The organism is Edaphobacter sp. FHG110511_03, from assembly GCF_059115365.1.
Genome location: NZ_JBZYWL010000006.1, coordinates 346,029 through 403,699 on the forward strand (window position 1 = coordinate 346,029; position 57,671 = coordinate 403,699).

General features: G+C 56.9%; 42 protein-coding genes and 2 pseudogenes (2 of these 44 cut by a window edge). 24 read left to right on the forward strand and 20 right to left on the reverse strand.

Annotated features, from left to right (window positions below):
- The 3 genes in view from hpnA to AC5S26_RS23905 are tightly spaced (at most 19 nt apart) and all read left to right on the forward strand, a layout consistent with a single transcriptional unit that may run on beyond the window.
- A protein-coding gene (hpnA, locus tag AC5S26_RS23895) for a hopanoid-associated sugar epimerase (RefSeq protein WP_494187461.1) crosses the window boundary here: on the forward strand, positions 1–74 show its 3' end. It extends 937 nt beyond the left edge of the window; 74 of the gene's 1,011 nt are visible here — the last part of the coding sequence; its start codon lies beyond the left edge, outside the window; it ends in the stop codon at positions 72–74.
- Positions 71–775 (forward strand): phosphorylase family protein, encoded by a 705-nt coding sequence (locus AC5S26_RS23900; protein WP_494187462.1) that lies wholly within the window; start codon positions 71–73, stop codon positions 773–775. Before hpnA ends, AC5S26_RS23900 begins: the two co-directional genes overlap by 4 nt.
- A gap of 19 nt (positions 776–794) precedes the next feature.
- Complete coding sequence (locus AC5S26_RS23905) at positions 795–1,865, forward strand: zinc-dependent dehydrogenase (RefSeq protein WP_494187607.1); 1,071 nt, start codon at positions 795–797, stop codon at positions 1,863–1,865.
- Between the two features lie 49 nt (positions 1,866–1,914).
- Here the strand turns inward: AC5S26_RS23905 and AC5S26_RS23910 are convergent, their stop codons facing one another.
- The gene (locus AC5S26_RS23910) at positions 1,915–3,363 is read right to left on the reverse strand and encodes a sigma-54-dependent transcriptional regulator (RefSeq protein ID WP_494187463.1); all 1,449 of its coding nucleotides are present in this window, start codon (positions 3,361–3,363) and stop codon (positions 1,915–1,917) included.
- On the reverse strand, positions 3,356–6,328 hold the full coding sequence (locus tag AC5S26_RS23915) for an ATP-binding protein (RefSeq protein WP_494187464.1): 2,973 nt from the start codon (positions 6,326–6,328) through the stop codon (positions 3,356–3,358). The genes AC5S26_RS23910 and AC5S26_RS23915 overlap by 8 nt, the downstream gene beginning before the upstream one ends.
- 264 nt (positions 6,329–6,592) lie before the next feature.
- Here AC5S26_RS23915 and AC5S26_RS23920 point away from each other — a divergent pair, with 264 nt between their 5' ends.
- Entirely contained in the window at positions 6,593–7,459 is an 867-nt protein-coding gene (locus tag AC5S26_RS23920; protein ID WP_494187465.1) for an alpha/beta fold hydrolase, read from the forward strand.
- On the opposite strand, the gene AC5S26_RS23925 is transcribed toward AC5S26_RS23920, so the two are convergent.
- Positions 7,456–8,157 carry an alpha/beta hydrolase gene (locus AC5S26_RS23925; protein ID WP_494187466.1) on the reverse strand — a complete coding sequence of 234 codons (702 nt, stop codon included), beginning with the start codon at positions 8,155–8,157 and terminating at the stop codon, positions 7,456–7,458. The genes AC5S26_RS23920 and AC5S26_RS23925 overlap by 4 nt on opposite strands.
- A 111-nt stretch (positions 8,158–8,268) precedes the next feature.
- Between AC5S26_RS23925 and AC5S26_RS23930 the strand changes: the two genes are divergently transcribed.
- The 3 genes from AC5S26_RS23930 to AC5S26_RS23940 all read left to right on the forward strand — a co-directional run bounded on the left by AC5S26_RS23930 (position 8,269) and on the right by AC5S26_RS23940 (position 14,823).
- Complete coding sequence (locus AC5S26_RS23930; protein ID WP_494187467.1) at positions 8,269–9,303, forward strand: M20/M25/M40 family metallo-hydrolase; 1,035 nt, start codon at positions 8,269–8,271, stop codon at positions 9,301–9,303.
- 75 nt (positions 9,304–9,378) lie between these two features.
- Entirely contained in the window at positions 9,379–12,915 is a 3,537-nt protein-coding gene (gene dnaE / locus AC5S26_RS23935) for a DNA polymerase III subunit alpha (RefSeq protein ID WP_494187468.1), read from the forward strand.
- 186 nt (positions 12,916–13,101) lie between these two features.
- A complete protein-coding gene (locus AC5S26_RS23940) occupies positions 13,102–14,823 on the forward strand; it encodes a DUF885 domain-containing protein (protein WP_494187469.1) in 1,722 nt (573 codons plus the stop codon).
- Positions 14,824–14,854: 31 nt separating this feature from the next.
- Here AC5S26_RS23940 and AC5S26_RS23945 read toward each other — a convergent pair whose 3' ends face one another.
- On the reverse strand, positions 14,855–16,318 hold the full coding sequence (locus AC5S26_RS23945; RefSeq protein WP_494187470.1) for a hypothetical protein: 1,464 nt from the start codon (positions 16,316–16,318) through the stop codon (positions 14,855–14,857).
- Between the two features lie 376 nt (positions 16,319–16,694).
- On the opposite strand from AC5S26_RS23945, the gene AC5S26_RS23950 reads away from it, so the two are divergent.
- The 5 genes from AC5S26_RS23950 to AC5S26_RS23970 all read left to right on the forward strand — a co-directional run bounded on the left by AC5S26_RS23950 (position 16,695) and on the right by AC5S26_RS23970 (position 21,482).
- Complete coding sequence (locus AC5S26_RS23950) at positions 16,695–17,588, forward strand: acetyl-CoA carboxylase carboxyltransferase subunit alpha (RefSeq protein ID WP_494187471.1); 894 nt, start codon at positions 16,695–16,697, stop codon at positions 17,586–17,588.
- A gap of 24 nt (positions 17,589–17,612) precedes the next feature.
- A complete protein-coding gene (locus AC5S26_RS23955; RefSeq protein ID WP_494187472.1) occupies positions 17,613–18,653 on the forward strand; it encodes a CPBP family intramembrane glutamic endopeptidase in 1,041 nt (346 codons plus the stop codon).
- A gap of 127 nt (positions 18,654–18,780) precedes the next feature.
- A complete protein-coding gene (locus tag AC5S26_RS23960) occupies positions 18,781–20,019 on the forward strand; it encodes a hypothetical protein (RefSeq protein ID WP_494187473.1) in 1,239 nt (412 codons plus the stop codon).
- Positions 20,020–20,205: 186 nt separating this feature from the next.
- Positions 20,206–20,385, forward strand: a complete 180-nt coding sequence (locus AC5S26_RS23965; RefSeq protein WP_263365634.1) for an Rcat domain-containing protein — start codon at positions 20,206–20,208, stop codon at positions 20,383–20,385.
- Positions 20,386–20,579: 194 nt separating this feature from the next.
- Positions 20,580–21,482, forward strand: coding sequence for a dimethylarginine dimethylaminohydrolase family protein (locus AC5S26_RS23970; protein WP_494187474.1), 903 nt, complete (start codon positions 20,580–20,582; stop codon positions 21,480–21,482).
- Between the two features lie 86 nt (positions 21,483–21,568).
- Here AC5S26_RS23970 and pyrF read toward each other — a convergent pair whose 3' ends face one another.
- Positions 21,569–22,321 carry an orotidine-5'-phosphate decarboxylase gene (gene pyrF / locus AC5S26_RS23975; RefSeq protein ID WP_494187475.1) on the reverse strand — a complete coding sequence of 251 codons (753 nt, stop codon included), beginning with the start codon at positions 22,319–22,321 and terminating at the stop codon, positions 21,569–21,571.
- A 60-nt stretch (positions 22,322–22,381) separates the two neighbouring features.
- Positions 22,382–22,915 carry a septal ring lytic transglycosylase RlpA family protein gene (locus AC5S26_RS23980; RefSeq protein WP_494187476.1) on the reverse strand — a complete coding sequence of 178 codons (534 nt, stop codon included), beginning with the start codon at positions 22,913–22,915 and terminating at the stop codon, positions 22,382–22,384.
- A gap of 268 nt (positions 22,916–23,183) precedes the next feature.
- On the opposite strand from AC5S26_RS23980, the gene thiD reads away from it, so the two are divergent.
- The 3 genes from thiD to thiS are packed head-to-tail and all read left to right on the forward strand — an operon-like array spanning position 23,184 to position 24,559.
- Entirely contained in the window at positions 23,184–23,978 is a 795-nt protein-coding gene (gene thiD, locus AC5S26_RS23985; protein WP_494187477.1) for a bifunctional hydroxymethylpyrimidine kinase/phosphomethylpyrimidine kinase, read from the forward strand.
- A gap of 47 nt (positions 23,979–24,025) precedes the next feature.
- The gene (locus AC5S26_RS23990; protein ID WP_494187478.1) at positions 24,026–24,298 is read left to right on the forward strand and encodes a hypothetical protein; all 273 of its coding nucleotides are present in this window, start codon (positions 24,026–24,028) and stop codon (positions 24,296–24,298) included.
- 27 nt (positions 24,299–24,325) lie between these two features.
- Entirely contained in the window at positions 24,326–24,559 is a 234-nt protein-coding gene (gene thiS, locus AC5S26_RS23995) for a sulfur carrier protein ThiS (RefSeq protein ID WP_494187479.1), read from the forward strand.
- A 36-nt stretch (positions 24,560–24,595) separates the two neighbouring features.
- Here thiS and AC5S26_RS24000 read toward each other — a convergent pair whose 3' ends face one another.
- From AC5S26_RS24000 to AC5S26_RS24020, 5 genes are all read right to left on the reverse strand, one after another.
- Positions 24,596–25,756 carry a glycosyltransferase family 4 protein gene (locus AC5S26_RS24000; RefSeq protein ID WP_494187480.1) on the reverse strand — a complete coding sequence of 387 codons (1,161 nt, stop codon included), beginning with the start codon at positions 25,754–25,756 and terminating at the stop codon, positions 24,596–24,598.
- A 150-nt stretch (positions 25,757–25,906) separates the two neighbouring features.
- Positions 25,907–26,425 (reverse strand): cytochrome P460 family protein, encoded by a 519-nt coding sequence (locus tag AC5S26_RS24005; protein ID WP_494187481.1) that lies wholly within the window; start codon positions 26,423–26,425, stop codon positions 25,907–25,909.
- Positions 26,426–26,714: 289 nt separating this feature from the next.
- A complete protein-coding gene (locus AC5S26_RS24010; protein ID WP_494187482.1) occupies positions 26,715–27,473 on the reverse strand; it encodes an oxygenase MpaB family protein in 759 nt (252 codons plus the stop codon).
- Positions 27,474–27,602: 129 nt separating this feature from the next.
- A complete protein-coding gene (locus AC5S26_RS24015) occupies positions 27,603–29,027 on the reverse strand; it encodes a D-arabinono-1,4-lactone oxidase (RefSeq protein ID WP_494187483.1) in 1,425 nt (474 codons plus the stop codon).
- 943 nt (positions 29,028–29,970) lie between these two features.
- Entirely contained in the window at positions 29,971–33,354 is a 3,384-nt protein-coding gene (locus AC5S26_RS24020; protein ID WP_494187484.1) for a TonB-dependent receptor, read from the reverse strand.
- A 272-nt stretch (positions 33,355–33,626) separates the two neighbouring features.
- Here AC5S26_RS24020 and AC5S26_RS24025 point away from each other — a divergent pair, with 272 nt between their 5' ends.
- Positions 33,627–33,833, forward strand: coding sequence for a hypothetical protein (locus AC5S26_RS24025; protein ID WP_494187485.1), 207 nt, complete (start codon positions 33,627–33,629; stop codon positions 33,831–33,833).
- Here the strand turns inward: AC5S26_RS24025 and AC5S26_RS24030 are convergent.
- The 4 genes from AC5S26_RS24030 to AC5S26_RS24045 form a co-directional block, all read right to left on the reverse strand.
- Positions 33,800–34,663 (reverse strand): G1 family glutamic endopeptidase, encoded by an 864-nt coding sequence (locus tag AC5S26_RS24030; RefSeq protein ID WP_494187486.1) that lies wholly within the window; start codon positions 34,661–34,663, stop codon positions 33,800–33,802. The genes AC5S26_RS24025 and AC5S26_RS24030 overlap by 34 nt on opposite strands.
- Positions 34,664–34,783: 120 nt before the next feature.
- On the reverse strand, positions 34,784–36,754 hold the full coding sequence (locus AC5S26_RS24035; RefSeq protein ID WP_494187487.1) for a radical SAM protein: 1,971 nt from the start codon (positions 36,752–36,754) through the stop codon (positions 34,784–34,786).
- 451 nt (positions 36,755–37,205) lie between these two features.
- On the reverse strand, positions 37,206–40,067 hold the full coding sequence (locus AC5S26_RS24040) for a protein kinase domain-containing protein (RefSeq protein WP_494187488.1): 2,862 nt from the start codon (positions 40,065–40,067) through the stop codon (positions 37,206–37,208).
- The gene (locus AC5S26_RS24045) at positions 40,064–40,654 is read right to left on the reverse strand and encodes a sigma-70 family RNA polymerase sigma factor (protein ID WP_494187489.1); all 591 of its coding nucleotides are present in this window, start codon (positions 40,652–40,654) and stop codon (positions 40,064–40,066) included. The genes AC5S26_RS24040 and AC5S26_RS24045 overlap by 4 nt, the downstream gene beginning before the upstream one ends.
- Before the next feature lie 181 nt (positions 40,655–40,835).
- Between AC5S26_RS24045 and AC5S26_RS24050 the strand changes: the two genes are divergently transcribed.
- Positions 40,836–41,294 carry a hypothetical protein gene (locus AC5S26_RS24050; protein WP_494187490.1) on the forward strand — a complete coding sequence of 153 codons (459 nt, stop codon included), beginning with the start codon at positions 40,836–40,838 and terminating at the stop codon, positions 41,292–41,294.
- Between the two features lie 91 nt (positions 41,295–41,385).
- Positions 41,386–41,571: a hypothetical protein gene (locus AC5S26_RS24055; RefSeq protein WP_494187491.1), complete on the forward strand. Its 186-nt coding sequence runs from the start codon at positions 41,386–41,388 to the stop codon at positions 41,569–41,571.
- 198 nt (positions 41,572–41,769) lie between these two features.
- Here the strand turns inward: AC5S26_RS24055 and AC5S26_RS24060 are convergent, their stop codons facing one another.
- A complete protein-coding gene (locus tag AC5S26_RS24060; protein WP_494187492.1) occupies positions 41,770–42,453 on the reverse strand; it encodes a hypothetical protein in 684 nt (227 codons plus the stop codon).
- Positions 42,454–44,019: 1,566 nt separating this feature from the next.
- On the opposite strand from AC5S26_RS24060, the pseudogene AC5S26_RS24065 reads away from it, so the two are divergent.
- From AC5S26_RS24065 to AC5S26_RS24075, 3 genes and pseudogenes are all read left to right on the forward strand, one after another.
- Positions 44,020–44,745, forward strand: a pseudogene (locus tag AC5S26_RS24065) (FG-GAP repeat domain-containing protein); the annotation flags it as partial.
- A gap of 119 nt (positions 44,746–44,864) precedes the next feature.
- Positions 44,865–45,899 carry an Ig-like domain repeat protein gene (locus AC5S26_RS24070; protein ID WP_494187493.1) on the forward strand — a complete coding sequence of 345 codons (1,035 nt, stop codon included), beginning with the start codon at positions 44,865–44,867 and terminating at the stop codon, positions 45,897–45,899.
- Positions 45,845–46,051, forward strand: a pseudogene (locus AC5S26_RS24075) (hypothetical protein); the annotation flags it as partial. The gene AC5S26_RS24070 and the pseudogene AC5S26_RS24075, both read left to right, overlap by 55 nt.
- On the opposite strand, the gene AC5S26_RS24080 reads toward AC5S26_RS24075, so the two are convergent.
- Positions 45,979–46,152 carry a hypothetical protein gene (locus AC5S26_RS24080; RefSeq protein ID WP_494187494.1) on the reverse strand — a complete coding sequence of 58 codons (174 nt, stop codon included), beginning with the start codon at positions 46,150–46,152 and terminating at the stop codon, positions 45,979–45,981. The pseudogene AC5S26_RS24075 and the gene AC5S26_RS24080 overlap by 73 nt on opposite strands.
- A gap of 43 nt (positions 46,153–46,195) precedes the next feature.
- On the opposite strand from AC5S26_RS24080, the gene AC5S26_RS24085 reads away from it, so the two are divergent.
- A complete protein-coding gene (locus tag AC5S26_RS24085; RefSeq protein WP_494187495.1) occupies positions 46,196–46,624 on the forward strand; it encodes a lipo-invert putative C-terminal anchoring domain-containing protein in 429 nt (142 codons plus the stop codon).
- Between the two features lie 123 nt (positions 46,625–46,747).
- Here the strand turns inward: AC5S26_RS24085 and AC5S26_RS24090 are convergent, their stop codons facing one another.
- From AC5S26_RS24090 to AC5S26_RS24100, 3 genes are all read right to left on the reverse strand, one after another.
- Entirely contained in the window at positions 46,748–48,583 is a 1,836-nt protein-coding gene (locus tag AC5S26_RS24090) for a CRTAC1 family protein (protein WP_494187496.1), read from the reverse strand.
- Positions 48,583–50,451 carry a CRTAC1 family protein gene (locus AC5S26_RS24095; RefSeq protein WP_494187497.1) on the reverse strand — a complete coding sequence of 623 codons (1,869 nt, stop codon included), beginning with the start codon at positions 50,449–50,451 and terminating at the stop codon, positions 48,583–48,585. Before AC5S26_RS24095 ends, AC5S26_RS24090 begins: the two co-directional genes overlap by 1 nt.
- Before the next feature lie 151 nt (positions 50,452–50,602).
- The gene (locus AC5S26_RS24100; protein ID WP_494187498.1) at positions 50,603–52,402 is read right to left on the reverse strand and encodes a tetratricopeptide repeat protein; all 1,800 of its coding nucleotides are present in this window, start codon (positions 52,400–52,402) and stop codon (positions 50,603–50,605) included.
- An 825-nt stretch (positions 52,403–53,227) separates the two neighbouring features.
- Here AC5S26_RS24100 and AC5S26_RS24105 point away from each other — a divergent pair.
- Together AC5S26_RS24105 and AC5S26_RS24110 are read left to right on the forward strand one after the other, a co-directional pair.
- Positions 53,228–56,833 carry a TonB-dependent receptor gene (locus tag AC5S26_RS24105; RefSeq protein ID WP_494187499.1) on the forward strand — a complete coding sequence of 1,202 codons (3,606 nt, stop codon included), beginning with the start codon at positions 53,228–53,230 and terminating at the stop codon, positions 56,831–56,833.
- Between the two features lie 94 nt (positions 56,834–56,927).
- Positions 56,928–57,671, forward strand: the 5' portion of a protein-coding gene (locus tag AC5S26_RS24110; protein WP_494187500.1) for a tetratricopeptide repeat protein. The gene runs 288 nt beyond the window's last position; 744 of the gene's 1,032 nt are visible here — the first part of the coding sequence; the start codon lies at positions 56,928–56,930; the stop codon falls past the right edge of the window.

The window sequence follows — 57,671 nt, forward strand, 5'->3', positions numbered from 1 at the left end:
AGGCGTTGCGTTCCGCGATCGATTGGTTCGTGAAGCATGGATACGCTCCAGCCTTCAGTGGGGCGAAGCTATGAGGATTGGGGTTATCGCCGCACTGGCTGGAGAGCTAAAGCCACTGGTGCGAGGCTGGGAACAGCAGCGCTCGGGAGTAAAAGGACTATCGGTGTGGCGGACGACTCGCGATCGCGATGAACTGATTGCGGTCTGCGGCGGTATGGGCGCCAACGCCGTTTTGCGCGCTTTTACGGCGGCAGAGTTTCTGGGAGCGCTCGATCTTGTCCTGTCGGTGGGATGGGTCGGCGCATTGGCTCCGGAGATGAAGGAGGGCCAGTGTTATCGTCCTTCCCAGGTGATTGACACGCAGACAGGCGAGCGATTCCTTACCTCTGAAGGCGAAGCTGCAGTGAGGCTGGTTACGACGCCTCGTGTAGCGAATGCGGCGGAGAAGCGGCGGTTGAGGGAGAGCTATGGAGCCGCACTGGTCGATATGGAGGCCGCAACGGTGGCTCGGCTGGCTCAGATGCGAGATGTGCCGTTTTTCTGCTTCAAGGCAGTATCGGATTCTCAAGATGCGAAGTTGCCGGACCTGAATGCATTTATTGACGAGCAGGGCCAGATGCAGATGCCTTCGTTTCTTGCGCACGTGGCGATAAGGCCCGGGGTGTGGGGATCGCTGCTGGAGCTGGGGAAGAACAGCTCGGTGGCGGCGCGGGCCATTGCCGAGGACGTCAATCGGTTTCTGAATGAAGAAGTGAACCGAATAGGAGCAGCATAGACCTGTGAGCAGCGAGAAGATGGAAGTACCGAAGACGATGCGGGCCGCTGTGTATCGCGGCGTGAACGATGTGCGGGTCGAGACGATTCCAGTTCCCGAGATCGGGCCGGGCGAGGTGCTGGTAAAGATTCATACCTGTGGGATCTGCGGTACCGATCTCAAGAAGATCCACACCGGGTCGCACTCGGCTCCGCGTGTCTTTGGACATGAGATGTCGGGAACCATTGCCGCCGTGGGCGCTGGAGTAACGGACTTCGCGTTGGGCGAACGCGTAATGGCGTATCACCATATTCCGTGCGGTGAGTGTTTTTACTGCCGCAAGCAGACCTTTGCGCAGTGCGAGACCTATAAGAAGGTCGGCTGTACCGCGGGCTTCGAGCCTTCCGGCGGCGGTTTCGCCGAGTACATTCGCGTGATGGACTGGATTGTCCGTCGTGGCCTGGTGAAGATTCCCGACTCCGTTCCGTTCGAGCAAGCGGCGTTCATCGAACCGGTGAACACTTGCTACAAGGCGGTCGATATGCTCAGTCTGCAGCCCGATGAGACGGTCCTGGTGATCGGGCAGGGATCCATCGGCGTTCTGCTGGCGGCGCTGGCGCGCAGGACCGGCGCGACGGTGTTGACGAGCGATCTTTATCCGGAGCGCCATGCCGTTGCGGCAAAGTATGGGCTCGACCATCCGCTGGATGCGCGCGGGGATGTGGTTGCGGCGGCAAAGGCAGCGACCGAGGGGCGTGGCGCGGACGTTGCGCTGGTTGCCGTCGGCGGCAATAAGTTGATCCAGGTGGCCATGGATGCGATTCGTCCGGGAGGCAGGGTGATGCTGTTTGCCGCAACCCAGCATGGCGAGGCCCCGTTCGATCCGGCCGCGGTGTGCATGGATGAGAAGACGCTGATGGGTTCGTACAGTGCATCGGTGGCGATTCAGGACGAGGTGACGCGGCTGGTGCTCGATGGCTATCGCACGGGCCTGGATTTGACCCAGCTGGTCTCACATCGCTTCTCTATTGAGGATGCGGTCACGGCGATCGAGCTGGCATCGAATCCGCAGCCGGATTCGATGAAGATTGTGATTCAGCCGGGGTTGTAAAGGCGTCGGTTGAATCACACAAAATTACAAAACCGTCGAAGACGCACGATCAGTCGCGATTGCGTTTCTTAATCTCGACGTTGAGGCGCTTGATCTTCTGGTTCAGCGTTGAGAGCGGGATACGGAAGTATTCGGCGGCTTCGGTCTGGTTCCAGTGGCAGCGTTCCAGCCGATCGGCGATGATGCGGCGCTCGATCTCTTCCATCAGGTCGAAGAGCGAGGCGTTCGGCTGCTGCTCGAGCAGGGTTGCCGAGTAGGTGTTGCCGGTAAGCTGCGCGGGAAGAAGCTCGGGATGAATGATCTTTCCGGTGGAGAGGACGACGCCGCGCTCCATGGCGTTCTCGAGTTCGCGCACATTGCCTGGCCACTCGTAGTCCATCAGAATGCGCATGGCTTCAGGGGAGAGTGTGCGTTCCTCCATGCCATTCTCGTTGGCGTAGAACTTGAGGAAGTGAGAAGTGAGCAGGGGAATGTCTTCGCGACGCGAGCGCAGCGGGGGCAGCTCAAGCGTAATGACGTTGAGGCGGTAGAAGAGATCTTCGCGAAAGCGGCCCGCGCGCACGGCTTCATGCAGGTTGACGTTGGTTGCTGCGAGGATGCGGACGTCGACCTGAATCTCCTGGGTTCCTCCGAGATGCATAAAGCGGCGATCCTGCAGGACGCGCAGGATCTTGGCCTGCATGTCCATGGTCATGGTGCCGATCTCGTCGAGGAACAGGGTTCCCCCGTTGGCGACCTCGAAGAGGCCCTTTTTGGCTGAGATCGCGGAGGTGAAGGCGCCTTTGACGTGGCCGAAGAGGGTGGACTCAAGCAGCTCGGAGGGGACCGCGCCGGTGTTGACTGGGACAAAGGGACGGTCGCGGCGTGGAGAGTTTGCGTGAATGGCCTTGGCGATCAGCTCCTTGCCGGTTCCGCTTTCACCCTGAATGAGCACGGTGGAGCGGCTGGGGGCGATCTGCGCGACGAGGTCGAAGAGCTTCAGCATTGGCTCGCTCTTGCCGACGATATTTTCGAAGTTATAGCGCTGCTTGAGGGTCCGCTTGAGCTGGACGACCTCTTCTTCGGCGCGATGGCGGGCGATCGCGGTACGGATGTCGGCCAGCAGCTTCTCGTTGTCCCAGGGCTTCTGAACGAAGTTCTCGGCGCCGGAACGAATCGCATCGACGACGTTGCCCATCGTGCCAAAGGCCGTGATCATGATGACGGGAAGCGTGGGATACATCTCGACGATACGCGGCAGAAGATCCATACCGCTCTCTCCGGGAAGGGCGAGATCAAGCAGAAGCAGGTCGTACTGGTTCCGGGCAAGCTGCTCCATGCCGGAGACGCCCTCGGTCGCGAGCGAGACGGTGAAGCCTTCGAGGGTGAGCATGGTTTCGAGCGACTCCCGGATCGCAGCCTCGTCGTCGATGATGAGAATGCGTGGGCTTCCTGCGATATGGTCTGCAGGACGTCGAGTCGTGGACTCGGCGGCTGCATCAGTGGTGATTTCAGGCATGAATCGTCTTCCTATCGGGGTCCTGTGCGGCGGCGGAGATTGCTGCAGGCTGTGCGAGGGGGCGGCCGGCGGAGACAGGGAACTCAAGCTGGAATGCCGTGCCGATGCCAACTTCGCTTTCGACGTGAATCTTGCCGGCGTGCTCCTGCATGATTCCGTAGGTTACGGCAAGCCCGAGTCCCGTCCCCTTGTGCCCGCCTTCCTGCGGTTTTGTCTTCGTGGTGAAGAAGGGATCGTAGATGCGATGGAGATGGTCGCGCTCAATGCCGGCTCCGGTGTCCTGAATACGCACCAGAACCCGCCCCGCGCCGTGGAAGGTGGCGATTCGGAGCATGGCATTGGACCTGCCGAACATAGCATCCTTGGCGTTGAGCATCAGGTTCAGGATCACCTGCTGCAGCTTGCCGCGGTTTCCATGGATCAGAGGAAGCTGCGGATCAAAATTGGTCTCGACGCGAATCTGGGCGGTCTTGAGCTGATGCTCGAGCAGGACCAGCGTGTCGCGCAGAAGATCGTTGAGGTCGACGCTGGCGAACTCGCTTCCGCTGGTGCGCGAGAAGTTGAGCAGGCCATTGACGATCTCGGAGGCGCGGAAGGTCTGCTGCGTGATCTTTTCGAGCACTGGAGCCAGGCGCTCATCGTCGCGCATGTGTTTGGTCAGCATCTGGGCGTAGCTGGAGATAACGGCCAGCGGCGTATTGACCTCGTGAGCCACACCGGCGGCAAGCAGGCCTATGGAGGAGAGCTTCTCCGACTGCGTGAGCTGCGCCTCCATCTGGATGCGGTCGGTGATGTCATCCACGAGAATGATGCGCCCGATGGTGATGAAGTCGCGTGTGACCAGAGGAGCGATGGCGATGTTGGCGACGCGCGATTCACCGGAGGGAAGCGCCAGGCGGAATTTATACAGCGTGTGCGTCCCTTGTTCCTCTCGAATGGCGTTGAAGCGTGTGACAAAGTCCGCGGGGAAGAGCTCGGAGATTGGCTGCCCGAGCGCGTTGGCACGGGGCTGGGCGAACAGCACTTCCATCTGCGCATTCCAGCTTTCGACGCGGTTGTCGAGGTCGACGGCGAGGATCCCGATGTTGATGGATTCGACGATGTTCTCGTTGAATTCCTTGAGCCGCTCGAAGTCTGTGATCTTCTGTTCGAGCCTGCGATAGAGCTGAGCGTTCTGAATGGCGATCCCGATATAGCCGGCCAGCGATTCGAGCACCTCCATCTCTTCGCTCGAGAGAAAGTCTCCATCGTTGGTGCGACCCAGTCCAATCACCGCTACGGTGCGGGTGCCGAAACCTTCTCGATTGGCGACACGGCAGGGAACATAGTAGTTCAGGTCCAGCCGAGCGGCGGTCAATCGCTGCATGTCCTGAAGGTGGAGCACCTGCTGGGGGTTTTCAAGGAAGATATGGTTATTGGCGCCCTGCCGATCAAAATCGAAGAACCCCACATCGAGCGACTTAAGTTCAGACGGCGAAAGGTTTGTGAGGCCGTGCGACGCGACCAGCTCAAACTGTGGGTGGAAACGAGGAGTCTCGGTTTCGGCGGCCAGAAAGACGGCGACGCGAGTGACCAGCAGCACCTGGGGCAGCTGCTCGACGATGGAGTCCAGGAGGGCGCGGAGATCGGTCTGCGAGTTCAGGCCGCGACCAAACTCGATCAGGGTTTCGCGATAGTCGAAGCGCCTCTGATCGAACATGCGGTCGACACGTCCCTGAATGGCACGCTTAAGCGGGTCGAAGATCAGGCCGGTGACGACGATGGCCAGCAGAAGTCCCCAGGTACGCAGACTCGGCAGACGCGCGTGAACCATCTCCGCCGTGACGGCGACCACGGCGAAGTAAACACCAACGAGTGCGGCGGTAGCGAGGGTATAGGTAACGCCGCGCTTGAAGATGAGATCGACATCCATCAACCGGTAGCGAACGATGGCCCAGCTGAAGGTAAGGGGGAGAAAGACGAGAGAGAGTCCCGCCAACTTGGTAAGCAAGCTGGGGACGTTGACATTTGCGAGATAAGGGATCGCGTAGATCAGCGTGAACGGAGCGATCGCGAGCAGAGTGCCACGCGTAAGCCACTTGAGCTGCTGGCGTTCGAGCGTAGACTGCGCCCGGCGGTAGCGTATGCGGAAGACCACAGCTGCGGTGACATAGTAGAGCGCCAGATAGGCAACGGAAATCTGATCGAGGCGATGCCGAAGCAGTCCGGTTGCCGACCAGTACTGGAGGGCCCAGCACTGCAGGCCGATCAGAAAGATTCCGGGAAGATAGAGCGCGGCGCAGAGGATGCGACGGCGAAGCTTGCTTGAGAGCTCGGCGTAATCGTCGGAAAAGTTGACTGCGAAGTGGAGGAATAGGGCAGGCTGCAGCGCCCCCGCTGCAATATTGCCCCAGTAGACGATCCAGTCGAAGGTATCGAGTTGACCGGTGTACTTGAACGAATAAAGGACAAACGAGACCAGGCAGAAGACATAGAAATGTGTCGACTTCGGTGCGGTCCAACGCCGGAAGAGCACATAAAGTCCAATGCTGAGGTAGACAAGCGCAATAAAGCGAAGGCCCTGGTTGATAGAACGGTCTGTCGGCACCAGGATGACCTGGATATCCAGCCTGGCTGCATTTTTCAGGTCCGCGGTACGTGCGACAGGACGGAGAATCGAATAAGTGGCGTGTCCCCAGATTCCGCTGCGAAACATCTGGTGAACCAGGGTTGCCATGCGCTCGACCGGGTGGTCGTTGACCCCGATAAGAAGATCGCCGGTACGGACACCGGCGCGATCGGCGGGGGAGCCGGAGGGAACATATTGTGCCTGCATCCCACCTTTTGACTCGATCCAGGTCACGCCATCGGTGGGGATCTCATAGCCGTTTTCGCGCTGAAGATTCATCATCGCGAGAACGCAGGCCGCCAGCGTCGCGATGGCAAGGGCGACAGCCAGAATACGCGTTTGGGCGGCGTCTTTCATAAAGCTTCAAAAGTAAGCACAGCACATCGAGTTCCAAACGTACATGTAACGATGGCGAGGGTTTGCATCGACATGGGGCTCCCTCTTCTATGAAAAATCATAACCCGTTTTGCAATTAAGAGATAGAAACCTTTCTTCCACAGAAATTCCAGGTCAGAAGAAAAGGGGTAATTTTTTAGACGATCGGGAAAAATGCCTCGCAAATGCAGCACCTGCAATTTTAATAATCCTGTAACATAAATATCTTGGGGTGGAGACCGAACGATGTTGCAGGAACTGGAAGATCGGGTGGAGATGGAGGAAGGCTACGTCACGATTCATGGGGCGCGCCTCCATTACCATCGCGCTGGCGCAGGCCGGCCGCTTCTCCTGCTGCACGGCCTGGTGGGATCGGCAAGAAACTGGCGGCAGAACATTCGTTTTCTGGCCCAACACGCGAACGTCTATGCGGTAGACCTGCTCAATATGGGAGAGTCAGAGCGGATCCCGGGACTGGACTCGAGCCTCGAAGCCACGGCAGACCGTGTAGCTGCCTGCATGGATGCCTTCGGGTTGAAGGTGGCGGACATTGCGGGTCACTCGCACGGTGGTGCGGTTGCCATGATGCTTGCGGCACGGCATCCGCAGCGGGTAAGAAGCCTGGTGCTGTTTGCTCCAGCGAATCCCTACTGTGATCTGGGTCGGCAGCTGATCGCCTTTTACCAGACCAAGGCCGGTATGTGGCTGGCACGGCAGATTCCCTGGCTTCCCCGGAGGCTTAAGGCGACAGCGCTCAGCCGCATGTTTGGCAACCCTGCGTTAGTGGCTCCCGACGCATTGGATGGCTATACGGCGGGACTGCATATCCCAGGAACGATCGATCATGTGTTGAACATCGTTCGTGGATGGTCTTCCGATATGCGGCAACTGCGCGAAGTTCTTTCGAGTCTGGCGGAGAAGCCGACACTGTTGATCTGGGGAGACCGCGATCGCACAGTTGGCTTGCAATCTGCGGAAAAGCTGCAGCGCATGTTGCGAAGATCCAGCCTGGTCGTACTTCCCGGAGTCGGGCACATTCCGTTTGAAGAGATGCCCGAGGCTTGCAACGGCGCCATGCGAGACTGGCTTTCAACTTCGCGGCCTTCCAACTAAGCAGGCTCTTCCAGTCCAAAGTTTCGCTTCAACCATGAGCGCAGAATCTCTTGCATCTGGTTCAGTTTGGCGCCCGGCGACTCGGGAGTTCCCTGGAAGAAGTGTTCCGCTCCCTGGATCCATGCAATCTCCTTCGGGTCCGCGGCATGCTTGAGCATGGGCTCTACGAACTGCCTGGGGCCGAACTGATCTTCCGCACCGCTCAGGAAGAGTTTGGGTTGAGTGCATCGCTCCAGGAATTCATAGCTGTAGTTGCGACCTTCGGCGCGGTAGGGAATACCCAGGCCGACCAGGCCCTTGACCAGAGGATCGCCGCATCCAGCTTGCAGGCCGATGAAGGAGCCGAAGGAAAATCCTGCCAGCAGCACGGGCAGGCCCAGCGTCGCATCCATCCAATCAAGCGCGGCTCGTGCGTCGTTCAACTCGCCGGGGCCATGATTGTGCGTGCCTTCGCTGAGTCCTACGCCCCGGAAGTTGAACCGCAGAACAGGAAGTCCCAGGCTGGAGAAGACCTTCATCGTGTGGTAGACGACCTTGTTGTGCATGGTGCCTCCGCCGAGCGGATGCGGATGGCAGACAAGCGCGGCGTATCGCGCGTCTTGACGTCCACCGTTCAGGACGGCCTCAAGCCTGCCGGCGGGGCCGTGCAAGTCGTCGATGGATCGAATTACTGGTCCCTGGGAAGAAGAAGAAGTCATTTGAATCATCTCTAGTAAGTGTATCGAGCCGAACAATGCAGTTCCGTCAGGTTTAATGCTGTTCGGAGCGGAATGCAAAGGTCAAATCGTGTGTCGTATGCTTGAAACCATATGCCAGTCGATCCTATTCAGCTTACCCGGCAGCTTGTCGATATTGAATCCACAACGTATCACGAGGCGCCGGCCGGAGCCTTTCTTCATGAATACCTGGAGGGGCAGCGCTATTCCGTCGAGCGCATGCCGGTATCTCAGCCGGACCGTATTCTAACCCCCGGCGCTGGCGATGGAGACCGGTTCAATGTTTACGCGGCGATGCCGGGTGTGACTCCGGAGATCGTTCTCTCCACCCACATGGACACCGTTCCACCGTACTTCGGCTCTCGCGAGGACGATGAGTTTCTCTACGGGCGCGGCACCTGCGATGCGAAGGGAATCATCGCCGCCCAGGTTGCGGCTGCGGATCGGCTGCGCGAGGCCGGCGTGAAGGTGGGGCTCCTGTTTGTCGTCGGCGAGGAGCGTGACTCGGCTGGAGCCAAGGAGGCGAACCTTCATCCCAAAGGGTCGAAGTTTCTGATTAATGGCGAACCTACGGACAATCGCCTTGCGCTGGCTTCGAAGGGAGCGCTTCGCGTAGAGATTCGTGCAAAGGGAAAGATGGCGCATTCGGCTTATCCCGAGCTCGGGGAGTCGGCGGTCGACAAGCTGGTCGAGGCCTTGCACGATGTCCTGGCCATGCCACTTCCGGTAGAGCCGGAGATCGGCCCTTCGACTCTGAACATCGGATTGATTGAGGGCGGGCGTGCACCGAACGTGATCGCGGACAAGGCGGAAGCCCATCTCCTGATTCGGTTGGTTGGCCCATCGGAGGAGATCAGGGAGAACATTTTGAAGGCGGTTGGAGATCGCGCTGACGTGGCGTTCTCGCTTGACCTGCCCTTCGTGAGAATGCGCAAAGTTGGGGATCTTCCGACGATGGTGGCGAAGTTCACTACGGATATTCCGTCGCTGACGGAGTGGGGAGAGCCCTTCCTTCTGGGGCCGGGATCGATTCACGTGGCACATACCCCGGACGAAAAGATCGCCAAGAAAGAGTTGCTGGAAGCCGTGGACCTCTACTACAACCTTGCTGCCAGCCTTGTCGGCTAGAAGGGAACCAACACGGATGCGCGTTCTGAATTAGTGACGCGTTTTCCTCACTCCTCACGGGCTTAACATAGGGGTATGGCCGCCGAGTTTACCCACCTTCATCTGCATACCGATTACTCTTTGCTCGACGGCGCTTGCGATGTCGATAAGCTCGCTGGCCATCTGAGCAAGATCGGCCAGAAGGCCGCGGCCATGACCGACCACGGCAATATCTTCGGTGCGGTCCACTTCTTCGATGCGATGAAGAAGAAGGACATCAAGCCGATCCTTGGCTGCGAGCTTTACCTGTCGGAGACTGAAGACCATCGTGAGATGGCTGGCGGATACAAGCACTTCCTGGTCCTCGCCGAAAACGAAGAAGGCTACCGCAACCTGGTTCGCCTGACCAGCGAGGCGGCACTGCATGGCTTTTATCGCAAGCCCCGCGTATCAAAGGAGTTCCTTTCGCGCCATACCAAGGGGTTGATTGCGTTCTCCGGCTGCCTGGCCGGTGAGGTCAATCAGCATCTGATGGCGGGAAAGTACGAAGAGGCAAAGAAGACCGCCGGACACTTCGAGGAGATGTTCGGTAAGGGCAACTTCTTTCTTGAGGTACAGGATCACGGCCTCGAGCCGGACAAGCCGGTGCGCGAAGCTCTGTATCGGATGGAGAAGGAACTCAACATCCCTCTGATCGCGACCAACGACAGCCACTACGTCGCGAACGACGACTCCCGCGCACACGAAATCCTGCTCTGCGTGCAGACCGCGGGCAGCATGAACGACCCCAACCGTTTTAAGTTCGACACACAGGAGTTCTACATCAAGTCGGCGGAGGAGATGCACCGTCTCTTCGCCGACAACCCTGAGACCTGCACGCGAACGATGCAGTTTATCGACCGCTGCAATCTCAAGCTGAATCCAGTCGATAATCCCTTTCCCGAGTTTCCGGTTCCCGAAGGCCACACACTCGACAGCTACTTCGAGCAGATTTGCCGCGAAGGCCTGCGCAAGCGCCTCGATACCACCGTTGCCCATCTGCGCGAGCATGGTTTGTTGCGCAAGTCCCTCGCCGATTACGAAGCGCGCCTGAACCGCGAGCTGGACTGCATCAAACAGATGAAGTTTCCCGGCTATTTCATGATCGTCTGGGACTTTATCCGTTACGCGAAGGAGCAGGGAATCCCCGTAGGGCCGGGCCGTGGATCCGCTGCCGGATCGCTCGTCGCCTACGTGATGGAGATCACCGACATCGACCCGTTGCAGAACGAGCTGCTCTTCGAGCGCTTCCTTAATCCCGAGCGCGTGTCCATGCCCGATATCGACATCGACTTCTGCATGAACCGCCGCGGCGAGGTGATCGAATACGTCAAGCGCAAGTACGGCAACGATCAGGTCGCCCAGATCATCACCTTCAATACCATGGCGGCGAAGGCGGCGATTAAGGACGTCGGCCGCGCGCTTGAGATGCCGTACGGCGAAGTCGATCGCATCGCCAAGATGATTCCCGCTACCATCGGCATCACCATCGACGCAGCGCTCAAGGATAACGGTCCTCTGGCGACCGCCTATGACAGCGATCCGAAGATCAAAGAGCTGATCGACACTGCGATGCGTCTTGAAGGATTGGTTCGCGGCGCTGGAGTTCATGCCGCAGGCGTCGTGATCGCTCCGAAGCCTCTCACCGAGTTGGTTCCGGTGACGCGTACAAAGGACGAGGCCACTGTCACCGCTTATGACATGAAGGCCGTCGAGAAGATGGGCTTGCTCAAGATGGACTTTCTTGGGCTGACGACTCTGACCGTCATCGACGATTGCCTGAAGCTGATCAAGCAGACCACGGGCGAGGACGTCGACCTGACAAAGATCCCACTCGACGACGAGAAGACGTACGAGCAGGTCTTTCATCGCGCACTTACTTCAGGGGTCTTCCAGTTTGAATCTGGCGGCATGCGCGATGTGTTGCGCCGCTACAAGCCCACCACAGTTGAAGACCTCACTGCTCTCAACGCACTCTATCGCCCAGGCCCGATTCAGGGTGGCATGATCGATGACTTCATCGAGCGAAAGTGGGGTCGCCGTGCAGTCGAGTTCATGTTCCCCGAGCTCGAGCACATCCTGAAGGAGACGCTTGGCGTCATCGTCTACCAGGAGCAGGTCATGCAGATCAGCTCTGCCATTGGTGGCTACTCTCTGGGTGGCGCCGACCTTCTGCGCCGTGCGATGGGCAAGAAAAACCCTGAGGAGATGGCCAAGCAGCGCGTCACGTTTATGGCCGGCGCGGCCGAGCTCAAGTTCGATAAGAATAAGGCGGGCGCGCTCTTCGACCTGATGGAGCAGTTCGCCGGATACGGCTTTAACAAGTCGCACTCTGCTGCGTACGCGCTCCTGGCATATCACACGGCGTGGCTCAAGACGCATTATCCGGTCGAGTTCATGGCCGCACTGCTGACGAGCGAAACCTCGAAGCCCGAAAACGTCGTGAAGTATATCGGCGAGTGTCGCGAGATGAATATCCCTGTGGTTCCGCCGAACGTTCAGGCCTCAGATGCAAACTTCACGCCGGTGAAGATGGAGCAGGGAAGCGCCATCGGCTTTGGACTTGCCGCCATCAAGAACGTCGGCCATAACGCCATCGAGTCGATCATCGCCGCGCGTGCGGAACTGCGCAGCGAAGGCAAGCAGGGCTTCTCCAGTTTGTGGGAGTTCTGCGAAAAGGTCGATCTCAGCCGATTGAACAAGCGCGTGCTCGAGTCTCTTATTAAGGCAGGCGCGATGGACAACTTCGGGGCTCGTGCGCAAACCACGGCCGCGCTCGACAAGACCATGGAGCAGGCTCAGAAGGCCCAGCGCGATGCCGCCGCCGGCCAGCATGGCCTCTTCGGCATCTTCGACTCCGATGCCTCTGCCAACTCGTCCAATGACCAGGCTTTGCCCAATGTGCCTGAATGGGACGAACATACTCGTCTGCAGAACGAGAAAGAGGTGCTAGGCTTCTTCGTCTCCGGACACCCCATGGACAAGTACCGCGAGAAGCTGCGCAACATGAAGGTAGTTGATACCGCTACCGCATGCGAGATGAAGCCTGAGCCTCAGGTCTTCCGCCGTGGACGCGACGAGCAGCCGCAGAACGAGATCCAGATCGCGGGCGTTATCACTGGATTGAAAGTTGCCAAGTCGAAACGCTCCGGCGAGTTCTACGCACAGGCGACGCTGGAGGATACTACTGGCAAGATTGATTTGATTGCCTTCCCGCAGTCCTACGAGAAGCTGGCGGAGAAACTGAAGATCGAAGTGCCCGTGCTGGTTCGTGGCGTTCTTCGCGGCGAAGAGGACTCCGCCCCGAAGCTTGCTCTCTCCAATATCCAGGCGCTCGAGGACGTGAAGATCAGGCTGCCAGAGGCATTGCGCATCAAAGTCCCTCTGCACAACCCCGATGCCGCTTTGCTTGAAAAGCTGCACGCGATCCTTGTGGGCGCTCCAGGGCGAGGCAAACTGCTTCTCGACCTGGAGGAGCCGGGTGAGTTTTGTGCTGTTCTGGAACCACAGGGTGTGATGGTTGCAGCGGACAGGCTCTTTATTGACCGGGTCGAAGAGATTGTGGGACAGGGTGGCGTTCGGGTCATCGAGTGATCTCGACGGCTGAACGAAAGTGAAAGTGTCCTCTTTCGACTTCGGCTCTCGCGGGAATACGGCGCGAGCCTGCGCCTAGGATGACGATGGCAATTTCTTCCAGCTCGGAAGATGGCATAGCAGTGACCTTTTGTGTCCGGCACATATTCTCTTCCGCTAATCGCGCCATGCATTTACTTTGAGAGCATGATCCCCTCCAAACGACTTTCCGCGCTGCTGGGCGTCGCCATCTTTTTGTCGTGTCTGAAGGCGAACGCAGCTTTCGAGCGTGCCAGGCTGGATACCCTAAGCGATTCGTTCTGGACGTGGCGTGCGATCGAGCAGCCTTTCACGAACGACGATATCCCGCGCATCGAGCGTTCGAAGGACTTCGTTGTTGATTGGTCGCCTGCGGCAGTCCAGGGCTATCGGCGCCAGGCTGCAGAGTTCGAAAAACAGTGGCGCGTAGTGGATGCAACCGGCGCGTCCATTAAAGATCAAATCGACTACAGGCTCCTTGGCTCCGCCATCGCTCGCGTGTACTGGGAGCTCGACGTAATGCCGATGTGGCGCGAGAATCCTGATTTCTACCTTCAACAGAGTCTTGGAAGCGTCTACGCTCTTCTTCTTCCTCCGGCGCCGTTCGATGCAGAGCGTCAGAGCCAGCTGCTGGCACGGATGGAGAGGATTCCAGCTACGCTGGCCGCAGCTCGAGAGAACCTCACGCAGATGCGTGGTCCCTACGTACGTGTGACGAGGAGTTCCCTCAATGGCATCGAAGAGCGGCTGGACCGGTTTCAAGCAGCGATGCTACCGGAGCTGTCCGAGACGAACCGCGCGCGCTTTCGGAACGATCTCGCTACGATCAAAGAGGCGCTCGTAAGCTATCGTTCCTGGATCGAGCGCAAAGAGAAAGGCCTGCCAGAGAATACGGCCGTTGGGCGCGAAGGGTATCTATACTTTCTGCGAAATGTAGCCCTGATGTCGCATACGCCTGAGCAGATGCTGGCCATGGGAAGGCAGGAGTGGGAGCGGTCTGTTGCCTTCGAAAGCTTCGCGCAGGCAGCAAACACCGGCCGGCCGAAGATGCCGATCTTTCCGACGGTCGATGCACAGGTCGAGAGTGCCGATAAGGCAGAGCTTGCGATACGCGACTATCTGGTGAGTCACGGAATTCTGTCCGTTCCGTCCGAAGTTAAGCATTATCGCGATCGACCCGTTTCGGCTTATGTTGCACCGTTCAGTTTTCTCGGAGTGACCGATGATTTGACCGGACCGTCGCGTCTCGATCAGGACAGTTCGAGCTACAAGAGCGATCCCACTAAGGTGAAAGGATTCTTCAGTGTCATCACGGCGATGGATACCCGTCCGCTGATGGTCCATGAAGGCGTTCCCGGCCACTATTTTCAGATGGCGTGGAGCTGGCATCACTCCGATCCGATCCGGCGGCACTACTACGACTCAGAATCGAATGAGGGAATCGGTTTCTATGCCGAAGAGATGATGCTGGAGGCCGGTCTCTTCGACGATGCGCCGCTCATGAAGGAGAGCATTTACAGCATGATGCGTCTGCGCGCACTCAGGACCGAGGTGGACATACGGCTTGCGCTCGGCACCTTCACTTTGGAGCAGGCAGCAGATTATCTTGCCACTACGGTACCGATGGATATGCCGACGGCGCGCAGCGAGGCTGCAATGTTTGCCTCAACTCCGGGGCAGGCTATCACCTATCAGATCGGGAAGCTCGACATCATCCGCATGCTGAGTGACGCTCGCCATAAGGAAGGCGACTCCTTCAAGCTTCAACGCTTTCATGACTTCGTCTGGCTGAACGGAAATGTACCCTTTGCGTTACAACGCTGGGAGATGCTGGGCGATGCGAGTGAGGTTCCTGCGATTCCGGCATCCTTCGCCTGGAGATCCTATTGAGAGCAATTGTGCTATGCGTAACGGTTCGTCGTTAGAACCGAAGCACCGGGCCGAGTTGCACACCCCAGTTTGTGGAGTTGTGGTAGTTGTCGTGGGAGAGAAAGGAAAGTCTGGGAGGCGTTCCAATTCCGTCCGGATCGCGCTCCGTGCTCTTGTAGCGAATCAGCATCTGCACCAAGGTTGCGCGAAATCCAAAGTGCTCTGTGAGACGAAGATCGCCGGAGAGGGTCGCTGCGGCGGCAAAATTATAGTTTCGCTTCAGCGACGAAGGGTCCGTTCCGGTTCTGGAGTAGCTTGCAAAGCCCGGAGAAAGCCCGACTTTGACGGCATACCACTTGGATGAGTAACCGGAACGGACCCCGAATGTTGCCGTCGTCAGTGTCCCCCCGACACTGAGCGCGGAGACCGGACTCGCCTGTGGATAGATGGAGACGTCGCTGACAAAATCGAGATAGCGCTTCAGGCGGAGGCCGAACTCCAGGCCCGCACCTGTCGCCGCCTGGCGACAGTTCATGCATGAGGTGTGGTTGGTCTCCACGCTGAGAGATGAGTAATGCAGGCCCAGGTCGAAGTGTTCCACAGGCTGCTCGGAGAGCATGTGCTGGAAACGCATTTGAACCGGAGATTGATATTCGGTGGGATGCTCGTAATCGCGATACCAGGGATAGCGCCCGCGAAGCATGTTGGCGAGAGAACGTGGCGGATTGAGAGACGAACGAACTACTTTTATTCCGAAGTTATTCGGATGACGTCTGACCAGAGGATCCGAGATATAGCGATCGATTGTGTCTTCGCCGATAAGCCAGAGCGATCCGACCACCGGCGTGATGATGAAATCTACCCAGCCAGTGTTGTTGGTGTAAGTCGTCCCCGGATTTTCGCAGTAATCCGGCGTACCTGGATGCTTATTGCAGCGGATGGGATAGGTGAAGCCGCCTTGATTGAAGATGGCCGTCTCTCCAAGCGGTCCAATCTCCCACTGGGTCGAGTACACCGTCTGCCAAAGGAAGGCTCGGAAGCGGCTACGCCAGTATTCCGGATCCTTTGAAATCTCCTGCAACCGACCGCGGGGGTCGTTCTGTACTTCGATGTAGCCGGAGATCGCCCCCTGCATAGGATGGCCGATGTAGTTGACCTTGATACTATCGCCGTCGTTCCAGCGACGCATGTTGAACTGATTCAGCGAAGCCCAGTAGTCGGACCAGAAGGGCTTGTTGAGGAGGATGTGACGGTCGTTTTGATCGGCTGTAATGATGCGCGTCGCGTTCTGGAGCATGTCAAAGGCCAGAGACTGCAGAAGAAGCCCCTTCCAGTGGAAGGGCTCGACAACGGGAGAGTGGATCGTCTTCTGTCCGCCAAGAGCCACAACATCGTGTTCGTCCGGGCTGTAGCGCGCCAGACTTTTGGAGGGAAGATTGAAGACCTGATCCTGCGGTCGATGAGATTGCGGAGCATCCACCAGGGCAACGTGGGACAACGCGTCCAAGCGCGCCATTCCTGCATCTTGTGCGAAACAGATGCAGTTCAGAAAAAAAAGTACGACTACCATCCACCGGCGAAACATGAATCTACTTTCAGCTCCGACCGGCCTTGCAGTTCCTTGAGGGGAGATACATGCCGGCAGCGAGTAAGCACAGTGATATTTTTGCCGAACAGAGGTTGCGCGAAGGCGGTTCCTCCATGTCATCTGAACAGCCCCTCATAGCTCAGACGTGCGACAGAGAAGGATAAGCCCAATCCTTCGAAAACTGTGCAACCAATTCTATCTACGATGCTTGTTCGCGCCTATTGGGTGTCCTTCCGGAGTAAACAGCCCTGCATCGTCGCTCCCAATCGCATACAATCAGAGGTGAAGCAGGGTTAGCCGAGATATGGCCGAAAAAGAAGCAAGCAGAGTAATGCATGGCACCCCAGCCGCTCCGCCAGTTCCAGAGGCATGGGTTAAGACAGAGCTGGCAAGAAATCCGCAGCGTCCTTATCCGATGGACTTTATTCAGGCAATCTTCACGGGCTTCAGCGAGATTCACGGCGATCGTTCCTTCGGGGACGATGAGGCGATGTCCGCGGGTATGGCTTGGTTTCACGGCGAGCCGGTGATGGTAATCGGCAATTTGAAGGGCCGCACTCTGAAGGAGCGCGTTGCACGCAAATTCGGCTCTCCCGATCCCGAAGGATATCGCAAAGCTTTGCGTGCGATGAAAATCGCCGAAAAATTCTCTCGGCCTATCTTCACCTTTATCGATCTTGCCGGAGCATTTCCCGGAATCGGTGCCGAGGAGCGCGGACAGGGCGAGGCTATCGCGCGCAACCTGCTGGAGATGTCCCGGCTACGCGTTCCCACGATCGCAACGATTACGGGAGAAGGCGGATCCGGCGGCGCGCTAGCCCTTGCTGTAGCCGATCGCGTCCTCATGCTCGAGAATTCCATCTACTCCGTGATTTCTCCTGAAGGATGCGCCTCCATCATGTGGAAGGACGCGAACAAGAAGCAGCAGGCGGCTGCCGCCTTGAAGTACACCGCAGGGGATGTGCAGGCGCTCGGTTGTGTCGATGACGTTTTACGTGAACCCGACGGTGGCAGCCATAAAGATCCTGCCGCAGCCTTCGCCGAGGTAGACGAGCGGCTGCGGTTCCATCTAGCCAGTCTGCGCACGCTCTCGCTCGATCGACTTCTCGAAGAGCGTTACCGTAAATTCCGCAATATCGCGCAGTTTTACACCAGCGAAACCGCCGAAGTTCAGGCAGCGGCCTCAACCAGCGCATAGCGGCTTTGCACGCACGGAGCAGATTTGTTGTCGTACGCCTCCGATTCAACGACTACGCACCCGCGTACCGGCATGACCCTCCAACTGGCGCGATTCGCCGCGGTCATCGCGTGGTCCGTCTCGTCGCGGCTGCTCTCAGCCAGCTCAGCCCGGGGCATTACCAACCGTTTCAACATGGAAGCTTGGCGTCCTCTACTAAGCGCTCTCTTCCTTCTCTTCCTGCTCGCGGTTGGGTTTCTCCTGCTGGAGATTCTGGGCCGCCGACCGGCATCCTTCCGCTCCGTGCTGGGTTTGCCAAAGCGGCCCACATGGGGCAGGGAGTGGCTAACCGGCGCCGCCCTGGGGTGGGGAATGGTCGTCTTCGCAGTATTGCCTATGGCGCTCGCGGGAAGTCTGCACTTCACCTTCTGGACTGAGCCCGGCACTCTGCGTCTGGTGGTCATCAACCTCCTGACCCTTGCTGCGGAGACCCTTGCCATCGAAGTCATCTTCCGCGGTTATCCCTTCCGCTGCCTGATTGAGGGAATCGGTCCTACCGTCGCCACCGTGGTGATGTCGATCGTCTTTGGCCTGGCCCAGGCAGCAATCAACGGGGCTTCCCTTGCCGGAATCCTCATCGCCATCTTTATGGGAATCTTCCTCTCGGTTGCCTGGCTCAGGACCCATGGCCTATGGCTCGCCTGGGGAATGCACTTTGCGTGGAATGCGAGCATGGGGATGCTCTTCGGTCTCCCGGTCAGCGGAAATGTTGACTCCTCGGTTCTCGTTCAGACAATAGCCACAGGACGTCGCTGGTTGACCGGTGGCCGCTACGGCCCGGAGGCCTCCTGGGGACTGGCAATAGCTCTCTTTGCTGGCTTGATCGTCCTGATCCGTGTGACCCGTGACTACGCCTGGAATTACACCCACGCCCCCATCGTCGCAGGTGGCTATCCCATGGAGGCCCAGCCGCCAGCAGCCCACACTGCAATGGAGCAATCCCAGCAAAACCGGCCGCCGGCCCTGGTTCAGATCCTTCCGAGCTCACCTGAGGGGCGTTCGGCCAGTGACCCCCCGGACGCCTGAGCCGGGCAGCAGCGGCCAGGATTGTAAATTTCTCGTCCTCCTCGGGGAAAAGCGACAAACCATTTGTGCAGCCCTCTTGTCAAAAGAGAAGAGAAGGCGCAAGCTTGTCACTATCTGAGGTGCTTCCATGGCGATCTGCACGCACAGATGGGCTCTCTTCGCGGGGCTTTCCGTATGCCTGGCGCCGGCAACCCATTCGCAGGTCTTTGTTGTAGGAGAAAAGACTGCGACCGCCGATGTCTCCACCTCGTTTACCCCGACCAATCTCCCACTCTCGACTGAGAAGCTCAATGAACGCGGTCGACGCGAGCTGGTGCGCAACCTTGAGGCTGAGCAAGGATTCGCGCATCGTCCTCTTCCGATCGGCGTCCTCACTTTGAAAGCCAATGGCGAGTTATCGCCTGCAGGCGATAAATACCGCGAGATGATCTTTAAGAAAGGGCAAGCAGCGGCGCCAGGAGATCGCGTCGTCGTTACGGCACTCAACATTAAGGGTGACCAGATTATCTTTGACTTTAACGGCGGCCCTTATGCTAAGCATCGCTTTCTGAGCCACATTCAACTCAATAATGCGCCGGTTGCCGCCACGACTGGCGAACAGCCGATGGGTTCACGATTGACGCTGGTCTTTCCCGGAGGAATTCCCGATATCTCCGCTCCTGAGGTCAAGGCATTAGTCGAGCCTATTGTCGATTTTGGGGTGAAGTCCGGAGAGCAGGCCTACGCCGATACGCTGCCGCCAAGACTTCGTAATGCCATCGCCGCCCACGAGGTTCTGGTCGGCATGAATCACCGCATGGTTCTTGCCTCGCTTGGCGCGCCCGAAAGGAAGGTGCGCGAGCAGCAGAGCGGAGACGCGAACGGCACTCAGTACGAGGAGTGGATCTACGGCCATGTTCCGCAGACGGTCCGCTTCATTCGCTTCGTTGGAGACCGCGTTGCTGTGGTGGAGATTGCAGCGCTCGGCAAACCTCTTGAGATCCACGACAAGAATGAGCTCGAGACAGCCGAGATACCCACCAATACCCGCGAGATTGCAATGGGCGATCGCGCGCCAGCCAAAGGCGGAGAAGATGAAGGAACCCCAGCCGCTGCTCCACCTTCGCTGCGTCTTCCCGGCGAAGCAGAGCCAGCCAATGCGCAGGGGAAGGTTCAATATCCAACCGACAAGAATGCCGGCAGGCAGGCAGATCGGCAGCCCATCCCCGCAGCTCCAGGGTCGCCCGCCGATCCCAACGCGCAAACCTTACCCGCATCGCAGACGCAGCAGCCGCCGCCGAATCGACCCCAAGATATCGGGAGACCACAATCTTCTCCATATCCTCAGTCGCCCCAATCGCCAAGGATCGGTTCCACTACCCCATAGCCACGGAACCGGTGACGATGTAAAATCATTAGAGTCACAACCGCAGTTCTTCTCCTCCGATTTCTACCGAGGCTCTGCCCGGACAATCCTGAGAAGTTCCGGATGCCCTGAATGCTCCACGCCCAGCGGAGAGCATCGGATATCCCGCGCGCGAGCCGAAACATTCGTACCAGGGAGAGCAAGATTATGGCGAAGATTGCCAAGACCGGCGACCGTAAGAAGGTCATGGACACCAACAAGAGCACCGATTGCCCGAAGTGCTCGAAACCGACCCGCATCGTAAAGCGTGTTAAGGATCGCGAGCGGGGCACCCCGGGCGGAGTCTACATCTCCTGCTCGGCCTGCGAATTCTTCGAAAAGCTGTAGGAATCTGGATCAAAGTTCAAAAGGGTCCCTTTTTGGGGCCTCTTTTGATGTTTGGGGACAAAACGGCCCGATCCGCTAAATCCCTTTGTGACACTAACGTACCAAGGTTGTACAACAAATTACCGTAACTTGACTTGACGACTGTCTCTTCTGCCGGGCAGACTTTAGACCGGAAAGTAGGGATTACCCTCTATATGAGTACCATCAGCACCACAGTATCCAGCTCAACTGCCCGCAACTTCGCCCCTCTCCCACATTTCGACAGGCCGGCTTACCTGATGTGTCCACCCGAGTGGTATGACGTAAATTACGTCATCAATCCCTGGATGGCCGGCAACCTGCACCGTCCTTCGAGAGATCTTGCCTTCGCTCAATGGAAGGAACTGCACAGCCAGCTCCAGCGCATCGCAGATGTGCGCTTGATCCACGGTCAGAAGAGCCTGCCCGACATGGTCTTCGTTGGACACGCAGCTGTCGTGCAGCATGGCATCGTGGCTCTTTCCAGCTTTGCTCATCCCCAGCGTCAGGCAGAAGAACAACATCTTCGCCGCTGGTTCGAGGCAGCAGGCTTCATCATCTGGGAGACCCCACGGGAGACAGCCTTCGAGGGCGAGGGCGACGCGCTCTTCAACGCCGCCGGAAATCACCTGTGGGCCGCGCACGGCGTCAGAACCTGTCTGCAGAGCCATCGCCACGTTGCCGATGCGTGGCATACCGACGTCAGCTCACTCCATCTCGTCGACCCGCGTTTCTACCATCTGGACACCTGTTTCGCCCCATTGTCAGGTGGCCACCTGCTGTATTTCCCGGGAGCCTTCGACAAGCCATCTCTGGCCAGAATCGAAGCCGCCTACGCTGCGGAGATGCGCATCGCGGTTACGGAGGCAGAGGCGACTCGCTTTGCCTGCAACGTCATCAACGTTGGCCGCGAGATCATCATGGGCATAACCGGAAGCGACCTGGCAAAGCGCCTCGAAGGACTGGGCTACAACGTCGCCGAAGTGAACCTCAGCGAATTCATCCGTGGAGGAGGCTCAGCCAAAGCACTCACGCTCCGGCTTAGCGACTCACAGGTCATCAACAATTCACAGGGGTAAATACATCCTTCTGCATCTTGGTTGATCGAGTTGCAAAGAGAGCCCGGAGAAAAGTCCGGGCTCTTTCTTTTTGCGAGGACTCTTCTTCACCTTTTTGGATTGGATGTCTCGTCCGCTGCGGCAATCTCGGCCAGTACTGCCCGCGCGGCATCCGCTGGATTGGAGGCCTGCGTGATCGGCCGTCCCACGACCAGCATGGAGGCGCCGCGGGAAATGGCGTCGCCAGGGGTGGCGATCCGCCGTTGATCGTCTTTATTTGCTCCGGCTGGACGTATTCCGGGGATCACAAGAAGCGCTTCAGGGCCAATCTCCTGCCGCAGGGAGTTAACCTCTTCTGCTGAGCAGACCATGCCGCCAATCCCTGATTCCTTCGCCAGGCGAGCGAGCCTCAAGGCCTGTTCCGCCGGTGAGGCTGAAACTCCTACAGAGGCTAGCTCAGCCGCATCCATGCTGGTCAGCACGGTCACCGCGATCAGCCGCGGCGAGCCCGGGGCTTGAGCAGCTTCTGCCGCCGCTTGCAACATTGCACCGCCTCCGGAGGCGTGTACGGTGAGCAGCTCCGCGCCAGCACCCGTGGCGGATCGAACCGCTCCGGCGACGGTGTTGGGGATGTCGTGAAGCTTGAGATCGAGGAAGATGCTGAAGCCGCGTCCCCGCAAGGCTTCAACAAGGGAATTTCCGGCTGCGTAATAGAGCTCCATGCCGATCTTGAACCAGCGGCACGTACCCTCCAGGCGATCGACCATCCCGAATGCAGTAGTAGCGTCAGGAACATCCAGCGCGACGGCGAGCCGGTCTTTCGGGGAGAGGAAAAGGGAGTTTATCGAGGAATTCGTCACAGCTTCAGTCTAGCGGAGAGCGCATGGACTGAAGCTGTGAGCGTGAGATTGTGGAGGGAACTAAAGTCCCTGGCCGACTGCGATCGGAACATGGAGCTGTGCGATCAGCTGCTTCGCCATCTCGGGGTCTCCGGGACGAAGCTTTTCGAGTTTGACCTTTGCAAGCCCGGTGATGCCGACTGCCTTGGCGGCTCCGTAGGAGAGATCGATAATGCGGTCTTCGGGCATGGGCCCCCGATCGTTCACCCTGACGAATATGGACTTGCGATTTTTCAGGTTGGTGACGCGCAGCCAGGTTCCGAGGGGAAGGCTGCGGTGGGCGCAGGTGAGGGCATTCATGTCGTACGACTCACCGTTCGCTGTCTGCTTGCCCTGGAAGTATCGTCCGTACCACGACGCCGTACCGACCTGGTACCAACGACGAGGCTTGACCGGGCTTTTGTCTGCGCTCTTTGCCGATGCAGCAGGATTTGCCGGTATCGAAGGATCGCTTGCAGACGCCGTAATTCCCAACGCGACAAGCAGCGTTGCGATGGCAACTCCACGCTTGGTGGGAACAGTCTTGTCCCCCATCTTCGTAGAAATGATCTTCATGCAACCTCCTTGTAATATTGTCTCGACCTGAAAAGGCTAAGTCAATCATCTGAATGGAGTTATGAGGCATTACCTGCTTGCCTGGACGAGCCTGATGTGCTAAAGGAAATCTCAAATTTGAACTGTAGATTCTGGCCGAATTCTCTGGTTTTTGACCGAATTTGTGCGATTCAGGGACAAATTCGCTGAATCCTGCTAGTTTTCAAAAAAGTCGAAAAAAGGTTCCATTGCACCACAAAAGGGTTAGAAAACCGCCGATCCCGCTCCTATGAAGACCGTCCTCTCCATCGCAGGTTTCGACCCCTCCTCGGGCGCAGGAATGACAGCAGACCTGATGGTCTTCGCCGCACATGGTCTCTTCGGTACCTCCGCGATCACCAGTCTTACTGTTCAATCGACCGTCGGGGTACGGGATAACCAGCCCGTGTCCGCTGATCTGCTGAAGGAGACGCTGGATTACCTTGATACTGACCTGCCTCCTGCGGGAGTGAAACTGGGAATGCTGGCTACGCCAGAGATTGTGTCCGTCGTTGCGGATTACCTGGAGAGGCTGCGCACGCTATCACCAGAAGTTCCAATCGTTCTTGATCCTGTACTTTGCGCGAGCTCGGGAAGGGAACTGCTGTCTGCGGAGGGAATCACCCTTCTACGGGAGAGATTGCTTCCACTGGTGGGCTGGGTGACGCCCAATCTTGACGAGCTTCGAGCTCTGAGCGAACTGAGGGTTTCAACTCCTGAAGATGTGGTCGCGGCCGCACAGGAGTTGGCTCATCTTTATCCCTCGCTCAAGATATTTGCAACCGGAGGTCACCTTGATCCGCCCGATGATCTTCTCTTCGAAGGCGGCGAACCGCGATGGATTCAGGGGGAGTGGATCGAGAGCCGCTCAACCCACGGAACCGGTTGCGCGCTCTCGAGCGCTCTGTTGAGCCGGCTGGTGCAGGGTGATAGTGCCTGGGAGGCCGCCGTGGCGGCAAAACAGTATGTGGCGGAGGCGATTCGCCGTGCGGTACCTCTCGGTTTTGGGCATGGGCCCTTGAACCATCTGTGGCCTCTTCGATAACGCCAAGAGCATCTAAGCCGATAGGGAACGTTATGGAGGAGGTGCTGATGCCAGCTGTTCATAGCCCCGAGGTCAATTCAATCAACTACGGGATTGCTTTGCAGATTCTCAGTGATGCTGCAGAGCATTTAGTTACCGATCGCGTTTATTTTGAAGGTTCGGCTGTCATTCCAGCGGAAGACGAAGCGATCCGGATTCTTTCCAGAAGAAGCCGCGAGGTTTTCGACGAATACTCAGAGATTTTGGGTCGGCGGCGGGCCGGCAGCAGCAGATGGTTTAGCGGACGAGCCGCCGGGGCAATCGATCCGACTTTCCGTTGAAGAACGCCTGCTACGCTTAAGAGCATTATGTCGCTTACGCTCATCTTGAATGGCCAGTCCCGAGTCTTCTCCCTGTCAGAATCTTCTAACCTAGAAGACCTCATCCAAGAGTTGGGACTAAAGGGAGATCGCGTAGCGATCGAACACAACGGAGAGATTGCGACTCGGGCGACATGGGGTAACCTCGCTCTGGCCCAAAACGATAGGCTGGAGATCGTTCACTTTGTTGGCGGAGGAACTGATTGTCCGTCAAACGGGTAGAACGTATTCTGCACGGTTAAGCTTGAAGAAAATGGTCTATGCAGAACGTTTTATAGCTTCCTGGAGCAGCTTCTCCCACTGATCGCCATAGTCCTTCCATCCTCCCAGCGATTTCACCCGGACGAGCGCCGCCTCGCTCATCCGTTGACGGAGATCAGGATCTTCGGCAAGCTGCTGCATTCGCTGTGTGAGTGCACCTGGATCGCGAATTGGGACGATAAATCCTTCAATTTCATCTGCATACAAGTCTTGAGATCCAGTGTTGGTTGAAGCAATGACCGGACAGCCGCATGCCATGGCCTGTCCCTGCACCAAAGCCAAGCCCTCTTCGATGCTGGGAAGCACCATAACCGTACTGGTGCTCATCAGCTCGATCATGCGGTCCTGCGGTACGGAGCCAAGGAATTCCACATTTTCCTGCGGCATTCGGGAGAGCACGGCCTCAAAGTCGGGTCGGATCGCGCCCGCCACACGAAGTCTCTTTGCCGGATGGCGAACCTTCGCGAAGGCTTCCAGCAGGTAGGGAACTCCTTTGCGGAGGCTGACTCCTCCCGCGAAGAGAACCTCAAAGCGTCCCTCGGGAGGCTGGCCGATGGGGCGAAACCGTTCCAGCCGCACACCGTAAGGGATCTTCCGGATCTTTTCGGCGGGCAGCCCCATCTCGAGGAAGGATCGCGCCGCAAAGCCGGATGGAACGGTAATCAGGTCAGCTGCCTCGTATATTTTTTCTTCACGGATCGTATCTCTTTCATCGCTTACCGGGAGCTCGACGCCCCATCTCCGATATTCCTCTGCGACGATTCGCTCCTGGTAGCGCTGATGGGACGATCCACGATCGCATATGAAAAGACCACCTTTGCGTTGGAGGGCGCGGCCGGTCTTCAACCCGGCACCTGAGATGGCAATGAAGGCGTCGCAGGGGGGAAGCTGACGCAGCGTCCATTCATCAAACGCGAGTGCGTTGGCATATCCTAGCTGATCTATGACCCACCGGCCCCCTATACGGTAGCGCTGCAGTAGGAACTCCGGAGTGTGAAGCCAGGGAAAAGTTTGAACACGGGAGTGCGGCAGGCCTTCGCGCTGTAGTCGGCGCCAGGGGAAGGTGGAATAGATCGCCTCGAGATGACCTCGGCGCTCAAGCTCACGAGCCAGTTCAAAGTGATGAAATACGCCGAAGACAGCCTGGACAATTCTCATGCAGGGACGGGAGGGCCTCAGGTCGATAGTAGCAAAGGGGGAGTCCTACTCTTGAATCATCGCAAAGATGAGGGAGGTGCTGGAAAAATCACGGAGAGTTCGCTCAGCATTTATTTGACAGAGAGGGAACTAAGAGTATCCGAGCGGTGATCAGGGAGCGTATCGGGTGAAGACAAAGTCGCGGGCTTTGACGGGCTCGTGGCAGGAGAAACAGGTCTTGTGCACGGCCTCGTCGGCGGGTTTGCCATCTTTGAACTGCGCGAATCCCCAGCCGTTGGTCGCAGTGTACTTTTTGGAGTCCTTAACCATGAACTGGACGTTGGTGGGTGGGCCAGCTACAAAGGACTGTTCGCGGCCGAAGACTTTGTTGTTTTCTTCGGATGGAATGTAGCTCCACGCCAGCCGGGCGATGATGGTGCCGTCGGGGAATGGAAGTGTCTTTTCCTGGTAGGCCTTGAAGGCGATGTTGTTGCCGAGAACGGCGCGAAGATCATTGAGATTGCCGGCCTCGTGGGCCACGGAGATCAGCCGCCAGTTGCGGTAATCCGAAGGAATAGTGATCCCGAAGATCGGGGCCACCGCTTGATCGGCCTGTCCTGAGGCATGAGCAGTGAAGGCGATGATGACCACCATGGCTGTCGTGGTAAGAAGCAAAACGATCCGTTTCAACAGGCTGACTCCTCCAATCTTTTAATTATTAGCTCTGCACTCTGGTCGAAATGACAGGGGAGACAATTGTTCTTACACCAACCCTATCCATGGAACAGGGCATCTCTCATGAGCGGGAACCTGACATCTTTTGCCTTACGTGAATATTGAAGCAAAGCTGAATTGTCGTTCGCTGTGCAAAGCGAATAGGTCATTGTAAAGCCGTAGGCGTCGTGCGGTGGTAATGTGGGGATCGCCGTCTTTGTAAGTTGCGGAACTTCCCCCTTCCTACCTTCAAAACGGCCACCGGTCAGGCCATGATGCGCAGAAGAATCCGAACGAGCAGCCTTGCAGACCAGTGCGAGGGCGCAATCCCCAGGGATTGGCGTACTGCGGGCTCGATCGTGGCGATCATGATCTGACGGGAGATCCCCTGTGTTCCCCTCGGCAGCGACAGTTTGACGACATCGCGCAGGCACATCAGGGCGAGACGGTGGCCCTGGGAAGTGAAACCCATGTAGCGATCCTCGTAATCTCTCTGGAAGTCCTTCCATTCCTGCAGCGATGCACGGAGGTTGGGGATGCTCATCGCATGACCCACCTGCATCCAGAATCTCAATAGCAGATTCGCTTCATCTTGCGTCACCGCCTTCAGGCTGTGCTGCTCGCTCCAGCGGAGCGGTTCCAAAAAGAAAGTCGCGAGCACATACTGGTAGTCCTCGGGGCTGACTTTGAGATGCCGGTGAACATCCCGCAAGCGCTGTATTGCCGCTCGTCCTTCGGGGCTATCGAAACCATGGCGGATCAGATCGACCACCGTCTGCCGGGTCCGCGCCAGGCGGGCATGAGTCTCGGACACCAATTTCGTGTGCCCATACAAGGACTCCACCAAGTGCGCGATGCCCATCATCCGGATCAATGCGAGATACGTTCCGATTCGGAACGCCATGCGATGCTGGCCGTAATAGAGCCGTTCAATCTCGGACGGGGAACGCAGAATGGCTCCATCCTCTGACCCGCTCGTGAGAGGCTGGGGCATCTGGGGATTCGTGGCGGGGGTTCGTTTCATTTCAGAGGTCATCTCGATCGGGCGCTTTCTGACTGACAATACCAACGCGAATCCTTAAGCGAATCGCCCACCATGCGTTGGAGGAATCGATCAGAGTGCCGTCAAGATCGAAAAGAAGCGCCTGTGTCATCAGGCGGCTTCCTGCCTGGAGTGGGAGAACAATCGCTTGACGAATTGGTTTTCGAATAGCCCATTGGGATCAAGCTCCTTACGCAGTCGGTCGAAATCACGCCATCGGGCGCGCTCCGAAAGCTCGTAGATTTCGGGAGAAAAATGCTTGCCTATGTGCGGAGCTCCGCCGAGGCGAGCCAAGCGCGCTTGCACTTCATCCATCCAATCAAGGGAGCCGCGAGCGAATTGGCCGTCTGCGGCCAAATACACTAAAAAGCCGATATAGCATACGGGTTTACCATAAGCTGGCGACAGCCAAGCCTCGGAGGCTCCGCAGCACCGCAAAATAAAAGGATAATGCAACACGCCAGGATGCTCCTGTTGCCATTGTCTAAGGATGCCGAAGGCTTCGACCGATTTGTCGAAAGGAACGGACACTTCGCAATTGATTTGGGGAGCGGGAATCCCCTTGCACAACAGCTGGTAGACGTTGCCGATCAAATCGTTGCCGTTTTTGAAGCGACGCATCGTTTCAATGTGCCGTCCGTCCAAAGCTTCGTTTTTCGTGTCGACTCCCATTTTGCGCATCGTGACCTCGACGGTGGGGTCCAAGAGCGCCACCGGCCCGGTGTCGGAGCCCAAGTCCAAGGTCAGGCATCCAGCGGCCCGATAAGCCCGGATTTCCAACTCAGAGGCGGGGTCCACCAACCAGACATGGGCCTCTCCGGTCCAAGCGAACCACCATGTTTTCACAAGCAGATGCTCCTGGTTCAGCCGCTCGTGGTTAGCAATCAGCCATTCCTGATCGACGGTCAGCTTACGACACTTCATAATGACATTCGGTACGGTTCGAAAACTCACCTCCAAGACGATGCCCAGGCATCCGATGGAGAGCATGAATGCTCCAAAGCGCGGATCGTCACGCTCGACGAGCTGGATTTGGCCGTCCGCGAGCATCACTTTCATCGAAAGCACCGCATCGCCCAAGCTCGATTGGCGCAGTCCCTGACCGTGGGTGCCCGTCGCCAAAGCTCCGGCGAGAGTTTGGATGCCGATGACGCCGGGGCAAGCAGGCAGCATGCGATCCATTTCGATCAAATCCGCGCAAAGCTTCTCCACTGCGGTGGCCGCTTTGTAGATCACGAAGCCCTCACCGACTGCGACTTGGCCCGTCCAGGACCGTAAATCGATCAAGACCGCGGGGCCGGCTTCGCCATGCACCGAGTGCACGGGCTCGAACGACAGTGTCGAGCCCACGACGCGCACCGTGTCGTAGCCTCCAAGCAAGATGGAGCGAAGTTCCTGCTCGTTGGTGGGTTGAACAACCTTATTTAAAGGAGCCAAGGGGTTGGTTCTTGACCAATTGAACAAAAAACCCTCATCGTCGATGCTTTCGATGGCATGAAAGGCTTCAAATCGGTAATCAGGGCTGGGGAGGTGCATTCGTGGTGCCTTTCTCTGGGAGCATGTCCAATTGTTTGCGGGTTTCGATCATGCCGTTGCGCAAAGGTTTCCGCATTGTGCGAACGAGCGCAATCGCGGCGCGAGACGCCGGAGAGTGCAAGCACAGGTATCGTCCGTGGGAATAGTCAAGGCCGTGGCGCCGCCTATGGATCATCGTGTAGGCGGACGTTTTTCACGCATAGTGGGGCGGGAACGAAACAAAAGGTCATGTCCACGGACCTTTATCTTCAGTTCAGGATTCATAGCATTCATGTGCCCTTGAATGGGGCACCGACAAAAGCGCTTTTTCATGAGAATTCCTTTTTTTGTGCTCAGAGAAATGAGAGAAATTACTCTCACGCATTGGCAACCCTTGACACGCTGTTTTCAAGGAGCACGCTGTTGCTCACATGCGCGCGGAAGAGGCCGATACTTTTCACTTCGGAATTCTGAGCTCGTGAGTTAGGCGTGCTCGACAGGACGGCAGCCCACAAGATTGTGGTGAATACCGCGAATCGATTGATAGGGAAGTAGACTTCAGCATCGATCCCTCTCTTCACCAACGTATTCCGCTGAGAGTCCGCGGGTGTCAAGCTATCGTCTCAAGGCTGTAATTGGATTGTTATCCAAATGCGATTTTGTCCCAGATGCCTTACCTCGAAACTGAACGGCAAAGCTTATGCGGATGGATATTACCGGAGGGCCAACGCTCACGATGGGTCGTCATGCCCGTGGTCACTTCTCCCATTCAATTTCAGAGGAGAGATTGATATTGAACTCCTGGAGCAGATGGCAGAGGGGAAGGAAGCAGCGATCTGCCGGACCGAATCCGAGAGAATTTCCGAAATGTCATCGCCAGTTCGAACTTTCAAGAAAAAAAGCCCCGCATCTCTTGAGGAGATGCGGGGCTTCGTTTTGGAGTCGGTCCTTCGCGAGACCGAGGTTAGAAGGAGTAGTGCAGGTTCAGCTGGATGACTCGCTCCTTGGAGCGGGTGTTGGTGATCTGACCAAAGTTGGGGTCCTGGATTGAGGCATCCGGATTCTGATAAGAGGCGATGTTAAAGAGGTTGAAGCCTTCGGCACGGAAGCCGAGGACGTGCCTCTCGGTGATGTGGAAGTCCTTGAAGGCCGCTCCGTCGATCTGTGCGAATCCAGGGACGCGCTCAGAGCCGGGACGGGCGGTGCCGAACGTGTTAGGGGCGGCTACACCATAGGCGCAGACGCCGTTGTCAGGACCGCTGCAGGGGATGGCCGAAGGATCGGTGCCCCACCAATGGTTGAGGGATCGGTTGCGGATGACCAACTTGCGGTAGTGATTGGCGCGTGATGTGGAAAAGGTATTGAAGGAGTTGGAGACATTCGGAGCCTGGATGGTGATGGGCAGCCCCGTGTAAGCGATAACAGTCGAAGAGGCCTTCCATCCTCCGGCGATCAGGTCGAGAGCACGGTTGATGTGCGAGCCGTAGAGCTGATCGCGTCCAAACGGAAGAGCGTAGACACCGACGGCATTGAGGTTGTGACGAACATCCTGACCAGAGGGAGCGTAGTCCGCCTGTGGGTTGTAGGCGTCCTGGAACGCACCCGTTGATCCCCCAACGCCGGGCTGGCCGTAATTACCGGCGGAGTTTGTCATGGACTTGGCGTAGGTGTAGTTGACGGTGTACTCGAAGCCGCGGTCGGCGCGATGCCGTACCGTGACCTGGGCGCCGTTGTAGTTCATCATGGCGTTGGACTCGGTAACGAGCAGGGGCCCCGTTTGTCCGACCAGGTTGGTGTAGGGCGCCTGGGCAGCTGCGGGAATCGGAGCTCCCTCCGGAAGCGCGGAGTAGATCGCTGCCTGAGCAGCAGTGAGCTGGTTGCCGTTGCGGTAGTCGATCAGATGTTGTCCCGTCTCGCCAAGGTAGCCAACGCTAACCGAGGTCTTATTGGTGAGAGCGAACTCCGTGGTGAGGGAGAACTGCTGGATGTAGGCGGGTTGAATATTCTTCGGCCAAACAGAGTATTGGCTGGTGGCGCTGAACGAAGGCGAGAAGCCGTCTTCGATACGGAATGGCGTTCCTGCGCTGCCGGCACTGGGATTGATGGCCACGACGTGGCTTCCCTGGGCGAAGGGGGGCGAAGAGGTGAGACGCTGGTTACCGGCGTTGCCCTCGAAGAAGCTGGTGGCGCCGTAGCCTCCACGAACTACGACACGCGGGTTGACTTGAAGGGCGAAGCCGATGCGAGGCATCCACTGGGCGTAGTTGGGGTTGTAACAGGCTCGGTTGGAACAGAGCTGGGACCCGGCGGGAGCTCCGGCCGGAATGCTGTGCGCGTACTGGACGATCCCGGTGGTGAGATCGACGTTGGCGGTCTTGTTGTTGACCTCGACCCAGGGCTGATCGAACTCGTAACGGAGACCGATGTTGACGGTCAGTTTATCGGTAGCTTTCCAATCGTCCTGAATGTAGCCGGCGGTGCGCCACTGACGGTTGCCGACGAAGCCGATGGAAGATCCGAGCTGAGAGGTGGAGACGCGGTCGAGGACGAAGTCAGCTGGCCCGTAACCGGCTCCGCCGGGCAGACCTGTGAAGTTGCCGGAGTAGTCGAATTCACCCAGGAAGCCGTAGTTGGAGGAGTTGAGGTAGTTCTGCTGGTAACGGGTGGCCTGGATACCGATGGAGAGCAGATGGTGGCCGCGCTGCCAGGTGAGATTGTCGTAGTAGTTGAAGGTATTGTCGCGCAAGACCTGGATACTTGCGCTGGTTCCGAGGAAGGAGGCGTTGTTGCCAAGGCTCTGTCCGGAGAATCCGGGGTAGGGCTGGGCTCCGAAGGGAATGCCGACGAGGGAGTTGCCGTTGAGTCCGAAGGCTCCTGAGGGGTCGGTGGGGATGCTGTTATCCCAGCGCACGCGGGTGAAGCCAAAGCGGGCCTCGTTGACGATGGCGGGAGAGAAGGTATGGATCCAGCTTCCGCCACCGAGTTTGGTGGGGTAGACGTTCTGGGGTGGAAAGGTGATGGGGATGAGCGCCGTCTGAGTGTCGCCCGCGTTGGACTGCGAGTAGAAGGCGGTGAACTTGTTAGTCTGAGTGGCGTTCCACTCGATCTTGATGTCGCCCTGATCGTTGCGAACGAATTTGCGTTGCGCTCCCTGGAAGTTGTTCTGGAGTAGACCGTCGGTGGGTGCTGCGTTCTCGGTCGGGTAGAGCTCCGGATGAGCGAAGAGGTACTTGGCGACGGGGTTCAGGATGGGAAGCTGATTGTTGGCATAGGCTGCGAATCCGTTCTGTGTGTCGTACAGCTGAATAGGGGAACCGGTGCGAAGCAGGGAAGAGAAGTCTCCGTTGCGCATCGCCGCGGGGATAACGCTAGCCTGCTGCAGACCTCCAGTGTGAGAACGGGCGCCTTCGTAGTCGGCAAAGAAGAAGAGCTTGTCCTTCAGAACCGGGCCTCCTACGGTTCCGCCAAAGATGGTCTGAGTATAGGGATTGATCGCGATAATGGGGTTGGCGAACTTGTTGGCCCAAGAGTTGGCGTTGAGGTTCTGGTTCTGGAGGAAGGCGTAGGCCGAGCCGTGGAACTGGTTGGTTCCGGACTTCAGGACAGAGATGACGGCACCTCCGTTAGCGTTGCCGAACTGCGCGGGTGCGTTGGCGGAGATAACGCGAACCTCGGCGATGGCGTCGGGTGCCGGGTTATAGGCGATGAGGTTGTTCTGGGGCTCGTTGAGATCGGCACCGTCGAGGGTGTAGTAGTTGGCCTGGTTGCGGTTGCCATTGATGGAAGCGACGCCGTTGTTGAAGGTGCTCCGCTCGATGGCGTTGTTGCCGGTCATTCCCTGGGGGTCGGTGGCGATGGCGCCGGGCTGGAAGAGGGTCACGGAGGAGAAGTTGCGTCCGTTGAGTGGGATGTTGGCGATCTCGTTGGTGGAGAGGGAGATGCCAAGGGAGGAGTCGTTGGTGTTGAGGATAGGAGCGGACTCGGCGCTGACATCGGTGACGGTGGCGGTTCCGCCGGGCTCGAGCTTGGCGTCGAACTTGGCAGTTTGGTTGATCTCGAGGGTGAAGGGGGTGAACTTCGAGGTGGTGAAGCCGGTGGCGGAGACGGTGACCTGGTACTGGCCGATAGGAAGGAAGCGGGCGCTGTAGAGGCCGACCTCGTTGGTGGTGACGGACGTATCGACGCCGGTTCCGACGTTATGAACGATGACAGTCGCGTTGGGAATGACCGCTCCGCTGGGATCGGTGACGATGCCACTGACGGCACCGGTAACGTTTTGTGCGTTTAGCCATCCCGTAAAAAGACAAATTACCGCCAGGAGGGCGGCGTAGTGCCTATAGTTTTTCATTTTGGTTTCTGTTGCTCCTTCACGCCTTAGGGGAGTCTGCCTTGGGGAGTTCAGACTATGTGGCGTCAAAGGGTAGACACATGATCCTGAAAAAAGTTACCGCTTTCGTAAACATCTTGACATTTGGTGCCTCTGCGGTCACTCCCTGGAGAATTTCTTTCCCGTTTGGCGACAAACCATGAACAAATTTGGAGACGACATTTGGGTTTTCTTCGCCGTCTCCAGTTGTGATCACTTCGACGGGATGGGCTGTTTAAACGTTGAAGCAATCAGTGTCCGCCAGTTCTCAGGGACAGCCCAAGGCCTCTGATCGATCGTCGCAACTGGCCGCAAGTTTTTACGATGGATTATTGCTGGGGAAGCAACGACCACCGTCGATCGCCTCGGCACAGTTCCATGCATTACGCCTGCGTTACGTAATTGGAGTCTCGCGCGGCGCTGGCGATCAGGCCGTTACAAACACGGTCTTGAAGGCGTAGTCGGTGAGTCTCACGGGCCTGGCGAGGGTCCTACCGTTCTGGTCGACCATCGTGATAGCCTCTCCCGACGTGAGCGACCGAGGACCACTCGTCGTGTAGGCGCTGATCTCATCGAAGTAAACCACTCCAAAGCTGGCAAGCGGGGGGAACGGTTGATTCAACGGCCAGCTGCGAGTGACGCCTGCGTTTATGGTGACGGCAGGGGGGAACCCGGTGTCGACCGAGAAGTTGATCGTCTGCGATGTGGTCTCGTTGGCGAGGAAGTATGCCGCTGTGCCAGCCTGGTTGGTTTGAAGGCACAGAGAGCCGCTGATTACATCGCCGGGGCGGACGGGTAAATTGATCTGACCGATGCTTTGAGCCCAGATCTGGCTGGTGACGTTCTGTGCGGAGTCGACGGTCATCTCGACGTGGACGTCAAGGAAGCCGAGACCGACGAAGGTATGAAAATGGTTGACGCCGATCGGACTGAGGGTGAAGTGCAGGTCGGGCACAGTCCATGTTATGAACAGTGCGGTGAACGGTGCCGAGGAGCTGAAGAGCTGGTAGCCGCACGACTCGATGGGGTCCGGGCCCAGAGCGAGAGCGGTAACCGCCCTTTTGGTCGCCGTCGTGGTGTCGGGCCGCGGCTCGAGATGTTCGAAGCTGCGATAGCGGGCTGCCTGTCGCTCCCACAGCGCTGCCATCCCCGGCTGAGTCTGGGGATCAGGCCGCAGCGGCAGCCCGTGCCTCATCAAGTCCTTCTCGGTGGCTGCGAAGGGGTCGAAGTCCTTCGATGGGGGTCGGTAGAGGTGGACTTTTTTCCCGTCGGGGGTTTGCTTTCCAGCCATGACACTCTCCTTTTCTACTGTAAGTCGCCTACGTTGCCGCAACCTTTTATAGCCCTATGCGCTGATACGGTAAACAGGATTATCACGCTGCAGCCCTGATTTTGTTGCCGCGGGGCGGCCTCAGGGGGTCCGATATATATCGACGAAACCAGCCGCGTGTGCGCCGCTCAATAGGCTTCTGGATATATAGATCCTCGTGTCTTCTTCCAACTGGGGAAGTTTGCCAGCTAGTGTATCGATGATCGTAGCCACTGTGTGGCGGCCGTCGCACACCTTGATAACAGCGGCCAGCAAATTCGAGATCTCGACCATCCGAAGAACGCCCTTGTCATCGAGCCGCGTGGCGTAAAAGACTTCCGCCCGCTCAGGTTCCGTTCGAGCGGCAATCGACGTGACAATCTCCCCCAGCTTGTATTCAAACTTCAGTGTTCGAGTCGTGCCTCTGGTACGGGGAACATCCGCCGATTGCAGAGGCTCACCTACGGCAATGGCAATGCGCTCGCCGCATGCGTTTTCTTGTGCCTCTGCTGCAGCCTTAATCATTTCTTCAGCGCGCACCAAAGCACGAATGACAGGATTCTCGACGAGTCGATGCTCGCTCATGAAGCAGATGAAATCCCCTCGAAAGAGGCTTCCGACATAGTATCGCCGGAGATCAGACCCGATAAGATCTCCACGAAGTTTTATCCGCCAGGCTCGCCACTCATCGTGAAAGCCCAGCAGATCCGTCGCCAGGTCAATTGAGCACAGCAGCCAGCGGAAGCACTCGACCGTCATGCTGAGGAACTCGCGCAATTCGAAGAGCACATCGCGGTCCAATCCCTTCACCGGGATCATGTAGAAGTTTGGAAAAATATCTGGGTAGCTCCGAATCAATGCAAGGTCTTGCTCGCTCTGGGTAAGTCCCTGATGCGACATATCGGAGCACAAGTCCTCGAGGACCAATTCGTTTTTGTGGAGCGTGTGAATCGGCGTGCCTGCCAGGGGAGCCAGGATGTTCAACTGAGGATGCGATCGTGTATGTCGGGCAGCATCGGTGAAGATTCGGAGCGTGCTGCGAACATCCTCCCAATCCTCCTCGGGAAAGCCAGTGATCAGCGCCACCGTCGTCTTCACTCCGAGTTGCTCGGCGATGTTGAGCATCTCCCTTGCAGTATCGAGATCGAGATCTTTGTCGATCACCCGCTGCATCTTCTGGGAGCCTGTCTCGATTCCAAAGAAGATGTTCCGGCAGCCACTTCGAGCCATCAGCTCCAGTAGTTCCTTGTCGACGCAATCCGTACGGGCGCTGCAGTCCCACGTAAACCCCTCATCGCTAGCGAGCATCGCCTCGCAGAATGCAACAACACGCTTCCTGTCGACGGTAAACATATCGTGTACCAGATCGAAGTGGCGGATACCACTGACTTCTGCAATCTCTCTCATCTCCTTTAGCACTCTTGCAGGAGATCGAAGTCGGAAGTTCCGCCTGAAGAAATCGTTGGTAGAGCAAAAGGTGCAAGAGAACGGGCATCCCCTACCGAGTTCGATCGAGGCTGACGTGGCCTTCGTCAGATACTTCGACAGGTGATACGCCGGAGGTGGAAGAGCATCTAGGTCCTCGATCACTGGAGCGTTGGGATTCCGTCTAATCGCGGTTCCATCGCGGTAGGTGAGTCCTCTGACTTGAGAGAAGTCATAATCGCGGTGAAGCTCCTGGAACAGGCAGGGCAAGCTCTGCTCCACTTCGCCTCGCAAAACAAAGTCAACCCATGGAAAGGCCGCAAGGGTGGCTTCATCCACGACAGAAGCCTGAGGTCCGCCAAACAGAATCATCGCGTGTGGGCGAAGATCCTTCACGGCCCGGGCCACTCGAACAGTCAACGGATACGTGCTGCAGATCGAACTGAACCCGTACAGGTCAGCGTTGGAACGAACGGCGATCTCCGCAAGAAACTCCGCAAACGTGTCAGCATGGAGTCTGCCCGGGATATCGGCGTACTCCATATAGGCAGTATTCGCGTCGATGAGATGCGGGATGTCTCCGCATCTCTCAAGCACGGCAGCAACGCTCAAAATGCCGAGTTGCGGCAGAGAAGAGACTGACTGCACCGAGTCGCTAATCAGCTCTTCCTGGCTTCGAAATTCGGTGACAGTCGGAGCAGTAATCAGACAACAATGCATAGCTCACCCTTGGCTCGACGTAGCCGGTGTGCTTAGGGGCCTTCGTGTCTCACCATTATCTGCAGGGCCTTGCCACTATTTATTGGCGGCAAATCTTTACCCGATCCGGCCCGCAAACAGTTCATATACTGGGGAGTAGCGTACTGGAAATAAGGATTGTCGATTGTTTTCAACGCCTCATCTATGGCGCGAACAATCTCTTCTCTGGTTGCGTCCTCGCGTACATTGACCGCTATGAACGTTTCCTTTGTGGGAGGAGGTATATATGGATCGGGACTCATCATTCCACTCCAGACGTAGAATTTTGGCCGATTTCCCCGGGGTTCGCCAATTGTAGCCCAGATAGAATCGATTTGGTGCGGCCGCGAGAACTTTTTATTTATCGCCTCGCAAGTGATCCGAGCCAGATCGTCGATCTCTGCTCACCCAGATTGAAGTAAATCGAATCCCCTTCGACGGAAAGATTGCGCGCTCTCGGGACCACGTTGTCGATCGAGGCCCGCTGGTTATGAAAATGAGCCACAGCAAACGAAGTGCCTGCCGATCCACCTCTTTCAGGGGAAAAAGCCTGTCCATAGACACAGAAAGAATCATCTTTGTTTGAGAAGTAGAAGATGGTGTGGCCGTCTCCAGACCATCGTGGATGTTCCAGGGAAACACCTTCATCCGGAATGGGGATCCACTTTCCTTCCACCTTCCCAGTCGATCGGGGAAGATGCACTGCAAACATTTGCTTACGATCACCCTTTGTCTCGACGAACAGCATCATCTCGGTCGCGGGCGACCAGCTGGAATCGCTCAGCTCCGCGCCATCTTCCTGCAGCACAACCCATGATTTGCCTGTGCGCGGGTCAGCCATCTTGATGATGGAGGGCATACCCTCTCGATAAAAGAAAGCCCGATCAGTATCGAACCATCCGGTTGGAGCGCCACATCCGCGACAGAGGCGCCGCACCGGACCCTCTCCAATCCTTGTGCTGATCGAGGTAGCTTCGCTCGGCGGGTCGGTTTGTTCAAAGGCCAGCAGCTGGCCAGTCTTATCAATGATCGGCGACTGGTTGGGCACGCCGGGATTGATCAATAAAGACTCGGAGTCCTCGACGTTATCCCTGATCCAGATGCTTCGCTGGCTTCCTCTTCCTCTCGTGAAGACTAGCCATCTCCCCCCCTCTGCGACAAATGGGGAGCTGTCGATCTGCGCATCCTCTGTGATCTTGGACAGAGAAACCTCACCCGGATGCGATGCCCGGTCAACCCGCCATACATGGAGTGCGCCTGACAGGCGCGTGAACGCAATCGCTCCGTTGTTCGCGACGGAGGGACTCAGGTCTCTGGCATTTTCCTTGAGGAGCTGCCTTGGCGCACCTACAGACGTCCATGTCTGGGGATCCAGCTTGATCGTCCAGAGGGTGACCTGTAATCCACCCGGCCCACACCCGAACACCAGCCCACTCTCATCCCAGAAGAGTCCGGTGGGTTGCGACATGATGAGACCAACACTCTGGAGACGCTTCATGACGTGGGTGTTCACGATCTTGCGCCCATCCAGACTTGTAATCCACCACTCCGTGCATCCTGCCAAGGCCTTATCTGCGTTCTCGCATCCCGAGAAGATAAATCTTCGTCCGTCGGGACTCCAGACCGGAAAACGCGCATCCTGAAAGCTCTTCGCAATCTGAACAGGCCCGCCTCCTCGCAAGGGGAGCAGGAAGACCTTACCGGATGCGACGCTGGGGTCGGGATCGCCGGTCCAATACAGCAGACTCTGACCGTCGGGCGATATCACGGGATTTCGGCCGCGGGGAACGAGCAGGACTTCCTTCCCCCCGCGAACGTACTTGAGATAGATCCCACCTCCGCCCCGTTCGGAACGAAAGGCTACAACATTCCCATCTGGCGATATGCTCGGGTTGCTGTCCCTCGCAGAATTGCTGGTCAATCGAGAGAGTCGCCCACCTGGAATCTGTTGGAGAAAGATGTCCAGGTTCCCGGTCTCGGAACGATCGGACGAATAGACAATCGCGTGGCCATCTCTCGAAAGGCTGGGATTTTCCGACTCGTCTGTGTCCGGAGTCAATTGGACGATCTCACAGATGTGGCACTTGTTCCTGCTTCTCCACCATAAAGCGCCGGCACCTGCCATAACTGTTATCAACAGGACTGCCGCCACGATACGCCGTGGAGTGCCAAAGATCCCAGGCGGAGCTAAGGCAGCTGCTACCTTTTCGATCGCGGGGTAGCGGCCCGCTGGCTCTCGCTGCAGGCATCTTCGAATGACATCTTCCCATCGAGCCGGAAACTCTTTCCCATTCAGATCCAGGAAGCTTTTCGCCGAAGATTGATTGGGCTCTGACCACCCCGGAAGCGAACCCGTCACCATTTCGCACAGGACAACACCCAACGAATACTGATCGGCGAGCGGGCCTACCTCCCCATTCTCCTCCTGTTCAGGAGCCATGTATCCGCGGGTTCCGAGTCCTCCCGGCTCAGCTAGTCCTTCTCGTGTTCTCAACATCTTCAGGGAGAGCCCAAAATCGGTGATCACGGCCCGCACCCCACCCTTGGCTCCCGGAACCAGGATGACATTGCTGCTTTTGAAGTCTCGATGCACCAAGCCGGCCGTGTGAGCGGCGCTGAGTCCATCGACCATCTGCCTGCCCACGCTCATCGCGAGGCTGGTGGGAAGAGGGCCGTGGATCCGAATCCACTCCCGAAGAGTCTCTCCCCTCAGCAACTCCATACTAAGAAACCACAGTAGCTGTCCATCCTCCAAGGAGTGGCTGAACAACTCGTGTACACGACAGATGTTTGGGTGGGAGACTTCCCGCGCCTGCCTTACCTCTTGTTTGAAGCGCTCGATTATATCGATGTTTGAAGCGATCCTAAGACGAATGGTCTTGAGCGCGACCGCTTCGTCGAGCTCTGTATCCCACGCTTCATAGACCTCGCCCATGCCGCCGCGGCTAAGGAATCGCAGGAGCTCAAACCGTCTCGCATAGACCCTCCCCGTCTCCAAAACAGCCGCATCGTTGACGGGCTTGATATAGGTGTGTAAATCGACGACAGGCTTTTCCATGAAGCCATTTGTGCTTGCGTTCCCGCGCAGCAGCCGTAGTACTTCGGCTTCGAGTTCCTTGTCTTCACCAGTCAAGCCGCGCACATAACTCAACTGCTCCTCTGCCGGGAGATCCGCCGCGGCATCAAAAATATTCTTGATCTCGCGCCACCGCTCGGAGTTCATGGGGCACCATGCGGATCCTTCGTGAGCTCTGTGTGAAGCCACGCCCGGGCCATCGTCCAATCCCGTTTAGCGGTACGCTCCGAGATACCTATCACCTCTGCGATCTCCTCAAAGCTAAGTCCCGCAAAAAAACGCATCTCTACAATCTGGCTCTGGCGCTCGTCCCAGGTCGCAAGCCGCTCCAGTGCCTCATCCAGTGCAAGCAGATCGACGATATTTTCAGAAGCACCCAATCCAGAATCCAACTCTACCCGCTGATGAGCACCGGGACGTTTATCAGCATTTACTGCCCTGGCATGATCAACGAGAACCCTGCGCATCGCTCGCGATGCCAGTGCAAAAAAATGCGCACGGCTCTGCCAGTCCACTTTGCTGGTACCCGCCAGTTGAAGAAACGCCTCGTGAACCAAGACCGTGGACTGTAGCGTGTGGTTCGGTCTTTCGCGCCGCATGTGCCTCGCAGCAATAGCGTGCAATTCCTTATAGATCAGGGGCATGAGATCAGAGGCAGCACCGGAATCGCCTACTCTCATCCTCTGCAGAAGCAACGTCACGTCATGTTCGGGGACATCTCTGCTCGTTTGCATATCGGCGGAGGTCCTATCTTCAACTTTGGAAAAGTGTACTCCTTAGGGTCTTATACCGACCCTTCCATAGTCGATACGCAGTTAGAAAATTTTCCGCGACCGTGGCGCGATTTCATCTGGTCTTCGCATTAACAGGTAAGACAGATGGAGTCGAAGCCACTGTCATAAAGGAGACACCGCCATGAAACTCCTCTCTCTCAAATCCCTATTCTCCCCGTCAACCCTCGCCATTGCCTTTGCTCTCAGTGTGTTTGCACCAGCCCCTCGTGCAACCGCTCAGACCAACATGCACCTCGTGGTCGATATCCCGTTCGACTTTCGAAGCGGATCTGAAATGATGCCTGCTGGAAAGTACGATATCCAGGCATTGTCCAATCGTGTGCTGATCGTGCGCAGTACAACCCAGACCAGATCGCAGCTCCTGCTCACCACAAACACGCAGACGCGAAAGCCATCCGACCGTGGCAAGTTGATCTTCCACTGCTACGGAAACAGGTATTTCCTCTACCAAGTGTGGTCGCCGGGTCAAGTAAACGGTTTCGAACTTCCGAAGGGCCATGCGGAGAAGGAAGCAATTCGTGCGGCAAATATCCCCGCACCTTCAACCACAGAGCTCGCGTTGAACGAGCCGCCGCGCTAACTATAGCAGCCGGCCCATGGGCTCTCCCATCGGCCGGCTGCCACTCCCCATTTGAACCGCACAGGAAATTCGAGATAGACGGAGGTGCGTCATGGTTCACATCGACCAACATCCTATGAACTTCAGTTCCTGGATCGCCTCATTTCTCAGTAGAACCATGGCCGAATGCGAAGGCTTCGGTGCTCGCTATCAGTACTCCCCACGCCTGATGATAGCCGGCGCGATCCTCACCTCGATTCAGACTAACTATAAGATCGGCAGCGTCAGGCATAAGTAAAAAGTTAGCGCAGTAGGCGCCGTTGGAAAGATGACCGCAAGGGATATAAGCTTTACAGACGTGAGTTCAAAATCGCAAACCAAGCCGACCATTTCGTATTGACGCAAAGCTGAAATGTCGTTCGCTGCGCAAAATCATCATGTCCAACTCGCGATTACCGAAGTCCAGATCCGCGAATCAACCCTACCTCCGGACGAGTCAGTTTTTACGCAGGCGAGATACAGCGAAACTAACTACCCCGCTGGCCACGAGGTAGATCGAGGACAGCTCTGGCACTGGGGTCAGCGAGGTATCCGGAGTCAAGATTTTGAAGTTCGGGCCGAAGTTTCCTGGAGTGTTTGGGGCATAGCTGCTGATTGCGAATTGGGGAGAGGCTGGAGGATCTCCGTAGTCGCTGTATACCGCGGTGTTGAGGGTCAATCCGAATTGCGAGATGAATCCTTGTGCCTGGGTGTAGTAGTGTTCGCCTGCGAAGAACTGAGACACGATTTGATACTGAGTGTAGGCGTCGAGAGTTATGGGCGAGGAAAGGTCGGTATAACTGAAGGTGGTGCTGGTTGGGCCTCCGCCGACGGTTGTGACGGTGGACATTGCGCCGGGCACAATCTGCTGAGTGTCAACGCGGAAGAGCGCGACGGCGTGCGTGCCGTTGAATCCGTCGTTGATGTAGCCCAGTGCGGTGACGGTGATTGGAGTGCTTCCAGTTGTGAAGTTATAACCGAGCTGCGCGGTGTCATTGTCATCGACGCGGTAGTTGGACGATGTGAAACTGAACGCGGCAATCGAATCAGCGTGGCCTGGAACTGTGGTCAGGACCACGAAGAGGCAGACAGATGAAATGCATAGCCGAGAGAGATTAAGAGAACGAAAGGATCGCTTCATTTTTCTTCACCATGAACTTTCTTCCTGGACCCAAAATCGCTTCAGGTCATGGATGCGAAGCAAGGCAACATAAGATCCAACACTTGGCATGATGCAATTCATGCGCCATCCGCAATGAATGCGGATGTGATTAGTTTTGCGGCAAGAAGGGTTGTGCGAGGATTGTTGACATTGCAAAGAATTGCACGTGAATACCGAAATTCAGCACATCACCACTGCGGTCACTGCCTATCTGTTGTAGGTCCTAGTTTGGCCTAGCCTCATGATATTGGTCTCGACAAGACTGGGGATAGCGGATAGATGAAAGCCAGGGTTGTGAGTCTGGGTGGGTGTGGTCACTTAGAGAATGTCCTTATTGAGAGACTTTGCGATCGTCAGGGAATCCCTGAAATGACTGATCAAGGAGAGGTGTCCTCAGATTGCAATTCTCGACATTGGCATGTTGGCATGAACGGCCTCGCCGGTTGCACGTGAGGAAAGCTTAGGAATTGGGTACGAGTGTCATTTTCATGACCTTCATCCTGACGAGGATCTGATGCAAGCAGCGAGGGAAGTCGGAGACGAGGCTACCTGTATAGAAGGAAGAGAGACAGATGAAATAGCCCAGACGATTCATGCCGTTTGCGCCGGCACGGCTCAACAATTGCGTCGGTCCTAATTTGGGAAAAAGAGCGAAGTCGCAGAGAATATTTCCTTTCCAACGGCAAATGCAAAGGCTAGACTCGACCTGCGCGCAATCGCTATTCAAGGTTCTCTGCATGGTCTAGACGTGTGGTAGGCCAGGTTGCGTTTTCCCTTTGAGGTTCTTATGTTTTCTCCTGCCCGGTTCTTGTCTCGTCAACACTTTTTTAGGTCGGACTTCAGATTGCTTTTGGGCCTCTTATGTATCAGCGGTCTGAGCGGCTCTACTATGCTCTCCTTTGCCTCAACGACTACGACGCTAGCCGTTATGAGCGCGGGAAGTCCAGTGACGACCGTGGCGCAAGGTGAAATGGTTACCCTCAGCGTGAGTGTAACCAACGGAGCGCCTCTCACCGCTGGCCAGGTTGCCTTCTGTGATGCCGCCTTTCCCTACTGCACCGATATTCATAAACTCGGTACTTCACAGATCATGCCGGGTGGAATTGCCTCATTCAGTTTCTATCCAGGATCTGGCGAGCATACGTACAGAGCGATTACAACATTCGCGGGTGGTAGAAGCTCTTCGAATGCCGTCGCGCTCACAGTGACCTCTCAGCCTCCCCCCACATCAGTGCTTCCGACTACTGTGTCGTCCATTGTCGAAAGCCTAGATCCTACTGATCATTCCACCTTGATTGAAACGGCAACCATCACGGGAGAGACCGCGACTCCCACTGGCATAGTCTTCTTCGACACGGCGACGGGACCCTATTTGAGCGCGCCTCTGATACCCGGTCCCCTCAACTGGAGGTTGAGGGGACCGGCTATGGCTCAGGCCAATCTTCCTACTTCATTCACCGTGGCTGATTTTAACAACGATGACAGACCTGACGTCTTCGTAACGACTCAACTACCTTTTCGCCAAGTACCTCTTCATCGGCGGCATATCTTTTACTCGGAACGGGGACAGGTAGCACTTTCGTCCAGGCAGCTGGGCCCACACTTCCGGCGACATGCACCAGCCTGCGTGCTGGCGACTTTAACGGCGATGGAAAGGCTGATCTGGCAGCCTTTTTTAAGGGTTCAACCAATCCCACACTATTGCTTGGAAATGGCGATGGAACCTTCAACCCAACTGGTTCGTTAACAGCGACTGGTTGCTGGTCGGTTGTCGCAGACGACTTCAACCAGGACGGACGGACCGATCTGGCTGTGATGATGCTACGTCCCGATCAAGTCGTGCTATGGATGGGCAATGGCGATGGGTCGTTCACTCAGGGAGCCGTCATTCCCTGGGATGGGTCCGGGGAATATAACTTTCTGGCAGGGGATTTTAACGGTGATGGAAACCCCGATCTAGCTGTTCTTGATAATAACTCCGACACAGAATATCCGCCGGGGGAATATGCGCTTAAAGTCCTGCTGAATAATGGAGGCGGCACAGCCACCTTTGCGTCATCTGTCGGGACACCCGCTAATGGATTTGGGTCCACCGCAGTAGCCGATCTGAATGGGGATGGCAAAGCAGATATAGCTATTGTGAGTGACAATGTTCCGTTCGCCGTCTTTCTGAGTAACGGAGACGGAACTTTCACTCTTGTAACAAACCCGGCTTTTGGCTTCTACGTAGGTGATAGCCTGTCTGCTGGCGATCTTAATGGGGATGGCAAGGTCGACCTGGTTAGTGGAGGAGCCGAGAACGTCGGCGCAGGTCTGGGCAACGGCGATGGGACTTTACGGGCGGCCTCATCGGGACCAGCCGAGGCGGTCAATCGGAATATGGCCCACGTATGGTCATCGCAACGGACTTCAATGGCGATGGCTACGCCGACGTACTCGGAGGAACAAACATCGGTGAGGCCTCCGGCACGAATGTTCTTTTCCTCACCAGTCCTGCCGCCACGGCATCTGCGTCCATCTCGCCGATCTCCTTCCCAAGCTATTACCAGGATAATTATTTAGCTGATGTTTTTGTAACTTATCCGGGAGACCTGATCTACAGCGAAAGTAGAGCGATTGGACGGACTGGTGTCCCACCTTCCACACTTATTCTTAGTGCCAATAGTGGAAGTTCTATTTATCAGACTCCCCTTACATTCACCGCTAAACTTAGCCCATACGCTGCTCAGGGGCTCAGTACGGATGGCGATCTCGTCAACTTCGTTAGCAACAACGCAACACTTGGCACCGCTGCACTCAAGAGTGGCGTCGCTGTTTTCACTACAACCGCGCTGCCAATCGGTCTCGATAGCGTAACCGCAACTTTTCCTGGAGAGGGTAAGTTTTCTAGCAGTACTTCGAATCCTCTATCGATCAACGTCCAAATCAACTCCACGCTTACATTCGTTGTGGGGTCACATACTTATGGGAACAGTCCTTTTAGCCTTACGGCAAACTCGCCGTCACCAGCACCTGTTGTTTACTCCGTTCTAAGCGGTCCAGTCACGATCGCTGGATCCATAGTCACCATCACAGGAACCGGATACGTAAAACTGCAGGCTTCGCAGGTCGCAATGAACGGATATCCGGCATTTGTAACGACCGCCACATTCGCAGTGAACAAAGCTGACTTGATGGTCAGTGCAACGAACACGGCTCGCGTCTTCGGCGCGCCAAACCCTGCCTTCACTGGCTCGCTCAGCGGTGCGATCAATGGAGATATTCTCCAACCCGTCTTCAGCACAACTGCCACATCGAGCAGTCCCGTCGGTGCCTACCCATCGCCGTCAGTGCCATCGGCAACAACATTGCGAATTACAACATCGTCGCTATTGACGGCACTCTTACCGTCACCCAAGCCGGGAGCGCGACTACTTTCACCCTAACCAACGGCACTGACCTCACCGCTACCGTCGCCTCGCTTACGTCAGGCATACCGACCGGCACTGTCAACTTCCTCGCCAATCAAACCTCTCTCGGCACAGCGACGCTTACGGGAGGTACCGCAACACTGCCGTTCAGCGCCCCCGCCGGAACCGTCATCCTCACCGCACAGTACAGCGGTGATGCCGACTTCACCCAGTCCTCATCGCCTTCGCTTCCTCTCCTCGCACTCACACCGGCGACAAACACTCTCACCGCCTCTCCCACGGGTACCACTACCGACGTCGTTACGATCGGCGTGCCCTCCGGCTACTCCGGCATCGTCCACCTCGCCTGCACAGGACTACCAGCCAACACCACCTGCACCGCACCTGCCGTCACCTTCCCCACCTCTACCCCAACGATCACCCTCACCGTCAACACGGGTACCACCACGCAGGCATGGCTCGCCACGCGCACCAACACCTTCATTGCCGCTGTCTTCGGAGCACCGGGTCTGCTGCTCGTCTCCCGCCGCCGCCGCACGATCAGCAGCCTCTTGCTCCCGCTGCTTCTCCTTACGCTTGCCTCTACTTTCATCACCGGTTGTGGAGGCAATGGCAACTCAAACGGATCCAGCACAACGAACACAAACGCTACCCCCGCCGGCTCCTATACCATCAACATCGTCGCCACTGGAACCAACGCCTTAGCCCTCGCCCAAAATCTCACACTAAAGGTCCAATAAGCTGAGAGACGCAGCCGCCGTAGGAATCTCATCGATGGCTAACCTATTTCGCTGCGCCACGGGCATAGTAGGTAGTCGCCTCCAGACGGCAGAAGTTCGAGTAGCCATCCTTAGTGAGGAGTTCTATTGCTGGTTCGAGAGAAAGCGACCCTTGCCTTCGACGACTTTGAGGATATGGTCGGGAAACGGAGGAGGATCGAAGGCCTCGGTAGAGCCGTTCGGCCAGCGAACCTCGATGGAATCAATATGAGTATCCGTACCGAGTCCAAAATGGATCCGGAGATCGCTGGATGAGTTGTAACTGGATCCGCTGCGAACTTCGTCAACCCATATACGCGTACCGCTGCGGAGAGTGACGCGTGCTCCGATGGCATCGCGGTTAGAGGTGGTTCCGACGAGTTGTACACCAAGCCAGTGATTTTGATTGCGGGCGACATTGACGAGAAGCATGGTGTCGTCGGACAGGTTATTGATGACAGCCTCGATCCGTCCATCGTTGAAAAGGTCAGCCGTCGCGAGTCCGCGTCCAGACAGGGGATTGAGCAAAGCGGGACCGGACGTCTTGCTGATGTCTTTGAATTTTACAACTCCGGAGGAAGTGCGTCCGAGGTTGTAGTAGAGGAAACGGCGCTCACGGAAGAAGGAGCCAAGACGAGCGGAGTCGACCTCGGGATAGACGTGTCCATTCGCGATAAGAAGGTCTGGCCACCCGTCATTGTCGACATCGGCGAACATGGCACCCCATCCGAGCGCGTCAATATTGATGGCGAGCCCGGCAGGGCGAGTCTCGTCGGTGAAGGTGCCGTCACCCTGGGAGCGATACAGTGTGGACGTATCGTCGGAGAAGTTGGTTTTAAAAAGATCGAGGTGGCCATCCCGGTCGTAGTCGGCAGAGGTGGAGCCCATGCCGGCCTGCTCGCGGCCGTCCTCGTTGAATGCGGCACCAGCGTCGGGAGCGACGTCGGTGAAGGTGCCATCGTGATTATTTCGGTAGAGAATGGAAGGCGTGGAATCACAGGCTATGTAGATGTCGGGCCAGCCGTCGTCGTTGTAGTCAAGAGTGGTCACGGAAAAGCAATAGTGGCCGTTGGTGCGTTCGATTCCGCTCGGTTTGCTGACTTCTTCGAAGCGGGCCGATTCTCCAGCGCGCCCGCTCCCGCGATTATGAAAGAGAGTGTTGGGGGCATAGGGAAGTCCGCGTGGTCCACACATAACCGGTACGCCCTTCCACATGCAGCCGGGACCGGAGCCGGGCTTAGGGATGGTGGCAAGATCGAAGTGGACGTAGTTGGCCACGATGAGGTCGAGTAGGCCGTCACGATCGTAGTCGACGAATGCACAGCCAGTACCCCATTCTTTCCCAGTGCCAGAGGTCCCGGACTGTTCGGAGCCGTCCTTGAAGGTTCCGTTTCCTTGATTGTGGAAGAGATGATTTTTACCGTAGGCGGTGATGTAGAGGTCGTCATATCCATCATTGTCATAGTCGCCGACACAAGCGCCTTGGCCCCAGCCGGAGAAAGCGATTCCCGCACGAGCGGTGACATCGGTAAAAGTTCCGTTGCGGTTGTTATGGAAGAGGTGGCTAGTAGGATTGCTTTTCGATGTAGCGCTGTCGAATGTGGTGCCATTAACGAAGAAGATGTCCTGCCATCCGTCGCGGTCGTAGTCGAGGATAGCAACGCCGGAGCCGGTGGCTTCGAGAATGTAACGCTTGGCTTCCGCGCTTCCGTTGACGTTACGAACGAGAATGCCGGCCTTGGCGGCTACGTCGACAAACCATGCTGGAGAGGGATGATCTGCATTAGCTGGATAGGGTTGCGATTGGCCGCGCGCGAAGAGGGGATGAAAGAGGGTGACCGCGAGCAGGAAACCGCAGACGAAGTGAATTTTTCCAGAGCGTTGATTTATGTGCCGCGCTTGGGCGAGAAGATTCCCGATTTGTTTAGGAATTGGGAACATCAGGTCTTCGGTTCTGTAGTCTTTGATTCGACCCGTCCCATAGGCACGGTCTTGAGAAGTTTTCCACCCTCCTGAATGACGTACAGATTGTTGGCGGCGAGCGCAGGAAGTTTGTCGACGGCTCCGGAGGGCCAGTGGATCTCAACGTCAGCCTTGGCGGCGCGGTCGAGGCCAAAGTGGATGCGGAGATCGTTCTGCGAGAAGTAACTGCCGCCACTACGGACCTCATCGATCTGGATGAATGGCTTCGCGTTGGACTCAGGTTGCGTGGTGATAATAATGCGGGCGCCGATTCCGGCGCGATTTGACTTTGTGCCGACAGTTCGGATCTTTATCCAGTTGCGACCAGTGATGGAATCGCAGCGGAGAAGCTGGGGAAGGCCATTAACGCAGTTGACAGCGATGTCAATGTCGCCGTCATTGTCGTAGTCGCCGAAGGCAGTGCCACGAGCAGCCGCGGTCTCATTGATTCCGGGACCACCCTCAGCGGTGACTTCTTCGAACTGTCCGTTGCGGAGGTTGCGGTAAAGATATTTGTGCTGGGCATAGGGTGCATCAACATTGGTGCCCTCGACCTCGGGATATACATGGCCGTTAGACATCAGCAAGTCAGGCCAGCCGTCATTGTCCATGTCGAAGAAGCCGACGCCCCAGCCTAGGAAGCGCGTGTTGACGCCAAGGCCGGAGAGGTAAGTGTGGTCATCAAAGTTGCCGCCGCCGAGGTTGACATAGAGAGAGTCGGTATCTCCGGCGAAGTTCGTCTTAACAATGTCCAGTAGACCATCGCGGTTCAAGTCACCTACGGACACTCCCATACCAGCCTGCGGTTTCCCGTCGGGAGAGTAGGCGATACCGGATTCGATGGCGACGTCCTTGAAGGTGCCGTTTTTCTGGTTTTGATAGAAGGTGGAGGCTGTGGAGTCGTTCGCTACATAGATGTCGGGCCAGCCGTCGTTGTCGAAGTCGGCGACGGAGACGGAAAGAGCGTAGGTCCCGATCGTTTCCAACATGCCGGATTTTTCTGAGACGTCTGTGAAGGTACCATCACCGTTGTTGCGGTAAAGAATGTTTTTTCCGCCCTGGAGACCGGGTGGACCGCAGGCGACCTTTAGGCCTTTGTAAGCGCAGCCGGCAGCCTCCGGAAGCGGAGCCGTCTTGATGTCAAAGTCGATATAGTTGGCCACGAAGAGGTCGAGATGACCGTCGCGGTCGTAGTCAAGAAAGGAACAGCCGGTGTTCCAGCGAATCTTCGGTTGCGTAAGGCCGGCTTTGGCTGTGACGTCCGTGAAAGTCCCATCCCCATTGTTGCGATAGAGAACGTTCTGGCCGTAGTAGGTGACAAAGAGGTCGTTCCATCCGTCGTTGTTGTAGTCGCCGACACAACAACCCTGTCCCCAGCCGCTGCGACCGAGTCCGGCCTTTTGGGTAACGTCGGTGAAGGTTCCATCGCGGTTGTTTTTGAAGAGATGGGAGAACGGTTCCTGGCCCTTCGGGAAACCTTCTATGCGGGAGCCATTGACGAGAAGGATATCAAGCCAGTCATCGTGGTCATAGTCGAAGAAGGCGACGCCGCAACCGGTCGTTTCGAGAAGGTAACGATTCTTGTGTTCACCGCCATAGATGGTTTTAGCGTTCAGGCCCGACTGTCGGGCTACGTCGATAAAGCTGACGCCAAGCGGAGTTCCAGCGACGGGGGAAGGCGTACCTTTGGGGGCGGGACGCGGCTTGGCATCGTAGGTAGGACGCGAGCCGATCTGCGGTGTGCTTGGGATCTGGGAGTCCTGTGCCAATGAAAGAACATCGTCGAGCGTGAGCACGAGCGCAGTTCGAGAGAGAGAGGTGAGGAACGTGCGACGGGACCATGTCAAGGTGGAGACTCTCCCTCTGTGGCCGCGATGTTAAAGCCAGCTCTAACGAGCATGGCCACGGTGCGTGAAGTATAGAGAAAGGTTGAGTGCGAGGCAACGTGTTGTTCTATATAAGGGCTACACCGATTGGATCGGACACCCGCTTCATAAATCACGGATGTGAATCCGGTTTAGGTGGTTGCGCCTGTGCCAGCCGTTGAGCTCGCTGCCGCTCCAGCGCGGCATCGGCGGTGCGGCCCTGTTGTGTGAGCGCCTCGGCGAGGGCAGCGTGGGCTTCGGCGTAATCAGGATCAGCAGCGACAGCCGCCTGGAGTTGCGTAATAGCTTCGGCCATCTGGCCGCGTTTCAGCAGGGTTCGTCCACTGTCGAGGGAGAAATTCGCGCGCTGGCGGCTAACGGCCAGGCGGCTCAAGTCTGCCGCAATTTTGCGTTCGGATGCGGCGCCTGTCGTGTCCTCCTGCCGAACGAGTATGGAGGCGAGGGTGATGTGCGGGCTGGGCTGGTTTGGCATTAGCTGGATGGCCTGCCGGAGAGCAGCGATGGCCTTGTCAGGCTGATCGTTCTGCTTGTAAACGTTGCCCAGCATTGCCCATGCGTCGCCATGCCCCGGTTGCAATGTGGTGGCACGCTCAAGCTCCACCTGGGCTTCGGGAAATCGGGCGAGTTGCATATAGAGGATGCCGAGCGTATAGGGCGGATCGGGGAGTGTAGGATCGAGTTTCGCCGCTTGCTCAAACTCGGGGATTGCGGCATTGATATCGTCCTTGAGCTTGTAGGCAAGGCCAAGGTCGTAATGGAGGTGAGGGTTGGCTGGATCGACGGCGAGACCTGCGCGGAATTGTTCGATGGCATGGTCGATATCGGCCTGCTGCAGGAAGGCGACACCGAGATCTTCGCGAAGCGTTGGGCTGGAGGGGGTGAGTGTGAGAGCTCGTTTGTAAAGAGGAATAGCAGTTTTAGCGTCGCCGACCTGGACGAGAGCTAGAGCATAGTTGATGAGCGTCGGAGCATCCTGCGGTCGGACTTTGGCAACCTGTTGGAACAGGGGGAGTGCCTCGCTTGCGTTTCCACTGGCCTGAAGGCTGAGCGCCAGTTCGTACATTGCGTCGATGGAAGTGGGAACGACTTGCAGGGCTCGGCGCAGTGTTGCGATAGATTGCTCATCCTGATTGGCGGCACGAAGCGCGCGGCCTAGTTGAAGAGAGTATTCAAGGTTGCTGCTTGAGAGCCGGCTTGCCTCTGTGAGAGGCGCCACTGCGCTGGCTGGATTGCCTTCCGCAAGATAGAGGGAGGCTAAATGATAGTGCGCCGAGGCAAGCGAAGGGTCGAGGGCGATCGCTCGCTGGAAATGTGGCTCGGCTTCACTGTATTGCTCCCGCTGCGCGAGCAACGTGCCAAGGGCATCATAAAGCGTGGCACTCTGGGGCGAAGCTGTGAGGGCTTCTTCGATACGAACCTTTGCGGCTGCAAATTGAGAGGAGGCCTCAAGTGCGCTGGCGTAGGCGATCACTTGCTGAGGAGTAAGCGGTTGATGCGCTTCGTCTACGGCCTGGAACATGGGGATGGCTTTTGCGTTGTCATGAAGCTGAAGATAACTGAGAGCGAGATTGAGGATGGCGTTGGTATCGTGCGGGTCAAGCTTGTGGGCCAGCTCCAGTTCGGAGACAGCTGCCTTCGGGTTGTTTTCGGCAAGCAGTACGGTGCCAAACGCGGCATGTCCGGCAGCGACGTTAGGAGCGAGGCGTACAACCCGGGCAAACTGCGCGTGGGCCGTGCGGAGGTCATTGCGTTGGTAGGCTTCGGAACCGGTAAGGAAAGCGGCATTGGCGGCTTTGATATTTCCGGTGGCGAGGGGCGATGGACTGCTGCTCTGAGCATATGCGGCGCCAGCCATCAAGAGATAAAAGAATGTGATGCCCAGAAAACAACGAATCGTGAGACATCCTCGCATTTGAATGCAATCCTACGTCCAGAAGAGCGGGCTTCGCAACGGTAGCTTACATAAGCTCTCTGAGTAGTCTTTTCTGTTTCAGGCTCGCGCCCCAGACAGCGTAAGCAGGTAACGTGATTCCGGTGAGGCTGCTCTGATGTTCCAGCGAGGTGTCGCTTGCGAGAGTGTGTGGATATCGATCCGGGGCAGATGGTCCTTCCGGATGTCGAAGGAGATGCTTTTTGGCTCGTCGGTGAAGGACAACAAGGATGGAACGATGGCCAGCGCTTCCTTTAGGCATGCAGGAGAGGGCCGGGGGATTGGTGGTATCGAGCATGATCGTGTCAGCGGTGTGGGTCCGAGTCTGCGCATGGCAATGACCGATTGCGCTATTGCTTTGTCTTGACGTTCTTGCTGACACAGTCCGCAGCGAAAGTAACAGGTGGAATGTGCGGTACTGAATCCAGCGTTCTTTGTATCGTCCCATTGCATGGGGGTACACTCTCCGCTGCGCGCACAAGCAGCAATATTTTTGGAATGAAACGGACAAGAGTAAAACCAAGGCGAGGTCAGACCAATAAGGCTCGTAACGGCAGGAGTTCGGCGCCTAGAGTCGCATCTGGAACGACAAATATTGCCTTGCCATTGACACTCTTCTGCAATGCGAGTATCGTTCGCGTTCGAACAGGGCTTGTGATTTTTGCTGCGAGCAGTGCTGAATCCCCGGAGTTAGATCCTGTCTCAGCCAGAGGAGCTTGCGAAACCACACACGCGTCCGATCGTTCGCAAAAGCACCTCATGGTAATGGGACAAGGCTGAGCAGCATCCTTTTAGGAGAGTCTTGCCATGAGCGTCGCGAGTCTAATCAAGTTATTAATATTGTCTGTCGTCTTCCTGGTAATCTCTTCGACTTCAACTCAAGCGCAGGCTGTTTACGGTTCGATCTATGGAACCGTCACCGATGCCTCCGGTGCCTTGGTGCCGAACGCGCCCGTTACAGTAACGGATGTTGCGAAAGGAACGACGAGCGAAGTTCAAACCAATGCGAATGGCGAGTTCACGGCTGACCACCTGATTCCGGACGTCTACAACGTGAAGGTCGCAGCTCCGGGATTTCAGGGCTTTGAACAGTCAGGTATCCAGGTCTTTGCCGATACTTCTGTGAAGGTGCAGATCAGTCTCACCGTGGGCTCCCCAGACCAGACCATCGAGGTTACCGCCGACTCGGTGCCGCTACTGAAGACAGATCGAGCGGATGTATCGACGGTGTTTCAGTCGAAGGAAATTGTGGACCTGCCAATTGCCAACCGCAACTTCACCGGCTTGCAATTGCTGCTGCCGGGTGCACAAGAGATGGGGTGGAGTCACGCAGCCAGCGAGAATCCGCAGGGCAGCAAACAGATTATGGTCGACGGCCAGGCCTTTGCCGGTACCGCCTACGAACTGGATGGAACGGACAACCAGGATCCTATTTTGGGCATTATTGTCGTGAATCCAAATCTGGATTCTTTGTCGGAGTCGAAGATCACAACGCAGAATTTCGACGCGGAGTTCGGTAAAGCTGTCTCTTCGGTGGTTACCGCGCAGACAAAGTCTGGGTCGAATAAATTTCACGGATCCGCGTTTGAGTATCGAATAAGCGCTGCAAATCTCGCACGCGATCCGTTTACGCAGGGGCCTGGTACGAACTTTCCGCAGGCCCTTAAGAATCAGTTTGGCGGCTCGATCGGCGGTCCTATCCTGAAGGATAAGGTGTTCTTCTTTGGCGACTACCAGGGCGTGCGCCAGAAGGTTGGCTCCTCCGCTCTTCAGACCGTGCCGTCCGCGTTGCTGGTCAGGACTTGTCTCGGTCAGCAGGTCGGCCCCAGCGGTATTCCGGGCTGCGACTTCAGCGAATATGCCACTGCGGTGACTCCGGCGGGAGCAGGAATCATCTACCAGCCGAACGGCCAGCCGTATCCCGGGAACGTTATCCCTGCATCGCAGGTTTCCCAGCAGGCGAAGAACTTCTTCGCTCAACTGCAACCTTACGCACCGAACAACTTCTCCGGCAGGTTCCCTGGCCTGATCAACAACTACTCGGCCGGTGGAAAGGGTTTGTTTAACAGCGATCAGTGGGACGTGCGGGGTGACTGGCAGGCTAGCGAGAAGATTCATGTCTTCGGCCGCTTCAGCCGCTTTACCGACACTCTCACCGGCGCTACGCTGTTCGGTCCCGCCGGTGGCGCAGGATTCGGCATCGGGAAGTTCGGTGGAAACTCCAATGGCGCAAACGACAGCGCAGCGGCTGGGGTGGATATTGCACTCAACGCTAAGCTGGTCACCGACATTCGCCTTGGCTACTTCCGTTACAACATCCTCAACACGAAGTACAACCAGAACGTGGATTACGCCAACCAACTAGGAATCCCAGGCATGAACACCGGCGTGTTCGCCACCGGCGGAGCCCCGAGCTTCCAACTCACCGAGGTGGGTTCCCAAGGGCAGCCGAACAATCCTCAGAGCCAGGGCTCCCAGTACGGAGCGGGCCTGAACGTCGACCGTTGCAACTGCCCGCTCACGCAGCGCGAAGACCAGTACCAGATCGTCAATAACTGGACCAAAATCCTCGGCAATCACTCGGTTAAGTTCGGCGCAGACCTTCGTTACGCCAGAAATCTGCGCGTACCGAGCGACAACGACCGTACAGGAATCCTGCAGTTCGGGACCGGACCTACCTCGAACCCGGCTTTGGGGCAGCAGGGAGGTCTTGGGTTCGCGACCTTCGCGCTGGGCCAGGTCACCAACTTTCAGCGGTTCGTCAGCACCTCGACCAACGCGAAGGAGTTTCAGAAACGAACCTTCTTCTACGTTCAGGACACATGGCGTGCCACTCCCAAGCTGACGGTTAACTACGGCCTGCGTTATGAGTTCTACTTCCCGGAGACCATCAATGCACCGGGCAATGGTGCTCTGCTTGATTTGAACACCGGCTATCTGAATGTCGCCGATGTCGGAACAGTCGCAAGCAACATGAACTGGGGAAGAGCCACCAATACGTATAGCCCGAGGATTGGAGTCGCCTACCAGGTTCGTCCTGATTTAGTGATTCGAGGCGGATACGGCCGCAGCTTCGATATCGGCGTCTTCGGCTCGATCTTCGGACACGCCGCAACCCAGAACCTTCCCGTGCTTTCCAGCCAGCAGGTTACGGCGACGGGGGGCCTCACCAGCTCCGCGTTTACGCTCACGCAGGGGCCGCCGGCTCCAACTCCGATCGCGGTTCCGGCAAATGGGCTGCTTCCAAATCCCGGTGCCCAGGTTAATTCCAGAGCTCGTCCCAATAGCCTGAGGCTGCCGACGCTCGATGCGTGGAACCTGAGTCTGCAGCAGTCGTTTACGCCCACACTTTCGCTGACCGTCGCCTACGTCGGCAACAAGGGAACCCATACCCTCGGAGATACCAGCGGCAATACCACGAATCCGAACGAGGCTGCGATCTTCCTTCCTGCTCAATACAGCATCACGGGGCAGGCACTGCACTACGACCCGAATGGCGGCGACTGCTACCCGGCAGGTCCCAACTGCACGTTGAACGGGGCTTCGGGAAGTAAGCTAATTACGGCCAGCGGCGCAGTCTCGAATCAGGTCTACCTTGGACGGTATTACGGCGGAACTCTTCCTGCTTGCAATGGGCCATGTCTGTGGACCAACGGGATAACGTATTACGCCAATAACTTTGACACCCATTACAACGCACTGCAGGTGTCGCTCGCGAAGCAATTCAGTCACGGGCTTCAGCTCAATGCAAATTACGCCTGGCAGCGTGCCGTAAGTTATGCCACCAACTTTTCAACGTGGGATAAGCGTGCTGTGAAAGGCCGAGACAGCGCCCTTCGTCAGCAGCAGATCATCATCTATGGCCTGTACGAACTTCCGTTCGGAAGAAACAAGCCGTTCCTGAGCGGGGCGAGTGGGTGGATGAATCAGATTATAGGAGGCTGGCAGCTCAGTCCGGTGCTTACCTATTCGAGCGGCCTGCCGTTCACGCTGTCCTATGGATCGTGCAACGCAAGTATACCCACTTCCGCGCCGTGCCTGGTCAACGGCCGTCCCGAATCGTTCCGGTCTCGTAAAACTGGGTTCCCGGGCAACAACCTCTCCTTCTATGACAAGCAGACGCTGGGGGGGGTATTTACTGCGCCAGGACTTGATCAGATCGGAACTATCGGAAGGAACAGCGTCTTTGGGCCTCGCTTCTTCAACACCGATCTTGCTGTCCAGAAGAATTTCCCCGTCCGTGAAAAGCTCTCCCTCCAGTTCCGGATGGATGCCTTCAATGTCTTCAATCACATCAACTACGGAAATCCGAACGGCAATATCGAGCAGGCAGGCTCCATCAATGCTGGTCCCGGAGTCGATGGGTCCACCAACCCGCGCCAGTTGCAGTTCGTGTTCAGAGTGCAGTTCTGAACTTCTTCGATGAATGTCAATAAGGGGGCCGCAAGTGCCCCTCGTCTGTAAACTCATGTTCACCATGGATCTTCTAAAGTCGCTTAGGAGGGTATTGACGCTGTTCGCGGTGACTGCGGTTGTGTCCTCTGCAAGAGGACAACAATCTGGCGCGAACATGGTGAATGCGCCCTCACATTCAATTGCTAACCTCACTCAACTGCGTCAGATGATCGATCGCGGCCACGCTGCGGAGGCTTTACAACAGCTCGATCAATTGAAATCGCAGTCTTCGAATGTTGCTGGCGTTGACAGGTTGCGGGGAGTTGCTTTCTATACACAGAATCGTTTTGCGGAGGCGGACACCGCGTTCGCTGCGGCGCTCAAGTTGGACGCGCGCGATGAAGAAGCAACACAGATGCGCGGCTTAACGCTTTTTCGTTTGGGCAAGCCGGCTGAAGCGATTCCGCTGCTCGAGGAGGCGCACAACTGGACTCAGGAGACGAGAACAGATCCGAGTTATGTTTTAGCACTTTGTTACATCGATACTCGTCGTTACGACGATGCCCGCCACGCCTTCGCGAGCCAGTATGGATTCCCTCCAGATTCCGCGGCCGCCTATCTATTGGCAGCCCGCATGTTTCTGCGTCGTGAGTATGTTCCGGTCGCGAAGGAGTCTGCAATAAAAGCGCTTGACTTGGATCCAAAACTGCCGATGGCGCATGTGTTGCTAGGAGAAATTGCGCTAGCTGGGGAGCATCTTGACGATGCAATCGCAGAGTTCGAGAAAGAGCGCGTTCAGAATCCATTGGAAGCAAGCAGCTATGACAGATTAGGTGATGCATATACGAGAGCGGGG

Coding starts and splice junctions, on each gene's coding strand:
- thiS (WP_494187479.1), top strand. CDS start 24,326: ATGTCGCTTACGCTCATCTTGAATGGCCAGTCCCGAGTCTTCTCCCTG.
- AC5S26_RS23905 (WP_494187607.1), top strand. CDS start 795: ATGGAAGTACCGAAGACGATGCGGGCCGCTGTGTATCGCGGCGTGAAC.
- AC5S26_RS24015 (WP_494187483.1), bottom strand. CDS start 29,027: ATGCACCTCCCCAGCCCTGATTACCGATTTGAAGCCTTTCATGCCATC.
- AC5S26_RS23920 (WP_494187465.1), top strand. CDS start 6,593: ATGTTGCAGGAACTGGAAGATCGGGTGGAGATGGAGGAAGGCTACGTC.
- AC5S26_RS24060 (WP_494187492.1), bottom strand. CDS start 42,453: ATGAAGCGATCCTTTCGTTCTCTTAATCTCTCTCGGCTATGCATTTCA.
- AC5S26_RS23950 (WP_494187471.1), top strand. CDS start 16,695: ATGGCCGAAAAAGAAGCAAGCAGAGTAATGCATGGCACCCCAGCCGCT.
- AC5S26_RS23945 (WP_494187470.1), bottom strand. CDS start 16,318: ATGGCGCGCTTGGACGCGTTGTCCCACGTTGCCCTGGTGGATGCTCCG.
- AC5S26_RS24020 (WP_494187484.1), bottom strand. CDS start 33,354: ATGAAAAACTATAGGCACTACGCCGCCCTCCTGGCGGTAATTTGTCTT.
- AC5S26_RS23910 (WP_494187463.1), bottom strand. CDS start 3,363: ATGCCTGAAATCACCACTGATGCAGCCGCCGAGTCCACGACTCGACGT.
- AC5S26_RS24070 (WP_494187493.1), top strand. CDS start 44,865: ATGGTCATCGCAACGGACTTCAATGGCGATGGCTACGCCGACGTACTC.
- AC5S26_RS23930 (WP_494187467.1), top strand. CDS start 8,269: ATGCCAGTCGATCCTATTCAGCTTACCCGGCAGCTTGTCGATATTGAA.
- dnaE (WP_494187468.1), top strand. CDS start 9,379: ATGGCCGCCGAGTTTACCCACCTTCATCTGCATACCGATTACTCTTTG.
- AC5S26_RS23960 (WP_494187473.1), top strand. CDS start 18,781: ATGGCGATCTGCACGCACAGATGGGCTCTCTTCGCGGGGCTTTCCGTA.
- AC5S26_RS23940 (WP_494187469.1), top strand. CDS start 13,102: ATGATCCCCTCCAAACGACTTTCCGCGCTGCTGGGCGTCGCCATCTTT.
- AC5S26_RS23980 (WP_494187476.1), bottom strand. CDS start 22,915: ATGAAGATCATTTCTACGAAGATGGGGGACAAGACTGTTCCCACCAAG.
- AC5S26_RS23990 (WP_494187478.1), top strand. CDS start 24,026: ATGCCAGCTGTTCATAGCCCCGAGGTCAATTCAATCAACTACGGGATT.
- AC5S26_RS23965 (WP_263365634.1), top strand. CDS start 20,206: ATGGCGAAGATTGCCAAGACCGGCGACCGTAAGAAGGTCATGGACACC.
- AC5S26_RS24040 (WP_494187488.1), bottom strand. CDS start 40,067: ATGAACTCCGAGCGGTGGCGCGAGATCAAGAATATTTTTGATGCCGCG.
- AC5S26_RS23925 (WP_494187466.1), bottom strand. CDS start 8,157: ATGACTTCTTCTTCTTCCCAGGGACCAGTAATTCGATCCATCGACGAC.
- AC5S26_RS23970 (WP_494187474.1), top strand. CDS start 20,580: ATGAGTACCATCAGCACCACAGTATCCAGCTCAACTGCCCGCAACTTC.
- AC5S26_RS24045 (WP_494187489.1), bottom strand. CDS start 40,654: ATGCAAACGAGCAGAGATGTCCCCGAACATGACGTGACGTTGCTTCTG.
- AC5S26_RS24100 (WP_494187498.1), bottom strand. CDS start 52,402: ATGCGAGGATGTCTCACGATTCGTTGTTTTCTGGGCATCACATTCTTT.
- AC5S26_RS24105 (WP_494187499.1), top strand. CDS start 53,228: ATGAGCGTCGCGAGTCTAATCAAGTTATTAATATTGTCTGTCGTCTTC.
- AC5S26_RS24090 (WP_494187496.1), bottom strand. CDS start 48,583: ATGTTCCCAATTCCTAAACAAATCGGGAATCTTCTCGCCCAAGCGCGG.
- AC5S26_RS24055 (WP_494187491.1), top strand. CDS start 41,386: ATGGTTCACATCGACCAACATCCTATGAACTTCAGTTCCTGGATCGCC.
- AC5S26_RS24030 (WP_494187486.1), bottom strand. CDS start 34,663: ATGGCTGGAAAGCAAACCCCCGACGGGAAAAAAGTCCACCTCTACCGA.
- AC5S26_RS24010 (WP_494187482.1), bottom strand. CDS start 27,473: ATGAAACGAACCCCCGCCACGAATCCCCAGATGCCCCAGCCTCTCACG.
- AC5S26_RS24050 (WP_494187490.1), top strand. CDS start 40,836: ATGAAACTCCTCTCTCTCAAATCCCTATTCTCCCCGTCAACCCTCGCC.
- AC5S26_RS23900 (WP_494187462.1), top strand. CDS start 71: ATGAGGATTGGGGTTATCGCCGCACTGGCTGGAGAGCTAAAGCCACTG.
- AC5S26_RS24000 (WP_494187480.1), bottom strand. CDS start 25,756: ATGAGAATTGTCCAGGCTGTCTTCGGCGTATTTCATCACTTTGAACTG.
- AC5S26_RS23915 (WP_494187464.1), bottom strand. CDS start 6,328: ATGAAAGACGCCGCCCAAACGCGTATTCTGGCTGTCGCCCTTGCCATC.
- thiD (WP_494187477.1), top strand. CDS start 23,184: ATGAAGACCGTCCTCTCCATCGCAGGTTTCGACCCCTCCTCGGGCGCA.